Origin of the sequence: Streptomyces sp. NPDC091280 (assembly GCF_044768565.1) — a bacterium.
Classification (GTDB): domain Bacteria; phylum Actinomycetota; class Actinomycetes; order Streptomycetales; family Streptomycetaceae; genus Streptomyces.
In genome coordinates this window covers 170812-226868 of record NZ_JBIVUZ010000006.1, presented here as the reverse complement: position 1 = coordinate 226868, position 56057 = coordinate 170812, and the positions used below count along the sequence as shown (strand labels likewise).

General features: G+C 72.5%; 53 protein-coding genes (1 of these 53 running past the window's edge). 31 read left to right on the top strand and 22 right to left on the bottom strand.

The annotated features are described in order from the left end of the window. Positions 1-73 carry the 5' end (the start) of a pectinesterase family protein gene (locus ACIQPR_RS19825; RefSeq protein ID WP_403649915.1) on the bottom strand. The gene continues 416 nt to the left of window position 1, outside the view, so the window shows 73 of its 489 coding nt (coding positions 1-73); it begins with the start codon at positions 71-73; its stop codon lies beyond the left edge, outside the window. Between ACIQPR_RS19825 and ACIQPR_RS19820 the strand changes: the two genes are divergently transcribed. Beyond that, positions 74-1015, top strand: a complete 942-nt coding sequence (locus ACIQPR_RS19820) for a WD40 repeat domain-containing protein (protein ID WP_403649912.1) — start codon at positions 74-76, stop codon at positions 1013-1015. 100 nt (positions 1016-1115) lie between these two features. Here the strand turns inward: ACIQPR_RS19820 and ACIQPR_RS19815 are convergent, their stop codons facing one another. Beyond that, a complete protein-coding gene (locus ACIQPR_RS19815) occupies positions 1116-1820 on the bottom strand; it encodes a hypothetical protein (protein ID WP_403649909.1) in 705 nt (234 codons plus the stop codon). Between the two features lie 310 nt (positions 1821-2130). Here ACIQPR_RS19815 and ACIQPR_RS19810 point away from each other — a divergent pair, with 310 nt between their 5' ends. The 4 genes from ACIQPR_RS19810 (at position 2131) to ACIQPR_RS19795 (ending at position 8516) form a co-directional block, all read left to right on the top strand. After that, positions 2131-2913: a polysaccharide deacetylase family protein gene (locus ACIQPR_RS19810; RefSeq protein WP_403649906.1), complete on the top strand. Its 783-nt coding sequence runs from the start codon at positions 2131-2133 to the stop codon at positions 2911-2913. Between the two features lie 169 nt (positions 2914-3082). Then, positions 3083-3742: a YceI family protein gene (locus tag ACIQPR_RS19805; protein WP_403649903.1), complete on the top strand. Its 660-nt coding sequence runs from the start codon at positions 3083-3085 to the stop codon at positions 3740-3742. A 123-nt stretch (positions 3743-3865) separates the two neighbouring features. Next, the gene (locus ACIQPR_RS19800) at positions 3866-6751 is read left to right on the top strand and encodes an AAA family ATPase (protein ID WP_403650623.1); all 2886 of its coding nucleotides are present in this window, start codon (positions 3866-3868) and stop codon (positions 6749-6751) included. Positions 6752-6893: 142 nt separating this feature from the next. Further along, entirely contained in the window at positions 6894-8516 is a 1623-nt protein-coding gene (locus tag ACIQPR_RS19795; protein ID WP_403649900.1) for a protease pro-enzyme activation domain-containing protein, read from the top strand. Positions 8517-8561: 45 nt separating this feature from the next. Here the strand turns inward: ACIQPR_RS19795 and paaE are convergent, their stop codons facing one another. Genes paaE through paaA form a run of 5 tightly spaced genes read right to left on the bottom strand, consistent with a single transcriptional unit; the run spans position 8562 to position 12355 of the window. Then, a complete protein-coding gene (paaE, locus tag ACIQPR_RS19790; RefSeq protein ID WP_403649897.1) occupies positions 8562-9674 on the bottom strand; it encodes a 1,2-phenylacetyl-CoA epoxidase subunit PaaE in 1113 nt (370 codons plus the stop codon). Positions 9675-9717: 43 nt separating this feature from the next. After that, complete coding sequence (paaD, locus tag ACIQPR_RS19785) at positions 9718-10224, bottom strand: 1,2-phenylacetyl-CoA epoxidase subunit PaaD (RefSeq protein ID WP_403649894.1); 507 nt, start codon at positions 10222-10224, stop codon at positions 9718-9720. Next, positions 10218-11072 (bottom strand): 1,2-phenylacetyl-CoA epoxidase subunit PaaC, encoded by an 855-nt coding sequence (gene paaC / locus ACIQPR_RS19780; RefSeq protein ID WP_403649891.1) that lies wholly within the window; start codon positions 11070-11072, stop codon positions 10218-10220. Before paaC ends, paaD begins: the two co-directional genes overlap by 7 nt. 9 nt (positions 11073-11081) lie before the next feature. Further along, positions 11082-11366, bottom strand: a complete 285-nt coding sequence (gene paaB / locus ACIQPR_RS19775; RefSeq protein ID WP_403649888.1) for a 1,2-phenylacetyl-CoA epoxidase subunit PaaB — start codon at positions 11364-11366, stop codon at positions 11082-11084. Next, positions 11363-12355 carry a 1,2-phenylacetyl-CoA epoxidase subunit PaaA gene (gene paaA, locus ACIQPR_RS19770; RefSeq protein ID WP_403649885.1) on the bottom strand — a complete coding sequence of 331 codons (993 nt, stop codon included), beginning with the start codon at positions 12353-12355 and terminating at the stop codon, positions 11363-11365. Before paaA ends, paaB begins: the two co-directional genes overlap by 4 nt. A 217-nt stretch (positions 12356-12572) precedes the next feature. Between paaA and paaI the strand changes: the two genes are divergently transcribed. The 8 genes from paaI to ACIQPR_RS19730 all read left to right on the top strand — a co-directional run bounded on the left by paaI (position 12573) and on the right by ACIQPR_RS19730 (position 22584). Next, positions 12573-13016 carry a hydroxyphenylacetyl-CoA thioesterase PaaI gene (gene paaI, locus ACIQPR_RS19765; protein WP_403649882.1) on the top strand — a complete coding sequence of 148 codons (444 nt, stop codon included), beginning with the start codon at positions 12573-12575 and terminating at the stop codon, positions 13014-13016. Continuing rightward, a complete protein-coding gene (gene paaK, locus ACIQPR_RS19760; protein WP_403649879.1) occupies positions 13013-14359 on the top strand; it encodes a phenylacetate--CoA ligase PaaK in 1347 nt (448 codons plus the stop codon). The genes paaI and paaK overlap by 4 nt, the downstream gene beginning before the upstream one ends. A 141-nt stretch (positions 14360-14500) precedes the next feature. After that, complete coding sequence (locus tag ACIQPR_RS19755) at positions 14501-15289, top strand: SAM-dependent methyltransferase (protein ID WP_403649877.1); 789 nt, start codon at positions 14501-14503, stop codon at positions 15287-15289. Between the two features lie 94 nt (positions 15290-15383). After that, on the top strand, positions 15384-17489 hold the full coding sequence (gene ligA, locus ACIQPR_RS19750) for an NAD-dependent DNA ligase LigA (protein WP_403649874.1): 2106 nt from the start codon (positions 15384-15386) through the stop codon (positions 17487-17489). A 324-nt stretch (positions 17490-17813) separates the two neighbouring features. Next, entirely contained in the window at positions 17814-18362 is a 549-nt protein-coding gene (locus ACIQPR_RS19745; protein WP_403649871.1) for a hypothetical protein, read from the top strand. 110 nt (positions 18363-18472) lie between these two features. Next, a complete protein-coding gene (locus tag ACIQPR_RS19740; RefSeq protein ID WP_403649869.1) occupies positions 18473-19333 on the top strand; it encodes a PaaX family transcriptional regulator C-terminal domain-containing protein in 861 nt (286 codons plus the stop codon). 216 nt (positions 19334-19549) lie between these two features. Beyond that, complete coding sequence (locus ACIQPR_RS19735) at positions 19550-20905, top strand: alpha/beta hydrolase (RefSeq protein WP_403649867.1); 1356 nt, start codon at positions 19550-19552, stop codon at positions 20903-20905. Positions 20906-21030: 125 nt separating this feature from the next. Then, on the top strand, positions 21031-22584 hold the full coding sequence (locus ACIQPR_RS19730) for an MFS transporter (protein WP_403649864.1): 1554 nt from the start codon (positions 21031-21033) through the stop codon (positions 22582-22584). 96 nt (positions 22585-22680) lie between these two features. Here ACIQPR_RS19730 and ACIQPR_RS19725 read toward each other — a convergent pair whose 3' ends face one another. Both ACIQPR_RS19725 and lnt read right to left on the bottom strand, forming a co-directional pair. Continuing rightward, positions 22681-23160 (bottom strand): NUDIX hydrolase, encoded by a 480-nt coding sequence (locus tag ACIQPR_RS19725; protein ID WP_403649862.1) that lies wholly within the window; start codon positions 23158-23160, stop codon positions 22681-22683. A gap of 88 nt (positions 23161-23248) precedes the next feature. Continuing rightward, entirely contained in the window at positions 23249-24859 is a 1611-nt protein-coding gene (gene lnt / locus ACIQPR_RS19720) for an apolipoprotein N-acyltransferase (RefSeq protein ID WP_403649859.1), read from the bottom strand. Between the two features lie 232 nt (positions 24860-25091). On the opposite strand from lnt, the gene ACIQPR_RS19715 reads away from it, so the two are divergent. Then, a complete protein-coding gene (locus ACIQPR_RS19715) occupies positions 25092-26159 on the top strand; it encodes an O-antigen ligase family protein (protein WP_403650621.1) in 1068 nt (355 codons plus the stop codon). A 15-nt stretch (positions 26160-26174) separates the two neighbouring features. Here the strand turns inward: ACIQPR_RS19715 and ACIQPR_RS19710 are convergent, their stop codons facing one another. Both ACIQPR_RS19710 and ACIQPR_RS19705 read right to left on the bottom strand, forming a co-directional pair. Further along, entirely contained in the window at positions 26175-26720 is a 546-nt protein-coding gene (locus ACIQPR_RS19710) for a hypothetical protein (RefSeq protein ID WP_403649856.1), read from the bottom strand. A gap of 106 nt (positions 26721-26826) precedes the next feature. Then, complete coding sequence (locus ACIQPR_RS19705; protein ID WP_403649854.1) at positions 26827-27612, bottom strand: glutamate racemase; 786 nt, start codon at positions 27610-27612, stop codon at positions 26827-26829. A gap of 69 nt (positions 27613-27681) precedes the next feature. Here ACIQPR_RS19705 and ACIQPR_RS19700 point away from each other — a divergent pair, with 69 nt between their 5' ends. After that, positions 27682-28848 (top strand): glycosyltransferase, encoded by a 1167-nt coding sequence (locus ACIQPR_RS19700; protein WP_403650619.1) that lies wholly within the window; start codon positions 27682-27684, stop codon positions 28846-28848. A 14-nt stretch (positions 28849-28862) separates the two neighbouring features. Here the strand turns inward: ACIQPR_RS19700 and ACIQPR_RS19695 are convergent, their stop codons facing one another. Beyond that, positions 28863-30158 carry a TerD family protein gene (locus ACIQPR_RS19695; RefSeq protein WP_403650617.1) on the bottom strand — a complete coding sequence of 432 codons (1296 nt, stop codon included), beginning with the start codon at positions 30156-30158 and terminating at the stop codon, positions 28863-28865. Between the two features lie 296 nt (positions 30159-30454). Between ACIQPR_RS19695 and ACIQPR_RS19690 the strand changes: the two genes are divergently transcribed. The 3 genes from ACIQPR_RS19690 to ACIQPR_RS19680 all read left to right on the top strand — a co-directional run bounded on the left by ACIQPR_RS19690 (position 30455) and on the right by ACIQPR_RS19680 (position 34347). Beyond that, the gene (locus ACIQPR_RS19690; RefSeq protein WP_403649851.1) at positions 30455-30889 is read left to right on the top strand and encodes a DUF6643 family protein; all 435 of its coding nucleotides are present in this window, start codon (positions 30455-30457) and stop codon (positions 30887-30889) included. 310 nt (positions 30890-31199) lie between these two features. Beyond that, on the top strand, positions 31200-31805 hold the full coding sequence (locus tag ACIQPR_RS19685; RefSeq protein ID WP_403649848.1) for a hypothetical protein: 606 nt from the start codon (positions 31200-31202) through the stop codon (positions 31803-31805). A 106-nt stretch (positions 31806-31911) separates the two neighbouring features. Continuing rightward, complete coding sequence (locus ACIQPR_RS19680; protein ID WP_403649845.1) at positions 31912-34347, top strand: right-handed parallel beta-helix repeat-containing protein; 2436 nt, start codon at positions 31912-31914, stop codon at positions 34345-34347. On the opposite strand, the gene ACIQPR_RS19675 is transcribed toward ACIQPR_RS19680, so the two are convergent. Continuing rightward, positions 34317-36662 (bottom strand): hypothetical protein, encoded by a 2346-nt coding sequence (locus ACIQPR_RS19675; protein WP_403649842.1) that lies wholly within the window; start codon positions 36660-36662, stop codon positions 34317-34319. The two genes, ACIQPR_RS19680 and ACIQPR_RS19675, sit on opposite strands and share 31 nt — an antisense overlap. A gap of 290 nt (positions 36663-36952) precedes the next feature. Between ACIQPR_RS19675 and ACIQPR_RS19670 the strand changes: the two genes are divergently transcribed. Next, on the top strand, positions 36953-37786 hold the full coding sequence (locus tag ACIQPR_RS19670) for a DeoR/GlpR family DNA-binding transcription regulator (RefSeq protein WP_403649839.1): 834 nt from the start codon (positions 36953-36955) through the stop codon (positions 37784-37786). A gap of 127 nt (positions 37787-37913) precedes the next feature. Continuing rightward, positions 37914-38387, top strand: coding sequence for an SRPBCC family protein (locus ACIQPR_RS19665; RefSeq protein ID WP_403649837.1), 474 nt, complete (start codon positions 37914-37916; stop codon positions 38385-38387). 60 nt (positions 38388-38447) lie between these two features. On the opposite strand, the gene ACIQPR_RS19660 is transcribed toward ACIQPR_RS19665, so the two are convergent. Beyond that, a complete protein-coding gene (locus ACIQPR_RS19660; protein WP_403649835.1) occupies positions 38448-39578 on the bottom strand; it encodes a PLP-dependent cysteine synthase family protein in 1131 nt (376 codons plus the stop codon). A 307-nt stretch (positions 39579-39885) separates the two neighbouring features. On the opposite strand from ACIQPR_RS19660, the gene ACIQPR_RS19655 reads away from it, so the two are divergent. Both ACIQPR_RS19655 and ACIQPR_RS19650 read left to right on the top strand, forming a co-directional pair. Then, positions 39886-40209, top strand: coding sequence for a hypothetical protein (locus tag ACIQPR_RS19655; RefSeq protein WP_403649833.1), 324 nt, complete (start codon positions 39886-39888; stop codon positions 40207-40209). Positions 40210-40421: 212 nt separating this feature from the next. Then, positions 40422-41051 carry an ATP-binding protein gene (locus ACIQPR_RS19650; protein WP_403649830.1) on the top strand — a complete coding sequence of 210 codons (630 nt, stop codon included), beginning with the start codon at positions 40422-40424 and terminating at the stop codon, positions 41049-41051. Positions 41052-41202: 151 nt separating this feature from the next. On the opposite strand, the gene ACIQPR_RS19645 is transcribed toward ACIQPR_RS19650, so the two are convergent. Beyond that, entirely contained in the window at positions 41203-41499 is a 297-nt protein-coding gene (locus ACIQPR_RS19645; protein WP_403649827.1) for an SHOCT domain-containing protein, read from the bottom strand. A 213-nt stretch (positions 41500-41712) separates the two neighbouring features. Here ACIQPR_RS19645 and ACIQPR_RS19640 point away from each other — a divergent pair, with 213 nt between their 5' ends. The 6 genes from ACIQPR_RS19640 to ACIQPR_RS19615 all read left to right on the top strand — a co-directional run bounded on the left by ACIQPR_RS19640 (position 41713) and on the right by ACIQPR_RS19615 (position 46200). After that, positions 41713-42315: a TetR/AcrR family transcriptional regulator gene (locus ACIQPR_RS19640; protein WP_403649824.1), complete on the top strand. Its 603-nt coding sequence runs from the start codon at positions 41713-41715 to the stop codon at positions 42313-42315. A 12-nt stretch (positions 42316-42327) separates the two neighbouring features. Continuing rightward, a complete protein-coding gene (locus ACIQPR_RS19635) occupies positions 42328-42723 on the top strand; it encodes a cupin domain-containing protein (RefSeq protein WP_403649821.1) in 396 nt (131 codons plus the stop codon). A gap of 11 nt (positions 42724-42734) precedes the next feature. After that, on the top strand, positions 42735-43319 hold the full coding sequence (locus ACIQPR_RS19630) for a DUF4865 family protein (protein WP_403649818.1): 585 nt from the start codon (positions 42735-42737) through the stop codon (positions 43317-43319). Then, positions 43316-44239 (top strand): phosphotriesterase, encoded by a 924-nt coding sequence (locus ACIQPR_RS19625; protein WP_403649816.1) that lies wholly within the window; start codon positions 43316-43318, stop codon positions 44237-44239. The genes ACIQPR_RS19630 and ACIQPR_RS19625 overlap by 4 nt, the downstream gene beginning before the upstream one ends. 183 nt (positions 44240-44422) lie before the next feature. Next, complete coding sequence (locus ACIQPR_RS19620) at positions 44423-45433, top strand: permease (RefSeq protein WP_403649813.1); 1011 nt, start codon at positions 44423-44425, stop codon at positions 45431-45433. Beyond that, positions 45430-46200 (top strand): TIGR03943 family putative permease subunit, encoded by a 771-nt coding sequence (locus ACIQPR_RS19615; protein ID WP_403649810.1) that lies wholly within the window; start codon positions 45430-45432, stop codon positions 46198-46200. Before ACIQPR_RS19620 ends, ACIQPR_RS19615 begins: the two co-directional genes overlap by 4 nt. A gap of 19 nt (positions 46201-46219) precedes the next feature. On the opposite strand, the gene ACIQPR_RS19610 is transcribed toward ACIQPR_RS19615, so the two are convergent. Then, positions 46220-47689: a ketol-acid reductoisomerase gene (locus ACIQPR_RS19610; RefSeq protein WP_403649807.1), complete on the bottom strand. Its 1470-nt coding sequence runs from the start codon at positions 47687-47689 to the stop codon at positions 46220-46222. 88 nt (positions 47690-47777) lie between these two features. Here ACIQPR_RS19610 and ilvY point away from each other — a divergent pair, with 88 nt between their 5' ends. Then, on the top strand, positions 47778-48629 hold the full coding sequence (ilvY, locus tag ACIQPR_RS19605; protein WP_403649804.1) for an HTH-type transcriptional activator IlvY: 852 nt from the start codon (positions 47778-47780) through the stop codon (positions 48627-48629). A gap of 40 nt (positions 48630-48669) precedes the next feature. Here the strand turns inward: ilvY and ACIQPR_RS19600 are convergent, their stop codons facing one another. The 4 genes from ACIQPR_RS19600 to ACIQPR_RS19585 form a co-directional block, all read right to left on the bottom strand. Next, positions 48670-49851, bottom strand: coding sequence for an SPFH domain-containing protein (locus ACIQPR_RS19600; RefSeq protein ID WP_403649801.1), 1182 nt, complete (start codon positions 49849-49851; stop codon positions 48670-48672). Between the two features lie 11 nt (positions 49852-49862). After that, on the bottom strand, positions 49863-50114 hold the full coding sequence (locus tag ACIQPR_RS19595; RefSeq protein WP_403649798.1) for a hypothetical protein: 252 nt from the start codon (positions 50112-50114) through the stop codon (positions 49863-49865). Positions 50115-50221: 107 nt separating this feature from the next. Further along, complete coding sequence (locus ACIQPR_RS19590; protein ID WP_403649795.1) at positions 50222-51436, bottom strand: ROK family protein; 1215 nt, start codon at positions 51434-51436, stop codon at positions 50222-50224. 48 nt (positions 51437-51484) lie between these two features. Next, positions 51485-52126, bottom strand: coding sequence for an alpha-ketoglutarate-dependent dioxygenase AlkB family protein (locus ACIQPR_RS19585; RefSeq protein ID WP_403649793.1), 642 nt, complete (start codon positions 52124-52126; stop codon positions 51485-51487). 78 nt (positions 52127-52204) lie between these two features. Here ACIQPR_RS19585 and ACIQPR_RS19580 point away from each other — a divergent pair, with 78 nt between their 5' ends. Beyond that, complete coding sequence (locus ACIQPR_RS19580; RefSeq protein ID WP_403650615.1) at positions 52205-53338, top strand: methyltransferase; 1134 nt, start codon at positions 52205-52207, stop codon at positions 53336-53338. Here the strand turns inward: ACIQPR_RS19580 and ACIQPR_RS19575 are convergent. Together ACIQPR_RS19575 and ACIQPR_RS19570 are read right to left on the bottom strand one after the other, a co-directional pair. Then, positions 53328-54197, bottom strand: coding sequence for a ketose-bisphosphate aldolase (locus ACIQPR_RS19575; RefSeq protein ID WP_403649790.1), 870 nt, complete (start codon positions 54195-54197; stop codon positions 53328-53330). The two genes, ACIQPR_RS19580 and ACIQPR_RS19575, sit on opposite strands and share 11 nt — an antisense overlap. Positions 54198-54239: 42 nt before the next feature. Then, positions 54240-55133 carry an SIS domain-containing protein gene (locus tag ACIQPR_RS19570; RefSeq protein WP_403650613.1) on the bottom strand — a complete coding sequence of 298 codons (894 nt, stop codon included), beginning with the start codon at positions 55131-55133 and terminating at the stop codon, positions 54240-54242. A gap of 123 nt (positions 55134-55256) precedes the next feature. Here ACIQPR_RS19570 and ACIQPR_RS19565 point away from each other — a divergent pair, with 123 nt between their 5' ends. After that, positions 55257-56036, top strand: a complete 780-nt coding sequence (locus ACIQPR_RS19565; protein ID WP_403649787.1) for a DeoR/GlpR family DNA-binding transcription regulator — start codon at positions 55257-55259, stop codon at positions 56034-56036. Positions 56037-56057: the final 21 nt, after the last annotated feature.

Genomic DNA, 56057 nt, shown 5'->3' with positions numbered 1-56057 from the left:
CGGTGGCGTTGCCGAAGATGAACGCACCACGACCGGCTACCGGTTCCGACTGCTCGACGCCCACGACGGACATGTGCTGCGAACACTGCCGCCGCTGCCCGTCCCCCGCACCGGTCGGGCCCTCGCGCGGGCCACCCGGGCGCTACTGGCCTTCAGCCCCGGGAGCGACACGCTCGCCTACGGTGTCTCCGCTCCCGGCGTGCCGACCGCACCGCAGCGAGTCGCCCTCTGGGACCTGGTTCGCGACCACCCGCGCACCACACTGGACCTCACGGACCCCGCGTCCGAGGGAACGGTCACGTCACTCGCCCTGGGCCCGAACGGCCGTTCCCTGTACGCCGTACGCACTCCCACCACCGGTGAACCCGGCGACGAGGCGTGGGACACCGCACGGCACCGCCGGACGGCCGTGTACCGGGACGTGGCGGGCACCGATCTGGCCGTCAGCCCGGACGGGCGTCTGCTCGTGGGGGCAGACCACGTCGTGCGGCTGCCCCTGGGCCCGGTCCGCGTGCACGGTCTCGTGCGCGGCGACGGGGTCGGTGCCCTCGCCTTCGCCCAGGACGGTTCGCTGTTGGCGGTGGGTGACCGGGCCGGACGGGTCACTCTGTGGGACGGTTCGCTGGAGCACCGCGCGGGTGTCCTGCGCACCGCCTTTCCCGCGCCGCTCGGCGCTTCGGCCGAGGCCGTCAGCGCGCTCGCGGTCAGCCCCGACGGACGGACCCTCGCCGTCGGCGGCGACGCCGGCACACTCCAGCTGTGGGACATCGCCACCCAGCAGCCCCTGGGCGACCCCCTCACCACCCCCGGCGACGCCATCTCCTCGCTCGCCTTCGCCCCGGACAGCACCACGGTCTACGCGACCGGCGCCCACGCCCCGCTCCAGCGCTACGACATCCGCGCCGACCGGGCCGTCGACACGATCTGCGCCCGCACCGGCGAGGCCGAACTGACGCGGGCCCAGTGGCACACCTACGTACCCGACGCGCCGTATCGCGAGGTCTGCGGCCACTGATCCGGGGCGGAACGGGCTGCGCGCCGTCTCGGACAAGCCGGTGGGCCGGTGAGCCGGTGCGGCACTCCGCCGCGGTGGGCGAGGTGCCGCACCGGAGCGGTCACTTCCAGACGTTGTACGTCCCGTAGTCGCTGACCTTGAGGTTGGTCGTCCAGCTGCCCCAGCGCTCGTTGGGGGACCAGGTGAAGAAGTACGCGCTGTGGTTCGGGTTGGACGGGCTCGACGTGCACCGCTTCCCGGTCGAGTGGTAGACGCCCCGGTAGACACCCTGCGTCCAGCGGCGCTGCACGACCTGGATCGGCTGGGCGAACTGGCCCGGGCTCAGGGTGGTCGTGAAGGTGTACGAGGTGGTGGTGGAGCCGTTGCGCCCGTACGAGGGGGTGAGCGCGGCCAGTTCGCTCACGAACTTGCCCAGGGCGGTGGGGGTCTTGACGTTGAGTCCGACCGACCAGCTCCAGCCCGTGGTCTTGGACTGCTGCCAGGCGTAGGAGCAGCTGGAGACGTTCCAGGGGCACTGGAACGTCGGGCCCCGCCACGTCCAGTCCTGCCAGGTGTTGGAGGCCTGCTGAGTGGTCACCGAGACGGTCTTGTCGGGGGTCGACCAGTTGCCGGCGATGTCGTCCTGCGAGCCGTCCGCGTTCTCCAGGCACACCGAGCCGGCCGCCGAGGCGGTCCCGGGGGCCGCGATCACCACGAGCGGGGCCAGTCCGAACGCCAGCAGCCCCATCAGCTTGCGCCCCGTGGCCCGCTTCGCGCGTGGCGTCGGGGCATCCCCGTCGGGGCGCGTGTCGATGTTGATGGTCACCGTCGTGTCTCCTCTGCGCGGTCGGCGCGGTAGGCCGCATCAACCGTGCGACCTGCGTCGACACCAACGTTCCCCCCGGGGTGGTTGATCGCCAGCCGTGCCCCGGAGCCGATCAATTCCGCACGCGGGTCACCGGACGGCGGGCCCGTTCAACTCACGCGCCCGTGCTCTCCGTTGCGCGCCAGGGCGTGCGCCGGTCTCGAACTCCCGGAAAATTGTCCGTAATCCGTAACAGCGGGATCCCCTCGCTCGTTTAAACCGTCCTGACGAATGCACGGAAGCGGACAACAGGACAGGGAACAGGGCGGACATGGCACGTCATGGCGGGCGGGGTTGGTACGGCCGGGTCATCGCGGCGGCGTTGGGTGTGACGGCGGTGGCGGCGGCCACGTCGGTGTGGACCGCGCAGGCCGGTGTGGTGGACGCGCAGCGGGGCGGCGCCCACGCGCGCCCCGGCGCCGCGGCTCCCGCCCAGGCCGAGGTGGCGGCCGTGTCGGCGGAGATCGTGCATGCCTCCGACAAGGGCGCGCGGGGCGTCAACATCACCATCGACGACGGTCCGGACCCGACCTGGACCCCGCAGGTGCTCCAAGTGCTCAAGGAGTACGGGGTGAAGGCCACCTTCTGCATGGTGGGCCCCCAGGCCGCGGCCCATCCCGACCTGGTCAAGGCGGTCGTGGCGGCCGGGCACCGGCTGTGCGACCACTCGGTGTCGCACGACACCACCATGGACAAGAAGTCCGAGGCCTACCAGAAGCAGGAGATCCTGAACGCCGCCGCCATGATCACCAAGGCCTCCGGGGGCGTACGGCCGCTGTACTACCGGGCGCCGGGCGGCGCGTTCACTCCGTACAGCCGTCATCTCGCCGCCGCGCACGGCATGCGCCCGCTGGGCTGGAACGTCGACTCCAAGGACTTCGAACTCCCGGGCACCGCGACCATCGTGACCACCGTCAAGAGCGAACTGCCCAACGGGCCGACCGTGTTGTTCCACGACGCGGGCGGCGACCGCTCCGAGACCGTGGCCGCGCTGCGCGAGATCCTGCCGTGGCTGAAGCAGCAGGGCTATTCGTTCGGTTTCCCGGTGCGCTGAAGAGCGCGCTCGAATTGACGGTCGCCGTTCTCGGGTGGCGAATATGTGAGGGAAATGTGGAACGGCCGGTGAGGTGGCGGTATTTAACCGTGTCAGTGCCGATTCGCGCTGCTGTCGATTCACCGTGCGGGGTTGCGGCGCTATCACCCGTGCAGTAACTACGTGAATCATGAATCTGTTCAACCGTGCTGCGCCCCTCCGCCGCCCGGCCTCCCCCGCCGTTCCGCAACGACCCGCCGCCCCACCGGCGTTCAGCGCCTCCGGCCTGCCCGATCCCGGTCTGGCGGCGCTGACCGGCGAGTGGATGATCGACCCCGCGCACAGCCGGATCGGTTTCTCCGTCCGGCACGCCATGGTGACGACCGTGCGCGGGTCCTTCGCCGAATACAAAAGCCGACTCTACTTCGACGGCCGCGACCCGGCCCGTTCACGAGCCGAGATCATCGTGTCCACCGGCAGTGTCGACACCGGAGTGGAACAGCGCGACGCCCACTTGGTGGGGCGCGACTTCCTGGACTCCGCGACCTATCCGCGGATGCGGTTCGCCAGTACGGCCGTGCAAACGGCCGGCAACGATGTCTACCGGATGCTCGGCGACCTCACCATCAAGGACGTCACCCGTCCCGTGGTCCTTGAACTCACCTACATCGGACATGTCACCGACCCGTTCGACGTGGAACGGGTCGGCTTCGACGGCACCACCACGATCGACCGCTCCGACTGGGGCCTGACCTACAACTCCCGGCTGGCGGAGGGCGGTGCGATGGTGAGCGAGAAGGTACGGCTCCAGTTCGACATCGCCGCGATCAGGACGATGCCGACCCGCTGACGAGACCGCGCCACGCGAACCGTCATTGACAAGGCGATTCCGCAACGGTTGTCATGAACACATGCCCAGTTGCCCGGAGACCCGCCGCACGCGCCGACCCGCCCGCCCCGCCGTGGCGCGGAAGTGCGGTCGTTGACCGGGCACCGCGAGCTGATCGGCACCGCCCGCGCCGAGTTGACGAACCGTCAGGGAATACTGCTGCACGGTCCCGCGGGCATCGGCAAGTCCGTGCTCCTCGCCGCCCTCGTGGCCTCCTCGGGCGCCCGACTCCAGCCGACCGGAACGGTGTTGCACTGCTCCCCCGCCGAGGCGGACGCCCGGCTGCCGTTCGCCGGCCTCGTCGACCTGTTCGCCCGGGTGCCGGAGAGCTGCCTGACGGCCCTGCCGCCCGAACCTCAACAGGCGCTGCGGGCCGCCCTGTTGCGAGGCCGGGAACCGGACGACGGCCACCACCGGCTCGCGGTGCGCGTCGCCGTGCTCGAAGTGCTGCGCGCCCTCGCCGCCACCGGCCCGGTGCTGCTGGTCCTCGACGGTCTCCAGTGGCTCGACGAACCGACCGCCGAGGTGCTCGCCTTCGTCGTACGCCGTGTCGAGGGCCTCGGCATCCGCGTGGTGGCCGCCGAGCGGGTGGCGGACGGCGAGCAGCCCCTACGGCCGCACTGCTGCCCGCCCGACACCGTCGAACTGCCTGTGCCACCCCTGACGGACGACGAGGTGGCGCGGTTGCTGCCCGCCGAGCTGCCACCGGCGGTGCTGCGCGCCGTCCAGGACACGGCCGCCGGAAACCCTTGGTACGCACTGGAGTTGGGACGGTCGGCCCCGCGCGACGCGGCGGCGCTCGGCCCCGGCCGGACGCTGCCCGTGCCGCACCGGCTGCGCACCCTGCTGCTGGAGCGGGTGCGCGCCCTGCCGGAGCGTGCCCGGCACACCCTCCTCGTCGCGAGCGCCGCCGCCCGCCCCACGCTCACCCTGCTGCGTGCCGCCGGGTTCGACGATCCGGCCGCGGACCTGACGGCGACCGAACGGCTCGGGGTCGCGACGGCCGATGCCCACGGGACCGTCCGGTTCCGGCATCCGCTGCTGCGGGCCGCCGTGTACGCGGACGCTCCGGAGCACCGCAGGCGGGAGGCGCACGCGGCGCTGGCCCGCGCGGTCGGCGATCCGGTGGAGCGGGCCCGGCACCTCGCGCTCGCGCACCCCTACGAGGACGAGACCACCGCCCGTACCGTGCTGGCCGCCGCCGAGTCCGCCCGCCGCGACGGCGCGCCCGACGCGGCCTTCGAACTGGCCGCGCTCGCGGCCCTGCGCACCCCGGGCGACCGCCCGGCCGAGCGCGCCGACCGGCTGCTGGCGGCGGCCGAATACGCCTGTGATGCAGGGCAGTTGGAGGAGGCGGGGCAGGCGGCCGAGACCGTCCTCGCCGGTTCGGGTTCGGCCCGGCAGCGGGTGCGGGCACGGCTGGTCCTGCTGCGCAACGCCGGCCAGGCCCTGCACGGCACCCACGCGCTGATCGAGGAGGGACTGCGGGACGCGGCCGGCGACCCGCAGGCGGAGGCGTGGCTGCACCACTGGGCGGCCGTACGGGGCCTGCTGTGTGGGGAGTTGGGGCGGGCCGCCCGGCATGCCCGGCGCGCCGCCCGGCAGGCGGCCGTGGCCGGTGACACCGACACCCGGATCGGGGCGCTCGCCACCCTCGCCCGGGTGCGTTCGCTGGGCGGTGCACCGGTCGCCGCCGACGCCGCGTTGGCGGAGGCCCTCGCGCTGACCGGCGGCGCGGGTGCCGGACCGGAGAGCTGGGGGCTGATCCGGATGCGGGCGATCCTCGCGCTGGACTCCGACCAGGTCACCGAGGCCCAGCGGCGGGTCTCCGAACTCCTCTCGGAGATAGGGGAGTTCGCCGGGGTCGAGGAGGTCATGGCGACCCTGGTCGCGCTGACCCGCATCCAGGTCCGCGCCGGGCACTGCCGGGAGGCGCTGGACACCGCCGCCCGCTGCACCCGCGCCGTGGCCGAGACCGGCGTACAGGCCGCGCCCGCGCTGTACGCGGCGGCACTCGCCGCGACCGCGGGCGGGAGCGCGGACGAGGCCAGGCGGTTGGCCGGGCAGGCGGTGCGGGCCTCGGAGGCGGACGGCGACCGGCTGTTCCTGCTGCGCGCCCTCGCGGTGCTGGGACAGGCCGAGTTGCTGACCGGCGATCCGCGCGGGGCCGCCGCGGCGGTCGAGGCACTGCAACGCGTCAAGGAACTCGGCGAGGCCATGTCGGCCGCCGACCCGCCGCTGCTGCACTGGTACGGCGATCTGGCCGAGGCCCTGGTCGTCCTGGGCGAGACGGACGCGGCCGGGACGGTGCTCGACGAGGCCCGCGCACGGGTGCCGGGCGACGCGCCCGGCAGCGTACTGGCGGCCTTGGAACGCGCCGAGGGACTGCGCGAGGCGGGCCTCGGGCGGGCCAAGGAGGGGGCGGTGCGGCTGCGCGGCGCCGTGGACGGACTGCGCCGACTCCCCCTGCCCGTCGAGCTGGTGCGCACGCTCATCTCGCTCGGCGCGGTCGAGCGCCGGGCCCGCCACCGCAACGCGGCCCGCACCGCGCTCGGCGAGGCGCTGGAGACCGCGACCCGTATCGGCGCCGCTCCGCTGGCGGCACGGGCGGGCGACGAACTGGCCCGGCTGGAGGCCGGCGACCGGGACGGGGAGGGGCGGCCCGAACTCACGCCCACGGAGGCCCGGGTGGCCGAGCTGGTCGGCGGCGGGGCCACCAACCGGGAGGTCGCCGCCGAGCTGTTCATCAGCGTCAAGACCGTCGAGGGCACCCTCTCCCGGGTCTACCGCAAGTTCGGCGTCCGCTCGCGCACCGCGCTCGCCCACACCATGGCGGTCGCCGTCATCGCGTCCGGCGCGGCGACCGTGGGCGTCGGCGACGACGACCAACAGCAGCTCACCACACAGGCGGTGACGATCAGTCAGCCGGGCCGGCTGCGGACTCCGCGCACCCTCGACACCCGCCGCTGAGCCGACATCAACGGTTCATGTGACACCCGCAGTTAACACAGGACGCAAGGGTTCCCCCGCTTACGCGGGTGGGGCCGCTGTTCCTACGGTGAAGGCCGTTCCGCTTCCGGGACAGCAACCCCCCACTCCTCGGAGGACTTCCGTGACGTCACGTCTGAAGCTGGTCGGCCTCGTCGCCGTACCGGCCCTGCTCGCCGCCGCCGTCCCCAGCGCCTACGCCGCCGTCCAGCCGCACACAACTCGCGCCGCCGTGGCGGGAGATGTCCTCAAGGGCCTGAACCACGACGCGTCCCGTACCGGCGCCGTCGCGGCCGGCAAACGCATATCGGTGGCCATCAGCCTGACACCGAGAAACGACAAGGCGCTCGACACGTTCGTCGCCGCCGTCAGCGATCCGCGGTCGAGCACGTACGGCCACTATCTGACGAAGGCCCAGTTCGCGGCCCGCTTCGGCCGGACCGACGCCGAGGTCCAGCGGGTCAAGGACTTCCTGCGCGCCCAGGGCCTGACCGTCGGCAAGGTCCACTCGGGGAACCTGCTGGTCGACGCCAGCGGCACCGCCGCCCAGCTGGAGAAGGCGTTCGGCACCAAGCTCTCGACGTGGAAGGACGCCCGGTCGGGCCGCGCCTTCTACGCCAACGAGAGCGCGCCGACCCTGCCCACCGGCATCGCCGGCCTGGTCAGCGACGTCACCGGCCTCAACAACCGGGCCCAGCTGCACCACGAGGGGTCCGCCAAGGTCAACCCGCACAACGGCCCCGGCGGCGGCTACACCCCGGCCCAGATCAAGGGCGGCTACAACGTCTCCGGCACGTACACCGGCAGCGGGCAGAAGATCGCGCTGCTGGAGTTCGACGGCTTCCAGCAGTCCAACATCACGAAGTACGACACCAACTACAGCCTGGGCTCGCCCACTCCGACCGTGTCGAAGGTGGACGGCGGCTCCGGCGCGCTCGGTGACGGACAGGTCGAGGTCGAGCTGGACATCGAGGTCCTGCACGCCATCGCCCCGAAGGCCAACGTCACCGTCTTCGAGGGCCCCAACTCCGACGCCGGTGAGGTCGACACCTACCAGGCCATCGTCGACAGCGGCATCCCGACCACCTCGATCAGCTGGGGTGCCTCCGAGAGCCAGCGCACCACCTCCAACATCAACGCCGTGGACGCCGTGTTCAAGGCGGGCGCGGCCGAGGGCCTCGGCTTCTACGCGGCCTCCGGCGACGACGGCTCCGACGACGCGGGCGACGGTACGACCACCGTCGACTACCCGGCGAGCGACCAGTACGTGACCGGTGTCGGCGGCACCACGCTGACCGTGACCTCCGCCAACGCGTGGAGCAGGGAGACCGCCTGGTCCGGCGGTGGCGGCGGCAAGTCCTCCGTCTTCAAGATCCCGAGCTGGCAGACCGCCGTGCAGAAGACCGCGGGCGGCGGCTACCGGCAGGTGCCCGACGTGTCGGCGCTCGCCAACCCGAGCCCCGGTGTCTCGATCTACTCGCAGGGCAGCTGGGGCTCGGTCGGCGGCACCAGCGCCGCCGCGCCCGAGTGGGCGGCCTTCGGCGCGCTCTACAACCAGCAGGCCGCGGCGGCCGGCAAGGCCAACCTCGGCTTCGCCAACCCCGCGCTCTACGCGGCGAAGGGCACCGGCTTCCACGACATCACCAGCGGCAGCAACGGCGCCTACTCCGCCGCCAGCGGCTGGGACTTCACCACCGGCTGGGGTTCGTACAACGCCGCGACCCTGGCGGCCAAGCTCCTCGGCTGACCCACGGCGCAGGACCGAGCGGGCCGGGATCCTCCCCGGCCCGCTTCAGCTGTCGTAGTCGACGGCGAGGGTGTCGGACACCGGGAAGCTCTGGCAGGTGAGGACGTAACCGGCGTCGACCTCGGAGGGTTCGAGGGCGTAGTTGCGCCGCATGTCCGCCGTCCCGTCGGTGACCAGCGCCCGGCAGGTGCCGCAGACCCCGCCCTTGCAGGCGAAGGGCAGGTCGCGCCGGGTCTGCTGCGCGCCGTCGAGGATCGAACGGTCCTTGGGCAGCGCGGAGTCGGTGGTCCGCCCGTCGAGCGTGACGCGGACCTGGCTGACGGGTCCGGCGTAGGCCTTGTCGACGTGCTCGTTCAAACGCACGGGCTCGTCGTCGGCGTAGAACAGCTCCTGGTGCACGCGTTCGGCGGGAACACCGAGTCCGGTGAGGAGTTGCTGGGCGTCGCGGACCATGCCGTGCGGGCCGCACAGCCACCAGTGGTCGGCGCTCTCCACGTCCACCAGGGCGCCCACGAGCGTGCCGAGCCGGTCGGCGTCGAGTCGGCCGGAGAGGATCTCGGCCTCGCGCGGTTCACGGGACAGGATGTGCGCGAGCTGGAACCGGCCGGGGTGCAGGTCCTTCAGATCGGCCAGCTCGTCGGCGAACATCACGGTGTCGGAGCGCCGGTTGCCGTAGAAGAGCGTGACGCGGGAGCGGCTGTCGGCGGCGAGGACGGATTCCGCGATGGACAGCATCGGGGTGATGCCGGATCCGGCGGCGATCAGGAGGTGGTGGCCGGGGCGGGTGAGGTCGGGGGTGAAGGCTCCGGTGGGGGCCATCACCTCGACGATGTCTCCGGGGCGTACGTCGTGGACGAGCCAGGAGGAGAACAGGCCGCCCGGGACGGTCCGTACACCGATGCGCGGTCGCGCTCCCGCCGGGGAGCAGATGGAGTACGAGCGCCGTTCGTCGCGCCCCTCCACCTCGCGGCGGAGCGTGAGCGACTGGCCGGGCCGGTGGGCGAACTCCTCGGCCAGGTGCTCGGGGATGTCGAAGCCGATGGCGGCGGCGTCCGCGCACAGCGGCTCGACGGCGGCCACCCGCAGCGCGTGGAAGGCCGGGCGGCGGCGCGCCGGGCGGGCGGGGGTGGTGGAGGCAGTGGGGGCCGGGGCGGTCACGTGTCCACCGTCCTTTCCGCGAGGGGGAGTTGGGAGTTCGCCATCAGATCTCCTTGACGTACTCGAACGGCTCGCGGCAGGCCCGGCACCGCCACAGGGCTTTGCAGGAGGTCGCGGCGAAGCGCGAGGTCTCCTCGGTGTCCGTCGCCCCGCAGCGCGGGCAGGCGACCGTGCGGCGGGTCGGCGACAGCGTGAGCACGAGTGGACCGCGCGGGGCGGCGCCGGGCGGTGCGATGCCGTGGGCGGCGAGTTTGGCGCGGCCGGCCGGGGTGATCCAGTCGCTGGTCCAGGACGGGGCGAGGACCGTGCGGATCTCCACGCGCGGGTAGCCGGCGGCCGTCAGCCGCGCGGCGACCTCGGCGCGCATCTCGGCCATCGCCGGGCAGCCGGAGTAGGTCGGCGTGAGGCTCGCGACGACCGTGCCGTCCTCGCGCACCTCGACCTCGCGCAGGACGCCCAGGTCGGCCAGCGTGAGCATGGGCATCTCGGGGTCGGGGACCCGGGCGGCGATGTGCCGGGCGCGCCGCGCGTCGAGCAGGGCGGTCACCATGTCGCCTCCGGGTGGGCGCGGGCCACGCTCTGGAGTTCGGCCAGGAGCGGGGCGAGGTGTGCGGTGTGGTCGCCGGCGCGACCGTGTCCGGGTACCGGTGCCGCCTCGGGCCAGACGAGCCCGGCGGCGTCGGTGACCTGGCGCAGCACGGCCAGCACCTCGCCCTTCAACTCGCCGTCGTCCTTCAACTCGCCGTCGTCATCGAAGAGTTCGTCCGTGTAGGGCGCGACGGCGGTCAGCGCGTCCCGCATCCGCCGCGCCGACTCCTCGGTGCCGTCGCCGAGCCGGACGGCCCACTCGGCCGCGTACTGGCGGTGGTACGCCAGCTCGTTGACGCCCTTGGCGGCGATGGCGGCGAGCACCGGGTCCGGTGTGGTGACCGCGAGTCGCTCGAAGAGGGCCAGCCGCCATGAGGACAGCACCAGCAGGCGGGTGATGGAGAACGCGAAGTCGCCGTTGGGGAGTTCGGCCAGTCGTACGTTGCGGAAGGCGTCGGCGTCGCGGAAGTAGGCGTAGGCGTCCTCGCCGCGTCCGGTGCCGTCGACCTGGCCGGCGCGCGCGTAGAGCAGGCGGGTCTGGCCGAGGAGGTCGAGCCCGATGTTGGCCAGGGCGACCTCCTCCTCCAACTCGGGGGCGGCGGTGCACCATTGGGCGAGCCGCTGGGCGCCGACGAGCGCGTCGTCGCCGAGTGCCAGGCAGAGTGCGGCCAGTCGGGCGGTGTCCGTGCCCTCCGGCACGCTCTGGTCGACGCCGTGCAGCGGGTCCTCGAAGCCGGTGCCGAAGGCCCAGCGGGCGTCGCCGTCGTCGTGTCCCTCGGCCAGGGACAGATAGACGTGGTCGTCACTCATTCCCTGCTCCTAGATGTGCGGGACGTCGTCGGGGATGTCGTAGAAAGTGGGGTGGCGGTACACCTTGTCGGCGCTCGGCGCGAAGAACGGGTCCTTCTCGTCGCGGGTCGAGGCGGCGATGTGCTGCGAGCGCACGACCCAGATGGACACGCCCTCGTTGCGCCGGGTGTAGAGGTCGCGGGCGTGGGTGAGGGCCATCGCGTCGTCGGCGGCGTGCAGCGAGCCGACGTGGACGTGGTTCAGGCCGCGCTTGCCGCGGACGAACACCTCGTACAGGGGCCAGTCCTGCGTCATGCCACCGCTCCTTCGGTCTTGCGGGTGCGCGCCGCCTGCTTGGCCGCGTGGGCGGTGGCCGCCTCGCGGACCCAGGCGCCCTCCTCGTGGGCGGCCCGGCGACGGGAGACCCGCTCGGCGTTGCGCGGTCCGTCGCCGCGGATCACGCGCTGCAACTCGGACCAGTCCGGGGTGCCGAAGTCGTGCCGCCCGCGCTCCTCGTTCCACCGCAACTCCGGGTCGGGCAGCACGACTTGGAGCTTGGCCGCCTGCGGGACCGTCATGTCGACGAAGCGCTGGCGCAGTTCGTCGTTGCTGTGCCGCTTGATCTTCCAGGCCATGGAGCGCGCCGAGTTGGGCGAGTCGTCGTCGGGCGGCCCGAACATCATCAGCGACGGCCACCACCAACGGTCCACCGCGTCCTGCACCATGGCCCGCTGCGCGTCCGTGCCGCGCATCATCGTGAGCAGCAGCTCGAAGCCCTGGCGCTGATGGAAGGACTCCTCCTTGCACACCCGCACCATGGCCCGCGCGTACGGCCCGTACGAGCAGCGGCACAGCGGGACCTGGTTGCAGATCGCCGCGCCGTCCACGAACCAGCCGATCACGCCGACGTCGGCGAAGGTCGGCGTCGGGTAGTTGAAGATCGACGAGTACTTCTGCCGGCCCTCGATCAGCGCCCGGGTCAGCTCGGCGCGGTCCGCGCCCAGGGTCTCGGCGGCCGAGTAGAGGTACAGCCCGTGTCCCGCCTCGTCCTGCACCTTCGCGAAGAGGATCGCCTTGCGGCGCAGGGAGGGCGCGCGGGTGATCCAGTCGCCCTCCGGCTGCATCCCGATGATCTCGGAGTGCGCGTGCTGCGCGATCTGCCGGATCAGGGTCCTGCGGTAGCCCTCGGGCATCCAGTCGCGGGGCTCGATCCGCTGGTCCTTCGCGATCGTGGCGTCGAACCGCTCCTCGAACCACGTCTCGTCCCGGTCGGCGGCTGACGCCTCCGTGCCTGTGCTGGTCATCGACACCTCAACTCCCCAACCGACCATTCGTTCGGTATCCAGTGTGATGGGTTTCCGCCAGCGAGGCAAGACCTGCCGGGTCGACAGCTCCACGCGGGTGACGCCGTCGAGCGCGGCGAGCTCCTCGGTCATCTCTTGACAGGCGGTGGCGATGCTGGATTACTTGGCCGTGCCGCACGCTAACCGAATGTTCGGTCGGTCCACAAGGTGGTGGAGAATGACGCAGGCCACGAACACGGCCGCCAATCCCACGGAACGGATGTTCGCCGCGGACACGGCGTCCCGGGCGCTCGGGATGACGCTCGTCGAGCACGGCGAGGGGACCGCCGTACTCCGGATGACCGTGACCCCGGCGATGGTCAACGGACACGGCACCGCCCACGGCGGCTTCCTCTTCCTGTTCGCCGACTCCGCCTTCGCCTGTGCCTGCAACAGCCACGGCCCGGTGACCGTGGCCGCCGCCGCGGACATCGACTTCGTCGCTCCGGCCTACGAGGGCGACGTCCTGACGGCGACCGCGCGGGAGCGCGTCCGGTTCGGCCGCAGCGGCGTCTACGACGTGAGCGTGCTGCGCGGCGACCAGGTGATCGCGGAGTTCCGCGGGCGCAGCCGCGTCATCGACGGCACAAGGACGAAGGCGAAGACGAAGGAGTCTCCATGAGCAGCGACCAGAAGGCCCCGGTGGCCGCGAGCCCGCGGCTGGGCGAGCCGCTGCCGAAAGCGCTGCTGGACGCCGCCGAGCGCCTCACCCGCGAGGAGCTGCGCGCGCGTCAACTGGGCCTGCTCCAGGCCACGTTGCGGCACGCCTACGACAACGTGGAGCTGTACCGCCGCAAGTTCGACGCGGCCGGGGTCGGACCGGGCGACTGCCGCGCCCTTGAGGACCTGGCCCGGTTCCCCTTCACCACCAAGGCCGACCTGCGGGACACCTACCCCTTCGGCATGTTCGCCGTGCCCATGGCCGAGGTCCGCCGCGTCCACGCCTCCAGTGGCACCACCGGGCGCCCCACGGTCGTCGGCTACACGGAGAACGACCTCTCCATGTGGGCGGACGTGGTGGCCCGTTCGATCCGCGCGGCCGGCGGCCGTCCCGGTCACAAGGTCCATGTGTCGTACGGCTACGGGCTGTTCACCGGCGGACTGGGCGCGCACTACGGCGCCGAGCGCGCGGGCTGCACCGTGATCCCCGCCTCCGGTGGCATGACGGCCCGTCAGGTGCAGATCATCCAGGACTTCGAGCCCGAGATCATCATGGTCACCCCGTCCTACATGCTGACCCTCCTCGACGAGTTCGAGCGCCAGGGCGTCGACCCGCGCACCAGCTCCCTCAAGGTGGGCATCTTCGGCGCGGAGCCGTGGACCGAGGAGATGCGCCGCGAGATCGAGGAGCGCATGGACATCCACGCGGTCGACATCTACGGCCTGTCGGAGGTGATCGGCCCCGGAGTGGCGCAGGAGTGCGTGGAGACGAAGGACGGCCTCCATGTGTGGGAGGACCACTTCTACCCGGAGGTCGTCGACCCGTTCACCGACGAGGTGCTCCCGGACGGCGACAGCGGCGAACTCGTCTTCACCTCCCTCACCAAGGAGGCGCTGCCGATCATCCGCTACCGCACCCGCGACCTGACCCGGCTGCTGCCCGGCACCGCCCGCCCGGCCTTCCGGCGGATCGAGAAGATCACCGGCCGCTGCGACGACATGCTCATCCTGCGCGGGGTGAACGTCTTCCCGAGCCAGATCGAGGAGATCGTGCTGCGCACCCCCGCCGTCGCCCCGCACTTCACGATCCAGCTGACCCGGCGCGGCCGGATGGACCACATGACGGTCCGCGCCGAGGCCCGCCCCGGCGCCGGCCCCGAGCAGCGGACGGCCGCCGCGGCGGCGATCGGCAAGGGCGTCAAGGACGGCGTGGGCGTGACCGTGGACGTCGAGATCGTCGACCCGGAGACGCTGGAGCGCTCGGTGGGCAAGATCCGCCGCGTCAAGGACCTGCGGGAGCGGTGACGTCCGGTCGGTCCGCCGCAGGCCAACTCCCCTCCCCCACAAGCAACATGACGTCCCGAGTACGATGATCGAGCGCTCGCCCGGATCCGCCCCACCGCCTGCCTTCCTGCCCGACGGCCCGACGGCCACGATGGAGTCGCCATGACGACCGACCCGCGGTCGGCCCCGCAGATCGACACCGCCAAGGCGCATCCCGCGCGGGTCTACGACTGGCTGCTGGGCGGCAAGGACAACTACCCGGCCGACGAGGCCGTGGGCGAGCGACTGCCGCCCGAGGCGAGGGACGCGGCCCGGCAGAACCGGCAGTTCATGCACCGCGCGGCGACCTGGCTGTCCGCGCGGGGCGTCGACCAGTTCCTGGACATCGGCACGGGCATCCCCACCGCGCCGAACCTGCACCAGATCGTCCAGCGGACCGCACCGGCCGCGAAGGTCGTCTACGCCGACAACGACCCGATCGTGCTGCGCCATGCCGAGGCCCTGCTGGTCAGCCACCCGGACGGGGTCACCGACTACATCCAGGCCGATGTGCGCGAGCCCGAGGCGATCGTCGAACACGCCCGCCACGTCCTGGACTTCGACCGCCCGATCGCCCTCTCACTGATCGCGCTGATGCACTTCGTCCCGGACGAACAGGACGCCCACGGCATCGTCCGCGACCTCGTGGCCACCATGCCGTCCGGCAGCCACCTGGTCCTGTCGCACGCCGCGTCCGACCTCTACCCCGAGCTGGCGGCGCGGGTCACCGCCGAGTACGCCAAGGGCGGCATCAAGCTCGGGTTCCGCACCCGCCCGGAGGTCGCCCGCTTCTTCGACGGCCTCGACCTGGTGCCGCCCGGCCTGGTGACGGCGCCGGAGTGGCACCCGCCGACACCGGACGAGACCCCGGAGGACAGCGGGATCTACGCGGCGGTCGCGCGCATCCCCTGAGCCCGGCGAGTCGGCCCGGACGCGCCCCGGCATCGAAGAGGGCGCGGCGCTCGCTCCCGGGGCATTGTCAGTGGTGGCAGGCAGGATGAACGCCATGACCACACCAGTTGCAGTGATCGTGGACGCCGCCGGCTACGCGCAGGCGGTCGAGGACGCGGTGAAGGCGTCGGCCGCCTACTACACGGGCGGCACCTCCGTGCTGGACGACGACGCCTACGACCGGCTGGTGCGCGGCATCGCCGCGTGGGAGGCCGACCATCCCGATCAGGTGCTGCCCGACTCCCCTTCGGGGAAGGTCGCGGGCGGCGCGGTCGAGGGCGACGTCCCGCACACGGTGGCGATGCTCAGCCTGGACAACGTGTTCTCCGCCGAGGAGTTCACGGCCTGGACCGTCTCGCTGGCCCGAAGAACCGGCCACGAGGTCACGCGGTTCAGCGTGGAGCCCAAGCTCGACGGCCTGGCCGTCGCGGCCCGCTATGTCGACGGCCGCCTCACCCGGCTGATCACCCGCGGCGACGGGACCGCCGGGGAGGACGTGTCCCACGCGATCGGCACCATCGTGGGCCTGCCCGCCGAACTGACCGAGCCGGTCACCGTCGAGGTGCGCGGCGAAGTCCTCATGACCACCGCCCAGTTCGAGCACGCCAACGAGGTTCGCACCGCGCACGACGGACAGCCGTTCGCCAACCCGCGCGGCGCGTCGGCGGGCACCCTGCGCGCCAGGGAACGCGCCTACACCGTGCCGATGACGTTCTTCGGCTACGGCCTGCTGCCGCTCGCGGGCACCGGGACGGCGCTCGCCGAGCGGCTGGGCGAGCTCGCGCACAGCGAACTCATGGACCGCACCGCCGCGCTCGGCGTCAACACCACCGCCACCACCCCCGTGCCCGGCAGCACCGCCGACACGGTCGAGGAGGTGCTGACCCGGGTGCGGGAGATCGCCGCGCTGCGCGCCGGGCTGCCGTTCGGGATCGACGGGATCGTCGTCAAGGCCGACCTCGCCGCCGACCAGCGGGCCGCCGGCTCGGGCTCACGGGCCCCGCGCTGGGCCATCGCCTACAAGCTCCCGGCCGTGGAGAAGATCACCCGGCTGCTGGCCGTGGAGTGGAACGTGGGCCGCACCGGCATCATCGCCCCGCGCGCCGTCCTGGAACCGGTGGAGATCGACGGGGCCACCATCACCTACGCCACCCTCCACAACCCGGGGGACATCACCCGTCGCGATCTGCGCCTGGGCGACCACGTCATGGTGCACCGGGCCGGCGATGTCATCCCGCGCGTCGAAGCCCCCGTCGCGCATCTGCGGACCGGCGAGGAGCAGCCCATCGTCTTCCCGGAGGTGTGCCCGCGCTGCGGTTCCGGCATCGACACCGGCGAACTGCGCTGGCGATGCGAACAGGGCCGCAACTGCCATCTGGTCGCCGCGCTCTCCTACGCCGCCGGCCGCGACCAGCTCGACATCGAGGGCCTGGGTCACACCCGTGTCGTCCAGCTCGTCGAGGCGGGTCTGGTCGCCGATCTGGCCGACCTGTTCGCCCTGACCCGCGACGGGCTCCTGGGCCTGGAGAGGATGGGCGAGACCAGCACGGACAACCTCCTCGCCGCGATCACCGCGGCCAAGGGGCAGCCGCTGTCCCGGGTACTGTGCGCGCTCGGGGTGCGCGGCACCGGCCGGTCCATGTCCCGTCGTATCGCCCGCTATTTCGCCACCATGGACGGCATCCGCGCCGCCGACGCGGAGGCGATGCGGCGGGTCGAGGGCATCGGCACCGAGAAGGCGCCCTCGATCGTCGCCGAGCTGGTCGAACTGGCCCCGCTCATCGACAAGTTGGCCGCCGCCGGGGTCAACATGACCGAACCCGGCGCGACCCCGCCGGCCCCCGAGACCGGCGACGACGAGACCGGCAGCACCGAGGCGGACGGCGCGCAAGCCCCGGCCGTGGCCGACGGACCGCTGGCCGGGATGACCGTGGTCGTCACGGGCGCGATGACCGGCCCCCTGGAGAAGCTCAGCCGCAACCAGATGAACGAACTCGTCGAGCGCGCCGGTGGCCGCTCCTCCTCCAGCGTCTCCAAGAAGACCACCCTGGTCGTCGCGGGCGAGAACGCGGGGTCCAAGCGCGCCAAGGCCGAGAGCCTCGGCGTCCGCCTCGCGACCCCGGACGAGTTCGCGACCCTGATCGCCGACTACCTCGACTGATCGCCGTCGCAGGAGGTGTTCCGCAGCTCACAGTCGCCCGAGGGCCCGGCCGGGAACAACCGACGACTCCCGCCCGTTCTTTCCTACGTGGCTGCGGAGGGGACAGTGTCCCCGGGCCTCACCCATGGCCCATGGGGACGATCGTCCGGCTGAAGCCCCATGGAGCCCCTCGCCGAGAGGCGACCGCCCTCCGCAGGCCACCGCGTACGGCCCCGGCTGGTCTCCCCCGTCCAGTCGGGGCCTTTTTCACTCCGGGGAGCGACCTCGGGCACTCCGCGGCAAGGGCAGAATGGACGCCACACAGCCGCTGCGGATGGGGAGTTCATGGACACGCGTACGTTCGACGCGCTGACGGAGTCGATGAAGAGCGCGTACGTCGCGGGTCTCAGCGAAGGCGCCGTGCCCCGCCCGGTCATCATGCCGCTCGTGCGCGGCGAGCTGGTCGGCCTGATCTGGCTGCGGCCGGTCGAGCCCGGCCGGGACGCCCTCACGGCCATCGCGTCGCTGTCGAACATCGCCGCGGCGGCCGGCGCCGACGAGATCGTCCTCGCCTGGGAGACCCACGACGTCGCCACCGTCTGCGAACTCCCCGTCGACGGCCCGTCGCCCTGCCTCAACATGGCGGTCGCCACGAAGGACGGCCATGTGCTGCACCAGTTCCCCTACACCGAGGACCAGGCGTCGGCCGGACCGCGGTGGCTGCCGGCTCCTGCTCCCCAGCCCGACGCCGACCTGCTGCCGCCCGTGCGGGCCGCGGTCGACTACGCCTTCACCCCCCTCGATCTGGACCACCCCTCGCCGTTCGGCGTCACGGTCGTCCTGATGGAGGAGGACGGCTACACCCTCCGTCTGACCGAGGCGTTCGCCTTCTGACCACCCCGGCGCCGGGGCGACACCATCATTTGGCACATGGCAAACAGCCGTCACAGACCTGACACATTTATCGGCGCAAGGGCATCGCCCGCCCGCCCCGGGCCTACGCTGTGCCGGTGACCAGTGTCGATGTCGCCGCCGGACCCGCCGCCGAGAGCGGCCCCGAACCGCGCACCCAGTCCCTGATGCTGACCTTCTTCGGCGCCCATGTCCTGGGGCGGCCCGTCGCCGTGTCGTCGGGCAGTGTGATCGCCGCGCTCGGCAGGCTGGGCAGCACCGAGGAAGCCGTGCGGACCACCCTGAACCGCATGGTCAAACGCGATCTGCTGGAGCGCAGCCGCCAGGGCCGCAAGACCTATTTCGGACTGACACCGCACGCCGTCCAGGTACTGACGGACGGCCGCGACCGCATCTGGCGCACCGGCGCGGTCAACCGCGACTGGGACGGGCGCTGGACAATGGTCGGCTTCTCCCTGCCCGAGGCCTGGAACCGCGAACGGCACGATCTGCGCTCCCGGCTGATCTGGGCGGGCTTCGGCCCTTTGCAGAACGGCCTGTGGGTGGCCCCGGCACCCGTCGACGTCCGCGAGATGGTGGCGGGCCTGGGCCTGGAACCGTATCTGCGGGTGTTCCGGGCGGAGGTGGAGTCGCCCACCGACGTCCGCGAGGTCCTTGAGCAGGCCTTCGACGTGCCGGCCATCGGCGCGCGCTACCGGGCGTTCCTGGAGCGCTGGGACCGCACCGACCCCCTGCCCGCGACAGCCGCAGGCGACGAACTCGCGGGCCAACTCCTGCTGCACACCGACTGGTTGGACCTCGTACGACGGGACCCGCACCTGCCCGCCGAGCACCTGCCCGCGGACTGGCCGGCCGCCCAGGCGGAGACCGTCTTCCGCGGCCTGGCCCGCCGCTGGGAGCGCCCGGCCGCCCGCGCCGCCGCCCGCCTGCTGGACACCCTGACGCTGGACTGATCTCCCCCTCGACGCCCCGCCGGTCCGCGCCCGGCCCCGGCATGCCCCGAGGCGCGCACCCGTCCGCCGTAATATTGGTCATTCTATTGACGGCAATGAAAAAAGAGCCCTACATTCGCAGCGCTCTTCCCGCTCGGCTTCCCCCGCTCGGCTTCCCAGCTCGGCCTTCCCGCCAGCTCCTTCCTCCGGTCCCCCTCGACCCACGGAGCCGCCGTCATGCCCCGACCCCGTCTCTCGACCCTCGCCGCGGCCTGCGCGACCGCGCTCGCCGCGGCCCTGATCGGCCCGGCGACCACCGCCCACGCCACAGGCGCCGCCGCCCACCACTCCGGCACGCTGGCCGATGGCGCCACCTGGATCGCCGACACACCCGACCACTGGAACGGCACCCTCCTCCTCTTCAGCCACGGCTTCGGCCCCACGACCGCCGCCGACGCCCCGTCGCCCGCCGTGGCCCAGACCCTGCTGGCCGCCGGATACGCCCTCGCCGGCTCCTCCTACGACCCGAACGGCTCGATGTGGGCGCTCGACTCGGCCGAACGGGACCAGTTCGCCACGCTCACCGCGTTCCGCCACCAGGTGGGCACCCCGCAACGGGTCATCTCGGTCGGCCAGTCCATGGGCGGCCTGGTCAACGCGGAGATCGCCCGCGACGGCGCCGGACGCGTCGACGGCGCGCTCGGTCTGTGCGGCCTGGTCGCGGGCGGTGTCGACCTGGACAACTACCAGCTGGACGCCGAGTACACCCTGGCCACGTTCTTCGACCCCGCCGACGCCGACGCCCTGGTGAACCTCGACGGCCAGGCCGACGCGGGCGCCCTCGCCGGGCGTCTGACGGCGGCCGTGGAAGCGGCGCAGCAGACTCCGGCGGGACGCGCCCGGATCGCCCTGGCCGCCGCCTATCTCAACCTGGCCGACTGGGCTCCCGGTCAACAGCCGCCCGCGCGCGGCGACTTCGCGGACCAGGAGCGGCAGCAGTACGCGTGGCTGGCTCAGGGGCTGCTCGGGTTCATCGTCCCGGCGCGCTGGTCGGTGGAGCAGTCGGCCGGTGGCAACACGTCCTGGAACAAGGGCGTCGACTACGCCCGCCTGCTGCGCGGGTCCACCCACCTGAAGCAGGTCGAGGCGCTCTACCGCGACGCCGGTCTCGGTCTGCGCGCCGATCTGAACCGGCTCACCCGTGGTGCGGACGTCACGGCCGACCCGGTCGCGGTGACCCGGCTGCGGCGGACCTCGACCGCGGGGCAGGGACTGTCCGTACCGCTGCTGGACATCCACACCACCGCCGACCAACTGGTGCCGGTGGAACAGGAGTCGGCCTTCGCCGGGCGGGTGCGCGCGGCCGGTGACTCCGCGCTCCTGCGCCAGGCCTATGTGGCCCGCCAGAGCCACTGCAACTTCACCACCGCCGAAGTCGTCGCCGGACTGCACGCGGTGGAACACCGGTTGGACACCGGGCGCTGGGGCGACTCCGCCTCCGCCGCCCAACTCCAGCGCACGGCAGATGAGTTGGGCCTCGACGGCGCCGCCTTCACCGACTACCGCCCGGACCGCCTGACCGGCACCCGCTGATCCCGGGCCGCCCGCGCCTTCCCTTTCCCCCGGCGCCTGCTCTCCGCTCACCGTCCCCACCTCTCTCCCCTCCCCTGTCTCCTCCTCCGTCCCCGTTCCGCACGCTTCAGGAGTCCTCCGTGTCGATGACGACCGAATCCTCCGCCAGAACCGCCACCGGCCCCGGCCTGACCACCGGCACCCTGGTCGCCGGTCTCCTCGCCGTCTGCCTCGCGCAGATCGGCCTGGCCATACCGGCCACCCTCAACGGGCTGTTCCAGTCCGACCTGCACCCGGTCGGCTCCCAACTCACCTGGATCTCCGACGCGTTCCTGCTGCCGGTCGCCGTACTGGAGCTGACCTTCGGCCTGCTCGGCGACCTCTTCGGCCGCAAACGGCTGCTCGTCGGCGGCGCGTCGCTGCTGGCCGTGGGCGAGTTGGTCAGCGCCACCTCCTCCGGTGTGCACCAACTCTGGACCGGACAGGCCCTGGCCGGGCTGGGTGCCGCCGCCCTGTTCCCGACCTCGCTGGCCATCCTGGCCGCCGGCACCACCTCACCCGCGCAACGGGCCCGCGTGATCGCGATGTGGGCGGCCCTGCTGTCCACCGGCGGGTTCATCGCCCCGCTGCTCGGCGGTGTCACCGCGACATACGGCTCCTGGCGCTGGTCCTTCGTCGTGGTCACCGCCATCGCCGTGGCGAGCATCGCGGTCAGCGCCCTGTTCGCCGTGAACTCCAGTGCGCCTGAGGGCCGTTCACTCGACATCGCGGGACAGGTCACGATCGGCCTGGGCCTGTTCGCCCTGCTCTACGCGATCATCCAGGGCCCGACCGACGGCTGGTCCTCGCCCTCGATCGTCATCGCCTTCGTCCTGGCGGCCGTGTTCCTCGCCGCCTTCGTGCTGGCCGAGAAGCGGGCCAAGTCGCCGCTGCTCCGCCTCGACCTGTTCCGCAACCGCGCCTTCGCCGTCGCCTCGGTCGTCGCGGTGGTCGGCATGTTCGCCTTCCTCGGCACCGCCTACTCCGTGAGCATCCGGCTCGGCCCGGTGCAGGACCAGGCGCCCATGCGCACGGGCCTGGCGTTCGTCCTCCTCAACGGCGTCACCCTGGTGATGCTGCCGCTGACGGAACGACTGCTGCGGACCGTCGCCCCCGGCCTGCTCCTGGGCACGGGGCTGGTGCTGATCGCGGCGGGCGACTACTGGGCGGCCACGCTCCCGATCACCGACACCGCCTTCACCTCGCTGATCCTGCCGCTCGGTCTGGTCGGCCTGGGCTTCGCGATCACCGTCTCGTCGATCACCGCGACCGCCGTGAACACCGTGCCGACCCACCTGGCGGGCATGGCGAGCGCCACCACCAACCTGCTGCGCGACTTCGGCTTCACCCTCGGCCCGGCCGTCATCGGCGCCGTCGCGCTCAGCCGCGCGGCTAGCAGCTTCACCGACTCCCTCGACAACTCCGCCCTGCCGCAAGCTCTGAAGGGCGCGGGCACGGCCGTACTGGAAGAGGGCGGCCCGCTCGCGGTGAACGGTGCCTCGGCGGCGTCCCCGAAGCTGGCCGAGCTGCATCCGCTCGCCCTGGACGCCCTCGGCCACGGCTACTCGATCGGCTTCGTGGTCTGCGGCAGCGCGGCCCTGCTCTCGGCGCTGCTGGCGCTCGCCACGCTCAGGGGCCGCCGTACCGCCGAGTCCGTGTGACGGGTCCGCCCACGCGCCGCCAACCGTCGTAGCCACAGGGCGAGTCGCAGCTCCACGGCGTGCGCCGGGTCCTGGCGCGCGTGGGCGGACCCCGGTTCAGTCAGTGGTCGTGGTGTCGAACCACGTGGGCGCGTCGGCCAGGGTCTGCTTGATCCGGAAGAGTTGGTGGTCGCTGAGTTCGGGCAGCGCGTCCAGCTCGAACCAGCCGACCTCCAGGGACTCGTCGTCGTTGACGGCCGCCTCGCCGCCTGTGGCCCGGCATTGCAGGGTGATGTCCATGAACTGGCAGGCGTCACCGTTCGGATAGCTGATCGGCCCGCCGGCCTTCACCATCACGACCCGCTCCGCCACGCACTCGACGGCCGTCTCCTCGAACACCTCGCGCACGGCGCACACCGCGGGCTGCTCGCCGGGCTCGGGAATGCCGGAGGGCAGCGCCCACTCGTGGTTGTCGGACCGCTTGCCCAGCAGCACGCGTCCCGCGTCGTCGAAGACGACCGCGCTCACCCCGGGAAGCCACAGCAGCTGGTGCCCGGCGGATTCCCGGATCGTACGGATGAAATCAGGAGTAGCCATGGTCCGACCCTAGCGGGACGGTCCATGGCCACTTCGTGAACTGCCGTGCGCGCGGCGGACGGACGACGGGCGTACGGCCCGCGTACGGCTAGGCGTCGCCCGCGCGCCGCCTGCGCACACCCGCGCCGATCGCCCAGCCGAGGCCGCCGGCGGCGACGAGGACCAGGGCCATTTCGGGCAGGATGCCGAGCTTGGTGGCCGGTGTCTCCGAGGAGCGCAGGGGCACCTTCTGGACCAGGGAGTCGGCCACGAACATGCCGGTCTTCTGGGTGATCCTCCCGTCCGGCATGATGATCGCGCTGACGCCGCTGGTCACCGGGACCGTGACGGTCCGGCTGTGCTCGACCGCGCGGACCCGGGACATGGCGAGCTGCTGGTAGGTCATCTCGCTGCGGTCGAAGGTCGCATTGTTGCTGGGCACAGAGATCAGCTGGGCGCCGTCGGTGACCTCGGAGCGCACGGCCCAGTCGAAGGCGGCCTCGTAGCAGGTGACCAGGCCGATCCTGGCGCCGTTCATGGTGAACACGCCCGGCTTGGTGCCCCGGCTGAAGTCCTGGCGGACCATGCTGGTCCAGTTCTTGTTGATGGCCCCGAGGAGCGAGCGCATCGGGAGGTACTCGCCGAACGGCTGGATCTGCCGTTTGTCGTAGGTGCTGGTCGGGCCCTTCACCGGGTCCCAGAGGATCTGCTCGTTGTAGAGCTTGCCGCCCCGCTCGACCACACCGCCGACCGAGATGGGCGCGCCGATCGCCTTCGCGGCCTCGTCGATGTCGGAGTAGGCCTGGGCATCGGCGAACGGGTCGACGTCGGAGGAGTTCTCCGGCCACAGGACGACGTCGGGCTTGGCGACCTTGCCGGCCTTGACCTTGGCGGCCAGCCGCAGGGTCTCTTTGACGTGGTAGTCGAGGACGGCACGCCGCTGGGCGTTGAACTCCAGTCCCGCGCGCGGGACGTTGCCCTGGATGACCGCGACGGTCGTGGTGCCGTCCTCGGCCTTGTCGCTCACCAGGGAGCGCGCGGCCAGCGCGCCGACGACCGGTACCGCCACGCTCAGCAGGGCCACGGTCGCGGCGGACCGCCGTACCTCACGGGTGCGCCGGGTCTCCAGGGCCAGCCGCACGATCTCGTACAGGCCGAAGCCGCACAGGACGACGGCGAAGCCGAGGACCGGGGTGCCGCCCACCGCGGCGAGCGGGAGGAAGACGCCGTCCGCCTGGCCGAAGGCGATCTTGCCCCAGGGGAAGCCGTGGAAGGGGACACGCGCGCGTACCGCCTCGCCGGCGATCCACAGTGCCGCCGCCCACAGCGGCCAGGCGGGGAGTTTCGAGACCGCGGTGATGCCCGCGCCGACCAGTGCGACGAAGATCGCCTCGACCGCGACCAGCGCGAGCCAGGGGCCGGGGCCGACCTCGACGCCGGTCCACACCAGCAGCGGCAGCAGGAATCCGAGGCCGAAGAGGTAGCCCAGACCGAGCCCCGCCTTCCAACTGCGCCCCCGCAGCACCCACCCGAAGCAGGCGAACGCGGGCAGCGCCAGCCACCACAGCGTGCGCGGCGGGAAACTGACGTAGAGCAGCACTCCGGAGAGGGCGGCTACGGCGGCCGGGACCAGGCGGACGAGCCGGGCGAGGCGCGCTGCGGGCGCGGCCTGGGGCTCCAGCTGGTCCGACTCGTCCACGGAGGTTGCGGTGACGGTCACTCCGGGAGTGTACGGCGGTCGGCTTGGGGGCCGACAGCGCGGTCCGGATGGCGGCAGGGGGCACTGAACAGGCCGGGAGCCGCGTCGTTCCTGCGCGACTCGTCCACAAATCGGTCATCAGCCGTTACGGTGTGCCGGAGCCCCTGTCGTGCGGTCGGTCCAGGTCCGCGGCCGGGGTCGGTCACGGGTCGGGGGGCTCGGTTCAGGGGGCGGCGGGGTGGGTTCCACGGGGATGGCGTCGGCGACCGGTCCGGACGCCGACAGCGAAAGACGAAACGTTTCGGACGCCGTGGGTGTCGCGGTGCTCGGGGCGTGTGCCGCATGGTCGCTGATCACCGCCGCGATGCACGACGGCCGGCCCGAGGGGGTGCTGCTCGCGGTCCTGGCGGTCTCCGCCGGGTACGCGTCGGGGCGGATCTCCGGGGCGCTCGTGCCGGTCGCCGCGCCCTGTGCCGGGGCGCTGGCCGGCCTCGGTCTGGCGCTGGCTGAACCGCGTATCGCCCCGGGGCCCCAGTTCGACGCCCCGCTGGGCCACGCGGGTGCCACCGCCGCCCTGCTGACCCTGGCCGCCGGTTCCGCGTGCTGCGCGGCCCGGGCCGCGTCGGCGCCCGTCGTGCGCGTCCCGCTGTGGCTGCTGGCCGTCGGGATCACCGGCACCGCGCTCGTCCTGGGCTCGGACTCGGGGTTCGTCCTGTGCACGGCGGTGCTGCTGTGCTCGCTCGCCGCCGGCCGGATGCGCCACCGCGGTCTCGGGGTCGTGGGCCTCGGTCTGGCCGCGGCCCTGGTGGCCGGGGCGACCTGGGCCGTCGCCGGGAACGTCCTGCCGGGCGGGCTCACCGAGTCCCTGGAGGGCCAGCTCGGTCCGCACCGGGTTCGGCTGTGGCAGGACGCGCTGCACATGGCCCATCGGGATTCCGGCCTGGGGGTGGGCCCGGGGCGCTTCGGGGAGCTGAGCAACGCGGCGGCCGAGGCGCTGCTGCCGGACGGGAAGCCGCACTCGGCGCCGTTCCAGATGGTGGCGGAGCAGGGGGTCGTCGGCGTGCTCCTGCTGGCGGCGGCCTTCTGCTGGGTGCTCCACGCCCTGTGGCGCACTCCGCGTCCCACGCCGGTGGCGCTCACGGCGGGGGCCGCGCTGACCGGGCTCGCGGTCATCGCCTCGGTGGGCGACGCGCTCAGTTTCACCGCGGTCACGGCCGGCGCGGGTTTCCTGGCCGGTCTCGCCACGGCCCACCCGGTCGCCGACGACGCCTCGCACACCGTCCCGGAGGCACGCGCGCGTGGCGATCGCCTCGCCCCGTGACGGGCCGGGGTGACGTCAGTGCGCCGCGCCGGGCGTGGGCGGTACCAGCCGGTCCGTGATGATCCGTACGGCCGCCTCCGCGTTGTCCACGGTGATGGTGAACGTGTGCCCGTCCCACAGCCGCAGCACGATGCCCTCGCCCCGGCGCACGACGACGGCGGTGCCCTTCTCGGGCCGCCAGCGGTAGCCCCAGCCGCCCCACTGGCGCGGGGTGACGTGCGGGGCGAACTCGGCGCCCGCGACGCTGGAGAGGGGGATACGGCGGCGCGGCAGGCCGATGTGGCCGCAGCGCACTTCGAGGGTCTCCGTGTCGACCTTCAGAGCGACGTGCACGAAGGCGAGCGTGCCGAACAGCATGAGCAGTCCGGCCGCGATGCACCCGACGACGGACATGGCGAGCGGGGCGATGCCGGAGGTCCAGGCGGAGTCCACGGCCAGCTCGATGCCGAGCGCCATGCAGGCGGCACCGGCGAGCGCCAGCAGCCACTGGAACCGGTTGGTCGCGCGTCCGGTCCAGATCTCGGCCTGCGGGGAGGTTTCGTCGCGGGGGTGGTCCCTCATGGCTACGAGACTACTCAGGTTTCGCCGCGCGGGTACCGCGTTGCGGAGGGTGACCGTTTTGCGCGACGACAGCGTGGACGTACGGCGTCCGCTTCGGCGCCGGTGGTCAGTGGGCGGGGGTGACGGCCCGCAGCAGGCGGCCTTCCGCGTAGGCCGCCGCCTCGGCGGGCAGCGGGCCCTCGCGACCGCTCAGCAGCACCGTCAGGGTGCCGTCGGCGGGCGCCTCGGGGGCCGGTGGCACGCCGATCCGGCGCAGTGCCTGGGCGGCGACGGCGTCGGCGGAGCCGTGCAGGACGAGCGGCGGGCGGTCCGGGCGCTGGACGGCCGCGCGGATGCGTTCGGCGACGATCTCGTAATGGGTGCAGCCCAGGACGACGGTCGTTACATCGTCGGGGGTGAGGGCGACGGCCGCCGCGATGGCGGTGTCGATGGCCGCCTCGTCCGCGTGTTCCACGGCCTCGGCCAGTCCCCAGCAGGGCACCTCGGTCACCGGCACACCCTCGGCGAAGTCCTCGATGAGGCCGCGCTGGTAGGGGCTTCCGGTGGTGGCGGGGGTGGCCCAGATCGCGAAGGGCGTGCCCGCGGCGGCGGCCGGTTTGATCGCCGGGACCGTGCCGATGACAGGGATGCCCGGCTCCAGGAGGTCCCGCAGCGCGGTCAGGGCGTGGACCGTCGCCGTGTTGCACCCGACGATCAGCGCGTCGGGCCGGTGCGCGGCGGCGGCCTCGGCGACGGCGAGGGCGCGCCGCGTGAGGTCTTCCGGAGTCCTCGGTCCCCAGGGCATGCCGTCGGGGTCCAGGGAGAGCACGAGATCCGCGTCGGGGCGGGCCCGTCGTACGGCCGCGGTGGCCGCCAGAAGGCCGATTCCGGAGTCCATGAGCGCGATCTTCACCCGGCCACGATAGACGATGGCCTCTGTGGAGCCCCTCCCTTGGGGCACACTGCGCCCGTGAGCACCCTTGTGTGGACCGCCGCCGTATCACTCGCCGCCTGGCTGTGGCTGCTGCTGTGTCAGGGCTTCTTCTGGCGCACGGACGTCAGGCTGCCGGCCCGCAGCGAACCGGACGACTGGCCGTCGGTCTGTGTGGTCGTGCCGGCCCGCGACGAGGCGGCCGTGCTGCCGCGGAGTCTGCCGTCGCTGCTCGCCCAGGACTATCCCGGGCGGGCGGAGATCTTCCTTGTCGACGACGGGAGTTCGGACGGCACCGGGGCACTGGCCCGTAAACTCGCGCGGACGCACGGCGGGTTGCCGCTGACCGTGGACTCCCCCGGTGAACCGCCCGCGGGCTGGACGGGCAAGCTGTGGGCGGTACGGCACGGTGTCGAGGCGGCACGCGCGCGTGGCCCCGAGTACCTGCTGCTGACGGACGCGGACATCGCGCACGCCCCGGACAGTCTGCGGGAGTTGGTGGCGGCGGCGCGCACCGGCGGCTTCGACGTCGTCTCGCTGATGGCGCGGCTGCGCGTGGAGAGCGTGTGGGAGCGGCTGGTGGTGCCGGCGTTCGTCTACTTCTTCGCGCAGCTGTATCCGTTCCGCCGGATCGGCCGCAAAGGGGCCCGTACGGCGGCTGCCGCGGGCGGCTGCGTCCTGGTGCGCGCCGACACGGCCGAGCGGGCGCGGATCCCGGACGCCATCCGGCACGCCGTGATCGACGACGTGGCCCTCGCGCGCGCCGTCAAGGGCGGGGGCGGTCACATCTGGCTGGGGCTCGCCGAGCGGGTGGACAGTGTGCGTCCGTATCCGCGGCTGCACGACCTGTGGCGGATGGTCTCGCGCAGCGCGTACGCGCAGCTGCGGCACAACCCGCTGCTCCTCCTGGGCACCGTCGTGGGGCTGGCGCTGGTGTATCTGGTGCCCCCGGTGGCCCTGTTCGTGGGCCTGGGCACGGGAAGCACCGGGGCCGCAGTGCTCGGCGGGCTCGCGTGGCTGGTGATGACGGGGACGTACCTCCCGATGCTCCGCTACTACGGGCAGCCGTGGTGGCTGGCTCCCCTGCTGCCGTGCACCGCGCTGTTGTACCTCTTCATGACGGTCGATTCCGCGGTGCAGCACTACAGGGGACGCGGTGCGGCCTGGAAGGGCCGCACCTACACGCGTCCGGAGGCCGTCGTCGGCGAGGAGGGCTGAGAGCCGATGCGGGCCTATTTCCGGCCCGGGGTCCAGTTCATGCCCCACCCGTAGACGCGGTCGACGGTCCGCTGCGGACTCACTCCCCGGTCCGGGACGAGGTAGCGGGCCTCTCGCTGGACGACGAGATCGCCCCCGGTGTTGGTGATCAGGGCGAGCGCGCACACCGTGGAGGGGACCGTGCACTCGTCGAGCGAGAAGTCGATCGCGGCGCCGTGCTGGGGCTGGAGGGTGACGGTGGCGTGCAGGTCGGCGAAGGAGCGGGCGCCCTCGTAGATGGTCACGAAGACGAGGATGCGCCGGAAGTCCCGGATGTGGTCGAGGTTGATGGTGAGGTTCTCGCCGCTCGCGGACGCGCCGGTGCGGTCGTCGCCGTCGAGGTGGATGTACGGGGGCAGCCGCAGCGAGCCGTAGGCGTTGCCGAGGGCTTGTACGACGCCCTTGCGGCCGTCGGCGAGTTCGTACAGGGCGCACAGGTCGAGGTCGAGGTCCGCGTGCATCGCGACCGCGCGGCCGAGTTTGCTGCCCCAGCCCGTGAACTGCTTGCGCACCTGCCAGTTGAGGTTCACGCGCATCGCGCCCGAGGTGCCGCCCTGCTTGGTCAGGGACACCGAGGGGGCCGCCTTGGTGAGGGTCACCTTGGACAGCCGGACGGGAGCGGGGGGCGCGGTGGGCGGCAGCGGCGGCGGGGGCGGCGCGGTCACGGGCGGGGCCACGGTGACGGGCGGCGGGGGCAGGTTCACCGGCGGTCCCGAGGGCGGCGGCAGGGTGCGGACGGGCGCCGCCTGCTGCGGTTCGTCCACGGTGATCCCGAAGTCGGTCGCCAGGCCTCCGAGTCCGCTGTCGTAGCCCTGGCCGACCGCCCGGAACTTCCAGGCGCCCTGGCGGCGGTAGAACTCGCCGAGCACGAACGCGGTCTCGACCGTCGCGCCCGCGCTGTCGAAGCGGGCGACCACGGTGTTCCGCGCGGCGTCCCGGACCTCGATGTACAGGTCGGGTACCTGGCCGAACGTTCCGCCATCGGCGGAGGCGGCGAGGACGACGCGGTCCACGGCGGGCTCCACGCGCGCGAGATCGACGAGCAGGGTGTCGGTCATCCGCCCGCCGGCGTTGCTCTTGCCCTCGTGGCGGACCGCGCCGGAGGAGTGCGCCGGCTGGTTGTAGAAGACGAAGTCGCCGTCCGAGCGGACCTTCCCGCCGACCAGGAGCAGGGCGGAGGCGTCCGCGTCGGGGACACCGGGGCCGGGCCGCCACCCCAATTCGACGCGCAGTGCCGTGGTCGGCACCGGAAGATTCGATCCCTTCGGCATTGACATGTCTGCCCCCATCACGTGTCGCCGCGCCAGGACACACCCCGGCAGTCCATTGGGTCCTTGTCGCACAACCTATTCCCCGAGGCCGCGAACGCCCATGAGGGGCGCGGCAACACCCGCGGCCAACCGCTGGTAACCCGCCGGGAACTCGGCCTTTACACGATCAGAACACGGATCCGCGCCCTTTTTTGACAAGTTCGCTCGCATTGGGGATCCCATGCCACCGCCGACACGGAAAACAACCCTCTAATCGGTCTCCCCAACCACCACATCGTGGGCTTAACTTATGTGCCATGACCTCCCCCCGCTCCACTTATGGCGGCGGCTACTACTCCGCCTCCTTCCCGGACACTCCGATCTACGACTCCCTCGTGGCCGAGCGGGGGACCCCGCAGATCGCCCCGATCCGGGTTCCCGCCGCCTACGACATGCCGGGGAGCAACCTGCCCGCGCTGCCGTCGGCGCTGCCCGCCCTCCCGGCGGGTCCCTCGCAGACCCCCTACGGCTACCCGCAGGCGCAGCAGCCCTCGCCGCTGCAACAGGCGCCCGCCGCCTACATCCCGCAGCAGGCCCCGCCGCGCGGCTACGGCCAGCAGCAACAGCAGCCGCGCCCGATGGCGGCCCCGGCGGGCTACGAGGCGATGCGTCCGGCGGCTCCGCGCCCGGCCCCCGCTCCGTACCAGCAGGACCCGTACAGCAACAACCAGCAGCAGTACCGCGGTTACTGATCCGCGCCCTGCGCTGTCCGTACCGCGGGGGAAAGGTCGTCACACAACGCGGGCACTCGTGCCTGACACCAGCCGCCGCCGAGCTTCCGCCCGGCGGCGGTTTCCGTGTGTCCGCGCCCGGTCGCGCCTCCTGCCGTGCTGTGGACGCCGGACGGGAACCCTCCCCGTGGGCCCGCTCGTTGAGATCCCGTGAGAAGTTCATGAGAGGTCCGGGAGACCGGGGAGAGGTGATTTCGCTCTCTCTTTGATCCCCGCCTCGCGTGAACGGCTCTGCCTGGGGTTATCACGGAGCGGGAAGGGGGTGCGGACGGTGGGAGCAATCAGGGGCCTGTGGCGCTGGCGCCGCAATCCGCTGCGTCGCGCGACCGATCTGGTCGAGGCCTGGCTGGCCCTGGTGGTCCTGCTGCTGGTCCTGGTCGCCGCGCCCTTGACCGGTTCGCTCGTCGGCGCGCTCGCCCAGGACGCCTTGCAGCGGTCGGTGCGCGAGCAGCACGCGGACCGGCACGTCGTGACGGCCACGGTGGTCAAGAAGCTGAAGGGCGCCGAGATCGACCCCGACCCCGACTCGGCCACCGCGCGGGACGTCCGCAGCCGGGTCCTCGCCGACTGGACCGGGCCGGACGGCACCGCCCAGCACGGCGCGGTGATGGCGAGCCTCAACACCCCGCACACGGGCGACCACTTCACGCTCTGGACGGACGGGCACGGCCGCGTGGTGGCCCGCCCGCTGGACGCGGCCACGGCGACGACGCACGCCGTGCTCGCCGGGTTCGGCGCGGCGCTGCTGACCGCCGGGCTCGTCGACAGCGGCCGGCGCCTGGTGCTGTGGCGCATGGTCCGCCGCAGATACGCGCGTTGGGACCGGGCATGGGAGCGGGCGGGCCCGGACTGGGGCCGGACCGGCACCGGCAGCTGACGGCCTTCCGGCTCTGGTCAACCCACCGCCCGCACGCACGCTACGGTGGACCGGCGAAGGCTTCGGCATCAACCCGCGTACCACGAGGTGGGGGCACAGCAGCGCCATGGCACAGGGCACGGTCCAGGTGACGCACACCGGTACATCGCGGTGGCGGCGCCGCACAGGTGAGTACGCGTCGCTCGCCGCCGCCCTGGAGGCCGCGGCCGAGGGCGACGTACTGACCGTCGCTCCCGGCACCTACCGGGAGAACCTCGTCGTGCAGCGGTCGGTGACCCTGCGCGGCCCCGAGGGTTCGCCCGGCTCGGTGCGCATCGCGCCGCTGGACGGCGTGCCGTTGACGGTCCGCGCCTCGGCGGTGGTCCAGGACCTGCATGTCGAGGGCCAGGACTCGGCGGCACCCGCGCTCCTTGTCGAGGACGGGGCACCGGAGTTGACGGATCTTCGGATCGTCACCCGCTCCGCGTCCGGCATCGAGGTGCGCGGCGGCGCCCGCCCCACCGTGCGGCGCTGCACCGTCGACAACCCGGCCGGCATCGGGATCGCCGTGCTCGACGGCGGTGGCGGGGTGTTCGAGGAGTGCGAGGTCGTCTCGGCCGGACAGGCGGGCGTCGCGGTCCGCGCGGGCGGCCACCCGCGCCTGGAGCGCTGCCGCGTCCACCACGCGTCGGGGGTGGGTCTGTCCGCCACCGGCGAGAACTCCTCGCTGGAGGCGGTGGGTTGCGAGGTCTACGAGACGCGCGGCAGCGGCGTCCAGATCACCGGGCGGGCCACCGCGCACCTCACCGACTGCGATGTGCACCGCACGACGGCGGACGGCGTCACGCTCGACACGGACGCGGTGCTGACCCTCGCCGACTGCCGTATCCACGACATCCCGGAGAACGCGGTCGACCTGCGCTCCCGTTCGGTGCTGACGCTGACGCGGACGACGGTGCGTCAGTTCGGGCGCAACGGACTGTCGGTGTGGGACCCGGGCACGCGCGTGGACGCCAACCAGTGCGAGATCTTCGACAGCACGGGCGACTATCCGGCGGTGTGGGTCAGCGACGGCGCGACGGTCGTCCTCGACTCCTGCCGGGTGCACGACGTGCCGGACGCGCTGTTCGTCCTGGACCGCGGCTCCCGCGCGGACGTCGTCGACAGCGACATCTCCCAGGTGCGCAACACGGCCGTGTCGGTGAGCGACGGCGCGACCGCGCAGCTCGACGACTGCCGGATCCGGGACGCGGCCACGGGCGCCTGGTTCCGCGACCACGGCAGCGGCGGCACCCTGAACAACTGCACGGTGGACGCGACCCAGACCGGCGTGATCGTCACCAAGGGCGCCGACCCCACCATCGAGCGCTGCACCGTCGACTCCCCCGCCGAGGCCGGCTTCTACGTCTCCGCGGGCGGCCGGGGCACCTTCCAGGGCTGCCGGGTGACGGGCAGCGGCGGCTACGGCTTCCACGTCATAGACGGCTGTCGTACGACGCTCAAGAAGTGCCGTACGGAGCGGTGCGCGCGCGGCGGTTACGAGTTCGCGGACGCCGGACCGGACGCGGGACCCGGCACCGGGCCCGTCGTCGAGGACTGCACCAGCGACGAGAGCGGCCTCAAGCAGCCCACCGCGCCCGAGACGGCCGTGGAGACGGCGAGTCGGGCGACGAGCGTGCTGGGCGCGATCCCCGGCCAGCGCACCGCCGAGCAGGCCCGCCCGGTCACCGCGCCCGAGCCGGAGCAGGAGTCCCGCACCTCCAAGGCGGTCCTCGGCGAACTCGACGCGCTGGTCGGCCTGGACAGCGTCAAGCGCGAGGTGCGCGCCCTCACCGACATGATCGAGGTGGGCCGCCGCCGCCAGCAGGCCGGCCTCAAGGCGGCTTCCGTGAAGCGGCACTTGGTCTTCACCGGCTCCCCCGGCACCGGCAAGACGACGGTCGCGCGGCTCTACGGCGAGATCCTCGCCTCGCTCGGTGTCCTGGAGAAGGGGCATCTCGTCGAGGTGTCCCGGGTCGACCTGGTCGGCGAGCACATCGGCTCGACGGCGATCCGCACCCAAGAGGCCTTCGACAGGGCGCGCGGCGGAGTGCTGTTCATCGACGAGGCGTACGCGCTCTCCCCGGAGGACTCGGGCCGCGACTTCGGCAAGGAGGCCATCGACACCCTGGTGAAGCTGATGGAGGACCACCGGGACGCGGTCGTGGTGATCGTCGCGGGCTACACCGCCGAGATGGAACGGTTCCTGTCCGTCAACCCCGGTGTGGCGTCACGTTTCTCACGGACCATCACCTTCAGCGACTACGACGCCGGTGAGCTGCTGCGGATCGTCGAGCAGCAGGCCGAGGAGCACGAGTACCGGCTCGCGGACGGGACGTCCGAGGAGCTGACGAAGTACTTCACGGCGCTCCCCAAGGGCGCCGCGTTCGGCAACGGCCGTACCGCGCGGCAGACCTTCGAGGCGATGGTGGAGCGGCACGCGAGCCGGGTCGCCCACGTCCAGGAGCCGAGCAAGGACGACCTGACGCTGCTCTACGCGGAGGACCTCCCCGAGCTGCCCTGAGGCGGCACGTCGGGCCGCAGCCGGGCCAGCAGCCGTGCCCGTTCCTCCGCGAACGCCGGGTCGGCCTGGTAGTCGGAGTGGCCCAGGATCGGCGCGGGCAGCGGGTGCCGGGCGGTACGGCCGTACTCCAGCGGGTCCTTGAGGGGGCCGCGGTCCACCTCGGGGCCGCAGTCGCCGGTCAGCCGCACCGGGCCGCCGATGGGGTCGGTGAGCCGGTACAGATTGCGCCAGCAGTCGACCTCCTGGTGCAGCCGGCTGAGCGCGGCCGGTCCGAAGTGGGCGGGGAACCAGCGGCCGTAGAGGCGCTCCAGGGGGGAGCCGTAGGTCAGGAGGGCGACTCGTCCGCGCTGGGAGGGGGTGAGTTGCCAGGCCGCGGCGGCGGCCAGGACGCTGCCCTGGGAGTGGCCGGAGAGGACGAGCCGGCCGCCGGTGGCGCGGGTCCAGGTGGCGATCCGCCAGGTCAGGTCGGGGACCGCGCGCTCGGCGTAGCAGGGCGGGGCGAAGGGGTGGGCGGCGCGCGGCCAGAAGGTGCCCACGTCCCACAGGATGCCGATGGTGCGCCGCGCGGCGGGGTCCTTGTAGGCGCGCCTGCCCCAGGTGACGAAGAGTATGAAGCCGAGCCCGATCAGCCAGGAGCCGAGTCCCTGGGCGGTCTCGGCGGCGCCGTGCACGAAGGCGTGTCCCTGTTCTCCCGCGCGTTCCGGTGTCCGGTCGGTGGTGAAGGCGCCGACCAGCGCTCCGGTGCCCAGGAGGAGGGTCGTGGTGGAGGTGACGGCGACCAGGAGGGGGCCGCGGTCGGTGAGCGCGGCCATCGCGCGTGTGCTCGCGATGCGGGCGGTGCGGGCGTGGTCGCGGCGCTCGCCGGGATAGTCGTGGGCCACCGCGCCCAGTTCGCTGCGGCGCAGCCGCCAGGTGCGGTGCCCCAGTCCGGCGGAGAGCACGAGGACGACGAGGAGCAGCGGCGGGATCACCGAGGCCTGCCAGGTGAGCAGCACGGGCGGGCCCGCGATGGAGGTGCCGGTGCCGTCCAGCCAGTCGGAGACCCGCTGGGACACCCCGCCGGACATCACACCGCCCAGGGCGCAGGCGAGCATCGCGACGGCCGGGCCGCCCAGGCCGCGCATCGCGGCGCGCGGGTCGGGGTGGGTGCGGTGCAGGAGCCGGGCGACGACCGCGAGGGCGATCACCAGCAGGCCCTGCACCAGGGCGATCCCGCCGAAGGCGGCGTCTCCGGGCAGCCGCCCGGAGGACTCCCATCCCGGGCGCGGCCAGGCGGCGTAGAGCAGGGCGAGGGCGAGCAGCAGGAGCGCGCCGAGCGGCAGCCACCGTACGAGACGGCGGTCGAGCGCCTGGTCTAGGCGGTTCTCGCTGCGGCCCCGGCGGCACACCACGTAGACCACGACGAACGCGAGAGCGGCGAGCGCGGTCTCCAGGAGGGTGCCCAGGGAGGCGAGGGCGTGGGAGGCGGGCGCGTGCGGGTCGTCGGGCCCTCGGTCGAAGGCCGCCGTCGAGACGGTGACGGCCGCGGCGACGGTCAGGAGGCCCGCCGCCGTGTGGGCGGCGCGCAGGCGGGCGACCAGGCGGCGGCCGTACCAGAAGCCGGGGCGGCCGAGCGAGCCGCGGCCGGTCTCCTCGTCGGGCTCGGGGCTGCGGGGCAGCGGGCGCTGGGACTCGTACGCGCTCCAGGTCCGGCGGGACAGGTACCAGAGCAGGACGGTCAGCGCGGTCGGCACCAGGGCGGCGAGCGCGAGGCGGCGGCCGGGGCGGCTCCACCAGCTGTCGTGCGAGAGGGCGGGCGACAGGAAGCCCAGCCAGGAGTGGCGCTCGGCGCACGCGCGCGTGCCCGCGCACTGCCAGGCGGCGAGATCGAGGGCGACCTCGCAGGCCGCCGCGACGAGCAGCACGGTCAGGGTGAGGCCCGCGAGCCGTACCAGCAGGCCGTAGAAGCGCACCGTCCGTTTCCGGTTGAGGGCGGTGGGGCGCATCCAGTGCGCGAGGTTGACGACCATGAACGGCAGGAGCAACAGCCACAGGGCCCGGGTGCCGTTGCCGGAGGTCAGGTTGCACCAGACGTAGGCCTCGCGGATCGGCCCGGCGCGGCCGTCGGTGGTCGCGGACTCGGCGTCGACGTCGGCGGCGCGCCGGAAGACGGCCGCCGTGTCGTCACCGGTGATCCGTACGGTGCGCGGATCACCGAGCATGTCCTGCGGTGTGGCGCCGCCGACTCCGTGGACCAGGAGTTCCAGGGCGGGTTCGGGCCGGTCGGCGGGCTGGTCGGCACCGCTCGTGACGACATGTTCCTGCACACGCTCCACTGTTCGCACATCCCCCGTGACGCACCGTCCGGCTGTGTTCGTGTGCCCACCAGGATCGCCCCTCCCGGCGCGTCGCACACGCCCTGTCACCGAAACTCCCCGATCCGTGTGACATGAGGGGGACGGGTGATATCCCATTGGCATGCGCATGTCGTGACAGGCGATGGCGCAGTGCCGGCGGGGGCGTGCGAGGATGGGACGTCCGCGCACCGCAGCCGGGACGAAACGTCCTGCTCCGAGCCGGTGCGCCGGACGGTCGGACGGGTTGCGGCGAAAGGACCGGAGCGTACGTGAGTGAGAATCAGAACCTCCTCGCGGAGCAGCGGCGCGCCCTGATCCTCGACGAGGTCCGGCGCCGGGGCGGTGTCCGTGTCAACGAACTGACCCGCAAGCTCGGCGTGTCGGACATGACGGTGCGTCGCGACCTCGACGCACTGGCCCGCCAGGGCGTCCTGGAGAAGGTGCACGGCGGGGCGGTACCGGTCGTCGAGGCCAGCACGCACGAACCCGGCTTCGAGGCGAAGTCGGGCCTTGAGCTGACCGCCAAGGAGGACATCGCGCGGGCCGCGGCCGAACTGGTCGCGCCCGGCACGGCGATCGCGCTCTCGGGCGGTACGACGACCTACGCGCTCGCCCACCATCTGCTTGAGGTCGCCGATCTCACCGTGGTCACCAACTCGGTGCGGGTGGCCGACGTCTTCCACGCGGCGCAGCGCAGTTCGGGGCAGCGGCAGGGCGCGGCGACGGTCGTCCTGACCGGCGGGGTGCGCACCCCCTCCGACTCGCTGGTGGGCCCGGTGGCCGACCAGGCCATCGCGGCGCTCCACTTCGACATGCTCTTCCTAGGTGTCCACGGCATATCGGTCGAGGCCGGGCTGTCCACGCCGAACCTCGCGGAGGCCGAGACCAACCGCAGGCTGGTGCAGTCCGCGCGACGGGTCGTGGTGGTCGCCGACCACACCAAGTGGGGGACGGTGGGCCTGAGTTCGTTCGCCGCGCTGGAGCAGGTCGACACGCTGGTGACGGACGCGGGGCTGCCCGCCGAGGCGCGCGAGGACATCTCGGAGCATCTGCGGCGGCTGGTGGTCGCGGGCGAACCCGACGACGACGAGCAAGACATCTGACGGAGACGGCGAAGACGACGGAGACAACTGACGGATCGCCAGCTATCGTGACCTCGCCTTGGTCGACTTCACTTCGGTCGACCCCGATCCGGTCAACTTCCCTTATCCGTCAAGGGGGTTCGCGTCCATGGCCAACCATCTCCGCCCCGTGGGGCTCGACTTCGTCGAGACCGCTCCGGTACGGCTGATCTTCACCCGGGAGATGTCGGCGGCGCCGGACGCCGTCTTCCACGCCCTCAACGACGATGTGCCCGGCTGGGCCGAGTGGTTCTCGGCCGTGACCCGGGCGGAGTCGGTCGACGACGGCGCCGGACGCGACATCCGGCTCAAGGGCGGCGGACACTTCCGGGAGACCGTGATCGCGGCGAAGGAGCCGGAGGTGTACGCCTATCGGATCGACACCACCAACGCGCCGGGGGCGCGGGCGATGGCGGAGGAATGGCGGCTGACGCCCTCGGCGGACGGCGGGACACGGGTCCAGTGGACGTTCGCCGCGGACGGAACCGCGGTGTTCCGGGGGGTCGTCCGGCTGACGGGGCCCGGGCTGGGGCGGGCGTTCAAGGGAGCGGTCACGGCTTTGGACCGGCGGTTGGGGCGGTAGGTGCCCGAGAGTGCCGGTCGGCCGCACCTCGACACGGCCCCGCGCCCCTGACAGGGCGGCTCAGCTCGGGTCGGGCCACAGTCCCGTCTTCCGCAGCGCCGTGATCGCCTCGCTGTACGGGCGGATGTCCAAGCCCTGCTCCGCGAGCCATGCGTCCGAGTAGTACTTGTCGAGGTAGCGGTCCCCCGGATCGCACAACAGGGTTACCACGCTGCCCTGTTGGCCCGCCGCCACCATCTCGGCGACGATCTTCAGGGCGCTCCACAGGCCGGTGCCGGTGGAGCCGCCCGCCTTGCGCCCGATGGCCTGTTCCAGTGCCCGTACGGCGGCGACGCTGGCCGCGTCCGGGACCTTCATCATGCGGTCCACGGCGCCGGGCACGAAGCTCGGTTCCATCCGGGGACGGCCGATCCCCTCGATACGGGAGCCGCAGTCGCAGGTGACGTCGGGATCGCCGGTGGTCCAGCCCTCGAAGAAGCAGGAGTTCTCGGGGTCGGCGACACAGACCAGGGTGTCGCGCTGCGTGTAGTGCACATAGCGCGCCAGCGTCGCCGAGGTGCCGCCGGTGCCGGCCGTCGCGACGATCCACGCGGGTTCCGGGAAACGCTCCAACTCCAGCTGGCGGAAGATGGATTCGGCGATGTTGTTGTTGCCGCGCCAGTCCGTGGCCCGCTCCGCGTAGGTGAACTGGTCCATGTAGTGGCCGCCGGTCTCCACCGCCAGGGCGGCCGACTCCTCGTACATCCTGCGCGAGTCGTCCACGAAGTGGCACCGGCCGCCGTGGAACTCGATGAGGCGGATCTTCTCGGCGCTGGTCGTGCGGGGCATGACCGCGATGAAGGGAACGCCGATGAGCTTGGCGAAGTACGCCTCGGAGACGGCGGTGGAGCCGCTGGACGCCTCGATCACCGGGCGGCCGGGCCGGATCCAGCCATTGCACAGGCCGTAGAGGAAGAGCGAGCGGGCGAGGCGGTGCTTGAGGCTGCCGGTCGGGTGGGTCGACTCGTCCTTGAGGTAGAGGTCGATGCGCCACTGCTCGGGCAGCGGGAAGCGGAGCAGGTGGGTGTCGGCGGAGCGGTTCGCGTCGGCCTGCACCTTGCGGACGGCCTCTTTGAGCCAGCTCCGGTACGCGGCGTCGCTGCGGTCGACATCGAGCGTGGCACCGGTCGGGGCCAGTGGGGTGCTGCTCACGGGGGGCTCCTTACGCTTCGCGCCGACGGCGCCTCGCGCGGCCGGCACCTCGATCATATGCACCTTCCGCACGCTTCTCACCTGCATAAACATGGCTTTGGGAAGGTCAAAGGGACCCCTGGGGAGCGATCACGGCGGATCCTGGGGGGCGCATTTGCGCGAGTGCTCCGGGTACTCACCGTGACCGCGTCGTACGTACTGGTGCTCGACGCCCGCTGCGGGCAGACTGCACCGGAGCGGGACGGATGTCCTGAACGGGGGCGCACACTGGATCACGACATGTCCTGGACCAAGGGGGCGGGGAAGCATGGCGGAGCCGGAGTTCACGGCCACGGGCGTGCGGATCGGGAAGCGGCTGCGGTCACTGACCCGGGCCGGACAGGTCCGGATCAACGACGGCAGGCTGGAGTTGCTCACCAGCTACGGCAGCGAGATCGACAGCGCGCCGGTACAGGCGGTACGCGCGTCGAAGCCTTGGTTCGCCCCGGAGGACCGGGCGCTGGCCGACCTGAACGGCAATCGCTACCTGCTGACGCTCGGCGAGCACGACCCCGCTCCGGGGCAGCCGGGGCCACCGGCGGCCCGGCGGTTCATCGAGGCGGTGCGGAAGGCCTCCGGCCGGGGCGGGTGAACCCGGCGCCGGAGGCGAGTGCCGGAGAGCCGCGAGTTGCGGTACCGCGAACCCTGCGCCACTCTGGTCTCACGTCACTCTGGGTTTACCGGCGATAACGCTGCGAACCAGCCGCCGGGCACAACAGCAGGCGGCCTGTTTCCCTCGACCAGCCCGCTGGATCCGATCCGAACTCCGTGTTCTTCCGGACCTCTCGTCGGGGAGTCGCAGCCGTGATCACTCACCCAAGCAGGCACTGCGCGGTAGAGCTCCAAGCCCTGCCGTCGCGGATCGGCCAGGTCCGCAGAATCGTATCTGCGCAGTTGCGCTACTGGCATCTCGATCCACTGATAGACCGGGCGGCGCTCGGTGTGACAGAGCTTCTGACCAACGTCCACCGGCACGCCCAGCCCGACAAGACGTGCACCGTCGAGATCGAGCTGCTGCTCGACCACCTCGTCGTCTCCGTGCACGACCACGACCCCCGGCTCCCGGTCGCCGGCGACATCTCCGACGTCGCGGCGACCGCCACGTGCGGACGGGGACTCGCGATGGTGGCCGCCGTCAGCGAGAGCTGGGGAGTGCGGCCGGACGGGGAGTCGGGCAAGGTCGTCTGGTTCCGGCTTTCGGCGACTGCGCCCACGGCGGTGGAGGCCGCGCCGGTGGCCGCGCCCGCGTCGGCATCCGTGTCCCCGTCGGCATCTGTGTCCCCGTCGGCGTCAACGCCTGCGGTGGCCCGGGCCGCGCGTCGGATCGGTGTCGGCGCGGAGAAGCCCGCGCGCCGGTTCGTCGGCGAAGTCGAGCTTCCGGTCGATGAGCACCGGGCCCAGCACGCTCCCGCCCGGTCGGCCGTTGCCGGTTGACCGGGCGGTGACTTGAGTTGGGGGGCTCGGGGACCGAGCGGACCGGTGCTCGACGGGCACGGCAGCCCCCTGGCACCTGGGTCGAACGCGCCCGGCGAACGGGACGCGCGGGCCAGTACGGAGATACCCGCGCGGCCTGAGCGAATGGTGGTCACGCCGGGCCGCCACCCCTCCCCACGCGGCCGAACTGCTCGTCCAGGACGGACAGTCGGCGCCAGTACTCGTCCTCGTCGATCTCGCCGGAGGCGAAGCGACAGCCGAGGACGGCGAGGGGGGAGTCGCTGGCGGGGCGTGTGTCGCCCATCGCGCGCCACGGGCCGCTCCGGCCGCGCCACGCCGTGCGGCGGAGCACGGTCACCACGCCGACCACCACGGCCGCCCAGATCAGCGGGAAGAACAGGATCCACGGGCCGGGGCCGCCGCCGTTCCAGTTCGCGAGAGTCTGCATGTCGATTCATCTCCAAGGAGTCCCGGGCCCGTGAAGGGCTTTCGGTGTCGGGCCGGTGCTGTTCCGGCGCTGTATCGAGACTGACTCCGGGGAGGGGTGCGGGTCGTCGTACGGCCAGCGGCAGTGTGTGTACCTCCCGGGGAGTACGCGGGACCGTTCCGGCTGCTCCTTGGGGTCTCGACTTCTGTAACTACTAGTATGTACAGTCCTTCCATGAGCACCCCGGAGCGGTTGATCGAGTCCACCCGCGAGTTGCTGTGGGAGCGCGGGTACGTGGGCACCAGCCCCAAGGCGATCCTGGAGCGCGCGGGCGCCGGGCAGGGCAGCATGTACCACCACTTCAAGGGCAAGCCGGATCTGGCGCTGGCCGCGATCAGGCGGACGGCCGAGGAGCTGCGCGCCACCGCCGAAGGGGCACTCGACGGGCCGGGCACGCCGTACGAGCGGATCGAGGCGTATCTGCGGCGCGAACGCGAGGTGCTGCGCGGGTGTCCGGTCGGGCGGCTGACGATGGATCCGGACGTGATCGCCAGCGCCGAGCTGCGCGAGCCGGTCGACGCGGCGCTCGACGCGATCCGTGAGCGGCTCGCCGGAATCGTCGAAGAAGGCAAGGAACAGGGGCAGTTCGGGGCGGAGCTGGACGGTGAGGAGATCGCCTCGACGATCCTCGCGACCGTGCAGGGCGGGTACGTCCTGGCCCGCGCGTCCGGTTCACCGGGCGCGTTCGACGCGGGCGTCAGGGGACTGCTGTCCCTGCTCTCCCCCATGCCCTCGCTCACCTCCATGCCCTCCCCCACTTCCAAGTCCTCCCGATAGGAGTCCAGGCACGTGCAGATCACCAGGAAGCGCCCCGACACACGGCAGGGTTCGGCGGAGAACTTCACCGGGACGGTGTGGCTCGACCCGCTGGCCGCGCCCGAACCGCCGTCGCGGATAAGGATGTTCAGCGTGCACTTCACGCCCGGCGCGCACACCGCCTGGCACACCCATCCGCACGGCCAGGTGCTGTACGTGACGGAGGGCGAGGGGCTCGTGCAGCGCGAGGGCGGTGCCGTCGAGGTGATCCGCGCGGGCGACACCGTGTGGATCGAACCGGGCGAGCGGCACTGGCACGGCGCCGGACCGCGCACGTTCATGACGCATCTCGCCGTCGTCGAGGCCGCCGAGGACGGCACCACCGCCGACTGGCACGAGCACGTCGACCCCGCGAACTACCCTTCCTGAGAGGGCATTTGATGCACGCGATGCAGTACGAGCTCACCCTTCCCGCCGACTACGACATGGACGCGATCCGGGGCCGGGTGGCGCGCGTCGGCCGACTGCTCGACGACTGGGACGGCCTCGGCTTCAAGACATACCTGATGCGCGAGCGCGGGGTGCACGGCTCACCGGTCAACCAGTACGCGCCCTTCTATCTGTGGAACACGGTCGAGGGCATGAACCGCTTCCTCTGGGGCGGCGCCTTCCAGCGGCTCGCCGACGACTTCGGCCGGCCGGAGGTACGGCAGTGGTCCGGCCTCGCCTACGAGGAGGGCGGCGCCGCGGGCTCCCCGGCCGCCGTCGCGGTGCGCGGCCGACGGCGGATACCCCAGGGCGTGGAACTGGGCGCGGTCATGGAGGACGCGGTAGGCGAGACCCGGCGGCTGGCCGACGAGGAGGGTGCCGTGCTCGCCGCGGCGGCCGTCGACCCGTACCGCTGGGAGCTGGTCCACTTCTCGCTCTGGGAGCACGGGACGCCGAAGGCGGAGGGGGACGTGTTCCAGGTCCTGCACGTCTCGGAGCCGGGGCGGGGCGCGCTGCCGCGTGGCCGTCAGTGGTGAGTGACACCGTCACGGCCACCGTCCGTACGGTGCTGGGGGATGTGGAACCGGGGCGGCTCGGCGTGTGCGACGCGCACGACCATCTCTTCCTCCGCAGCCCGCGGCTCCCCGGACAGGAACTGGACGACGCCTCGACCGCGCGCGCCGAGCTGACCGCGTTCCGTTCGGTCGGCGGTGACAGTGTCGTGCAGTGGACGCCGTACGGCATGGGGCGGCGGGTGGCCGACCTGCCCGTGCTGTCGCGGGCCACGGGGGTGCACATCGTCTGCGCGACCGGACTGCACCAAGCGGCGCACTACAGCCCGGAGTTGCTCCGAGAACTGCGCGGCGGGCTCGCCGAGGTCTTCGTCGCCGAGCTGACGGAGGGCATCGGGCCGTCCGGGGTCCGGGCCGGGTTCATCAAGGTCGCGGGCGGCTTCCACGGCCTCGACGCGCACGCCCGCTGGACGATGACCGCCGCGGCCGAGGCGCACCGTGCGACGGGGGCGCCGATCGCCGTCCACCTGGAGCTGGGCACGGGCGCGCTCGACGTACTCGACCTGCTGTGCGGACAGTTGGGCGTCGCACCGCATCGGGTGATCCTCGGCCATCTCAATCGCTCCCCCGATCCCGTGGTCCAGCGTCAGGCCGCGCAGGCGGGTGCCTACCTGGCGTTCGACGGCCCGTCCCGCGCCCACCACGCCACGGACTGGCGTATGCCGGAGGGCGTCCGGGCGCTGGCCGAGGCCGGTTTCGGCGACCGGCTGCTGCTCGGCGGGGACACGGTGGTCGCCGGTGCGCGTTCGGTGGACGGCGGGCCGGGGATGCCGTATCTGCTGCGACGGGTGGGGCCGCGGCTCGCGCTGGAGCTGGGGGAGGAACTGGTGGGGCGCGTGTTCCGGGAGAACCCGGCGCGGGCGTTCGCCGTGGCACGTGGCTGAGTCGTGGAACGGGCCTGAGCCGTGCAACGGAGCCGGGCCGTGGAACCGAGCTGAGGGGCGGCCCGTGGAGCGCCTCGCGCCCCGCGCCGGGGTGGCCGCCCGGGCGCTCTTCCCGGAGCCGGTCGCCGGGGGCTGACGGGAGCCCGCTATGTTCGACGCGGACAACGAACATGTGGAGCTCGTGTGCAGACGACGGTTGAGCCGCCCAGAGCGGCGGAGGCGGAAGTCGTGCGGGCCGGGTGGCCCCGGTCCTGGCCGCTGCTGTTGCTGGGGGCCGCGGTTCTGCCCGGCCTGGTGCTCTTCTCCGTCGGGCGGTGGCTGGACTCGCCGGCCGTGCAGGCCTGGCGGACCGTGTGTCTGGCCATCACCACACAGGCGCTGCCCTTCCTGCTGCTGGGCACGGCCTTGTCGGGGGCGATCAACGCGTTCGTGCCGGCGCGGGTGTTCACGCGGATCCTGCCGAAGCGGGCCGCGTTGGCGGTGCCGGTCGCCGGGATGGCGGGGGTCGTGCTGCCGGGCTGCGAGTGCGCGTCGGTGCCGGTCGCGAACAGTCTGATCGGACGCGGGGTCACCCCGGCCGCCGCGTTCGCGTTCCTGCTGTCGGCGCCCGCCATCAACCCGGTGGTGCTGACCGCCACCGCCATCGCGTTCCCCGCCAGCCCGGTCATGGTGCTGGCCCGGCTGCTCGCCTCGCTCGCCACCGCCGTGGTGATGGGCTGGCTGTGGCTCTGGCTCGGGCGGGCGGAGTGGCTGCGCCCGGTCGCGCGCCAGACCGGGCACCAGCCGGGGCACAGCCGATTCACGGAGTTCCGCACCGGGTTCCAGCACGACTTCCTGCACGCGGGCGGGTTCCTGGTCGTCGGGGCGATGGCGGCGGCGACCTTCAACGTCGCCGTACCGCGCTCCGTGCTCGACACGTTCGCCGGTTCGCCCTGGCTGTCGGTCCTGTTCCTGGCCGCGCTCGCGATCATCCTCGCGGTGTGCTCCGAGGCCGACGCGTTCGTGGCGTCCTCGCTCACGGGCTTCTCCCCCACCGCCCGGCTCGCGTTCATGGTCGTCGGCCCGATGGTCGACCTGAAGCTGATCGCCCTCCAGACCGGCACGTTCGGCCGGGCCTTCGCGGTCCGCTTCTCCGCCGCCACGACGGTCGTCGCGGTGCTGTCCAGCGCGCTGATCGGAGCCGTACTGCTGTGAGACGCCCTCTCCAGGTGACCCTGCTCGTCCTCAGCGGCCTGGGCCTGCTGCACGCCTCGCTCTTCACCGACCTGTGCCTGCGCTACGTCAAGCCGAGCATGCGCCCGATGCTGGTCGCCTCCGGGTTCCTGCTGGTCCTGCTGGCCATCGCGGAGGCGTGGTCCCGCCCGAAGCCGGGCGCCGCCCACGGCCACGGTCACGACCACGACGACCTCACCGAACCCGCCGACGAGCACGCGGGCCACAACCACTCCAAGGTGCCCCGCGTCGCCTGGCTGCTCTTCCTCCCCGCGCTGAGCCTGCTCTTCTACGCCCCGCCCGCCCTCGGCGCCTACACCGCCTCCCGGGCCGCCCCCAAGGCCGTCGCCCAGCAGGACTCCTTCGATCCGCTGCCCGCGACCTCGCCGCTGCCGATGACGCTCACCGACTTCACCACCCGCGTGCAGCAGGACCGCAAGGGGACCATCAAGGGCCGTACCGTCCAGATGACCGGTTTCGTCACGCCGGACGAAGGAAGCACCTCCTGGGACCTGACCCGCATCATGATCTCGTGCTGCGCGGCGGACGCCCAGTCCATCAAGGTGCGGGTCTACGGCATCCCGGCGCTGGCCGCCAACACCTGGGTGACGATCACCGGGACCTGGCACGCGGGCGGAACCCTGGGGACGAGTTCCGCCCCGGCCGCGCTCGACGGCGTCACCGTGGAAAAGGTCGCCAAGCCGGTGAACGCCTATCAGGACGCCCTGCCCTTCCCGGCCTCGCGCTGAGAGGACCGGTGGCCGACGGCTAGGCCACCGAGATGTCCACGGACGGCCGCAGCTTCGCCGCCGCGGCCAGTGCCTCGTGCACGGGGTGTGTGTCGAAGGCCGTCAACAGGGCCTCGTCCGGCGGGAGTTCGGACGCCGGGTAGGCGATCTGCTCGTAGGCCGCCTGGAAGCGCGGGCCCCAGCGGCGGGCGCCCAGGCGGGCCGTGCGGGAGCAGTTGTCGACCATGTACGCCACATCGCGGGCGTGCATGTAGGGCAGCAGGGAGTCCACCGCCTCGATGACGGACTCGTTGACGATCTCCGACCAGGGGTGGCCGCGCTCGGCGAACTCGTCGATCTGGGCGGTCATCGTCGCCACGAACACCCCGGCGGTGAACGGCTCGACGGGCAGGGCGTGTTCGGCCCGGCGGGCGCGGACCGCCGCTCCGGAGGCCCACATCGGTGAACCGCCGATCCCGCTCATCTCCCGTGCGCCGAGCCGCCGTTCGGCCAGGACGACGCTGCGCAGCTCGGTGCCGTCCGCGACCTCGTCGTAGATCTCGGCGACGAGTTCGCGGGCGGGGCCGTAGGTCGCCGAGTACGCGCGGTCGAAGACCTCGCGTCCGGCCGGGTCCAACTCCTGGCGGACGGCGCGGAGTCCGGTGTGCGAGATGGTGCGGGCGATGGGGCCGGTGACGTTCTCGCAGGACCGCTCGTAGGCGGTCACCGGGTCGTCGCCGGTCAGCCGGTAGCGGGTGAACAGGCTCTCCACGATGCCGTGCACCGCGCCGAGCAGGATGGCGCGCTCGCCCACGATGTCGGAGCGGTACTCGCTCTCCAGCGTGGTGCGGAAGGTGTACGGCGAGCCGAGCGCGACCGACCAGGCGAGCGCGCGGTCGGCGGCCCGGCCGTCCGGGTCGGCGTGGACGGCGTAACTGCTGTTGATTCCGGCGCCGTTGAGCTGTGCGCCCTGTTCGTAGAGGCGGCGCACGGAGTCGCCCATGCCCTTGGGGCAGACGGCGATGACGCCGTGTCCGGGCGGGAACTCGCCGCCGTTCTCGCGGAGATGGCCGAGGAGGAAGCCGTGGGAGAGGCCGATGGTGGCGCCGGGCCTGAGGGCCGCGAAGATCTCCTCGTGGTGGGCGGCGAGGGCCGCGTCCGCGATGAGCAGGATGACCAGGTCGCTGTCGGCGGTGACGGCGAGCCAGTCACCGAGGGTGCCGTCCGCCTCGGTGAAGCCGTGGGCGCGGGCGTCGGCGGCGGAGGCCGAGCCGGGGCGCAGGCCGACGCCGACCCGGATGTCGGTACCGGCGAGGGAGTCGCGCAGGTTGAGGGCCTGGGCGCGGCCCTGCGGTCCCCAGCCGATGACGCCGATGCGGCGGACGCCGGCGAAAGCCTTCGGGAGCAGGGGGAAGAGGTGCCGGCCGCCGCGCAGGACGGTCTCCGTGCCGCCGGGCACGTCCAGCGTTTCGAGGGTGAAGACGGCGGAGGGGTGCGTGGTCGAGGTCATGGTGGAGTTGTAGGCTCCGGGCACATGTTGCGGCAAGCGCAACATGTGCAGCGGGCTGTTGCGTGAGATGAAAGGGCCAGGTCGCGGTATGCGGGACGATCATCGGGAGCTACGGCTTTTTCTCCATCTGGCGCAGACGCTGAACTTCGGTCGGACGAGCCTCGACTGTCATGTCAGTCCGGCGACGCTCACGCGGACCGTGCAGCGGCTGGAGGCCGATCTCGGGCAGCGGCTGTTCGACCGTGGGGCGCGCGGTGTGTCGTTGACGGCGGAGGGGCACCGGTTCCGTGAATACGCCGTCCAGGCGCTGGAGTTGTGGCGCGCCTACCGCGAGGAGCATCCCGATCCGGCCGAACTCACGGGCAGGCTGGCCCTGTTCGCCACGGTGACCGCCTGCCAGGCGCTGCTGCCCGACCTGTTGGCGCCGTTCCGGGCCGCGCATCCCCAGGTGCGGCTGGATCTGCGCACCGGTGACGCGGCGGCGGCGCTGGCCCGGCTCGACGAGGGTGAGGTGGACGTGGCGGTCGCGGGCATCCCGGCGCGGCTGCCGGAACCGCTGGTGAGCCGGACGGTCGCGGTGACCGAACTGGTCCTGGTCACCGCCCGCGACCGCCCCGACCCGGATCTAGACGGCCCGTTCGTCCTGCCGCACCGGGGCCTGGTGCGGGAGGCCGCCGACCGCTGGTTCCGGGCCCGTGCCACGACACCGGACGTGGCCTGCGAACCGGACGGCCACGAGGGCCTGTTGACCCTGGTCGCGCTGGGCTGCGGCACGGGCGTGGTGCCCCGGCTGGTGCTGGAGAGCAGCGCCGTGCGGGAGCGGCTGGCGGTGATCGCGGCGGACCCCGCCCCGCAGCCGCTCCCGATCGGCCTGTGCGTACGGCGAACGGACCTGCGCCGGCCCCTGGTAGCGGCCCTGTGGAGTCTCACGGCGCCGTAGCCGACCGGGGCCGCGCGGAACCGCGCTCCGGGTGGAGCGCTCAGTCCAGGTCGACCGGCCCGTCGTTCTTCTTGTCGTCCTTCTTCGCCGGGAGCTGGAGCAGGTTCTTGACGTCGTCGCCGGGGCGGCGGCCGTCGTTGTCGGCGTTGCCGAGGTTCCCCCGGACCGAGTCCAGGATGGTGAGGCCCTGCGAGACCAGCCCGGCCGCGATCTCGCCGAGTCCGTCCGCGCCGTTGAGGACGTTGACGTTGGCCCCCGCGAGACCCCCCGCCGCTTCCTTCACGATCTGCGGAAGCTGGTCGATGAGCATGCGGTCGAGCGCGACCCGGTCGTAGGAGGCCGCCGCCTCCGCCTGGATCTTCATGCGGTCCGCCTCGGCGATGGCGAGCAGTTTGATCCGCTGGGCCTCGGCCTCGGCCGGCTTGACGATCTCGGCGACGAGCTGCTGCTGGCGCAACTCGGCCTGCCGCTGGGCCAGTTCGGTCTGCGCGGCGAGCACTTCCTGCTGGGCGTGGGCCAGTGCCAGCGGTCCGGCCTGCGCGGCCTGGGCCTGGGCGCGGTCCACCTCGGCGGAGTACTCGGCCTTGACGATCGCGGTCTGCCGGGCGTACTCGGCCTGGTTGCGGGCCGCCGCCTGCTCCGCCTCGGCCGAGGCCTGCGTGGCCTGTGCCTGGGCGATCTGGGCCTGGCGCTGGATGGCCGCCTTGTGCGGCGCGGACATGGCGTCGATGTAGCCGGTGGCGCCGTCGTCGATGGACTGGATCTGGAGCGAGTCGACGATGAGGCCGATCTTCGCCATCTCGATCTTCGAGGTGTCCAGGACCTCGGCGGCGAGCTTCTGCCGCTCGGTGACGATCTCCTCGACGGTCATCGAGCCGATGATCGCGCGCAGGTGGCCGGCGAAGATACGGCCGGTCAGGACCGACATCTGGTCCTGGTCGGACAGGAAGCGCTGGCCCGCGTTGATGATGCTCTCGGTGTCGTTGCCGACCTTGAAGGCGATCACGGCACGGACGTTCAGTGCGATGCCCTGCCGGGTCACGCAGGTCTCGGTGACCTCCGCCTCGCACATCGCCAGGGTGAGGAAACGGGTCTTGCGGAACACCGGGAGCACGAACTTCCCGTGCCCCGTCACCACGCGGAACGGCGCGCCCCCCAGTCCCCGCCTGCCACCCGAGATCAGCATCGCCTCGTCGGGAGCGGGAACGCGGTAACCGAACATGCTGGTACTCCTCACTCTGCGCCGGCGGGGTCCCCGCCCAGCGCGTCCAATGGATCCACCCATTCGATGACGTGGACCTCACGACCCCCACGCGACTCGATCACGAGCACGGTCGCCCCCGTGGGCAGAGGATCGTCCGACCAGGCGAGGAAGGTCTCGGAGCCGCCCCGGACGCGCACCAGGACCTCGCCGGGGCCCGCGCTGCCGCGGGTTCCGATGATCACCTGCCCCGTGCATCCGATCACGGGCTCATCCTGCGGCATCACCGGCCGCCCTCCATCCTCTGGCCTTAGGTTTCCGACGATAGACCTACTCCGGCCCGGCTCCCAACGGGCTCGTCGATTCCTTCCGTCACCCGCCGTCCGCGCGGTCAGGAAAGTGCCGCCAGCGGGTCGTCGAGGACGGGCTGCCAGGCCAACTCGGCGGCGCCGACCAGGCTGTTGTGGTCGAGGGTGCAGGCGAGGATCGGCACTCCCCCGCTCTGGCCCCACAGGCTCCGGTCGGCGACGACCGCGCGCAGCCGGTCCGGGTCGGCGTCGAGGAGGGCGCGGTGCAGTCCGCCGAGGATGATCCGGTCGGGGTTGAGGATGTTGACCAGCCCGGCGAGCCCGAGCCCGAGCCGGTCGACGAGCGTCTCGGCGGCGCCGCGCACGGACGGGTCGTCGTAGTGGTCGCGGATCAGGTCGTTGGACTGCTGGAGCAGGGACACCTCGGGGCCGGGGTCGCGGCCGGCGGCGGCGAGGAAGGCGAACGGGTCGGCCTCGACGTCGAGACAGCCCCGGCTTCCGCAGTGGCAGGGGCGGCCCTCGGGGTTGACGGTCAGGTGTCCGACTTCGAGCGCGAGCCCCGAACTCCCCGTGTGCAGACGGCCGTCGAGGACCAGCGCGCCGCCGACCCCCCGGTGTCCGGTGGCCACGCACAGCAGGTCGCGGGCGCCCCGGCCCGCGCCGTGCCGGTGCTCGGCGAGCGCGGCGAGGTTGACGTCGTTGCCCGCGAACGCCGGCACGGTGAGACCGGCCGCGCGCACGCACTCGGTGAAGATCCGCCGTACCGGTGCCCCCGCGGGCCAGGCGAGGTGGAGCGGGTTGAGCGCCAGTCCCTCGGGCTCGGCGACGGCGGAGGGCACGGCAAGGCCGGCGCCCACGCAGCGTCGGCCCGTCTCGCGCAGCAGCCCCGCGCCGGCCTCGACGACCGAGCCGAGCACCTTCGCCGGGTCGGCGTCCACGGCCTCGCAGCCAGGGGCCGTCGCCACGATCCGGCCGCCGAGTCCGACGAGCGCGGCGCGGAAGCCGTCGGCGTGCACCTGGGCGGCGAGGACGACGGGGCCGTCCTCGGCGAGCGCGAGCCGGTGCGAGGGCCGGCCCTGCGAACCGGCCGCCGCACCGGGCCTCGCGTCGACCCTGATCAGGCCCAGCGCCTCCAGTTCGGCGGCGACCGCGCCGGCCGTCGCGCGGGTCACGCCGAGTTCGGCGGTGAGGACGGCGCGGGTGGGAGCGCGGCCGGTGTGCACGAGTTCCAGCGCGGGGCCGAGGGCGCCGCGTCCTCGGTCCAGTCGCGCCCTTGAGGTTGTCCCTTCGCCGCTCATGAGGGGGAGTCTCCCATGATCCGCAGGCGGAGCCACCAGGGGCGCAGGCTAGAACCCGCTCACCCTGAGCGTGACGTTCAGCCGGCCCGTCAGTCCCAACTCACGGGGCGCGGTACCCGCGTGGACCTTCGGCACGCCGTGGTACGCCAGTCGTGACGGGCCGCCGAACACGAACAGGTCCCCGCTGCGCAACTCGACGTCCGTGTAGGGCTTCGTGCGCGTCGCGGTGTTGCCGAAGCGGAAGACACAGGTGTCGCCGAGGCTGAGCGAGACGACCGGCGCACCGGACTTCTCGTCGCTGTCGCGGTGCATGCCCATGCGGGCGTCGGCGTCGTAGAAATTGATCAGGGCGATGTCGTACGACGACGTCGGCGCCCCCAGGGTGTCGGTGACCGCCTGCCGTCCCAGCTCGTCGAGCCAGCGCGGGAACGGTTTGACCGGGGTGCCGTCGCCGTCGCTCGTCGTGCGGGAGTAGCCGTAGGGGTACCAGTGCCAGCCGAGGCAGACCTGTCGGGCGGTCATCGTGCCGCCGCCGGGGGTGCGGACCGTACGCAGGCCGGCCGGTGGACGGGCCCACTCGCGGCAGGCGCTCAGGAGGGTGCGCTGACGGTCCGGGGCGAGCCAGTCCGGCAGGTGCACCGCGCCCGGGGCGATCTCCGTGCGGGCCCGGGGAAACAGCTCGGCGTCCATGCGCTCCATCCTGCCCCGACCGGTCGCGGGCCGACGCTCGGTTAGCCTTGGCGCACGATGGACGACCGTATCGACCGCATGACGACTCCGTGGGGCGACCGCGCCCTGGCCCGCTTCCCCGAGGACCCGCGCGACCGGCTGCGCGCCTGGGACGCGTCCGACGAGTACCTGCTGCGACACCTCGCGGAACGCGACAGCCCGCTGTCCGGCGCGGTCGTGATCGTGGGCGACCGCTGGGGCGCCCTGGCCACGGCGCTGGCGGGGCACCGTCCGGCGCAGATCACGGACTCGTTCCTCACCCAGGAGGCGACGCGCGCGAACCTGGCGCGCAACGGGGTCGCCCCGGACTCCGTACGGCTGCTCACCACGCAGGATCCGCCGCCCGAGCGGGTCGACGTGCTGCTGGTGCGGGTGCCGAAGAGCCTCGCGCTGCTGGAGGACCAGTTGCTGCGGCTGGCACCCGGGGTGCGTGCCGACACGGTCGTGGTCGGGACCGGCATGGTCAAGGAGATCCACACCTCGACGCTGAAGCTGTTCGAGCGGATCCTCGGTCCGACCCGGACCTCGCTGGCCGAGAAGAAGGCCCGGCTGATCCACTGCGCGCCCCGGTCCCCGGGGACCCGGGCCGCCAATCCCTGGCCGCACAGCTACGCCCTGCCCGACGACATCGGTACGGTCTCGGGGCGGACCGTGGTCAATCACGCGGGTGTGTTCTGCGCCGAGCGTCTCGACATCGGCACCCGGTTCTTCCTCCGCCATCTGCCCTCGGGCCGGGGCCCCCGCCGGGTCGTCGACCTGGGGTGCGGCAACGGTGTCGTCGGTACGGCGGTGTCGCTGGCCGATCCGGAGGCCGAAGTCCTGTTCGTGGACGAGTCGTTCCAGGCCGTGGCGTCCGCCGAGGCCACGTACAAGGCCAACGGGGTGCCGGGGCATGCCGAGTTCAGGGTCGGGGACGGGCTGAGCGGGGTCCCGGCCGAGAGCGTGGACCTGGTGCTGAACAATCCGCCGTTCCACTCGCACCAGGCGACGACCGACGCGACGGCCTGGCGAATGTTCACCGACGCGCGGCGCGCGCTGCGACCGGGCGGTGAGCTGTGGGTGGTCGGCAACCGGCATCTCGCGTATCACGTGAAACTGCGGCGGTTCTTCGGCAACAGTCAACTCGTCGCGAGCGACCCGAAGTTCGTGGTGCTGAAGGCCGTCAGGCGATAGCCGGGCCGGGCTCGGCGAGCACGGCGATGATCCGGGCCACTTCCCCGGCCATCGCCTCCCGCGCCACGCTCAGGTACTTGCGGGGGTCGACCGCGTCGGGGTGCTCGGCCAGGTGGGCGCGGACGGCGCCGGTCAGCGCGAGGTTGAGGGCCGTGCCCACGTTGACCTTGGTGATGCCGCCGGCGACGGCGGCGGTCAGCTCGTCGTCGGGCACCCCTGAGGAGCCGTGCAGGACGAGGGGGACGTCCAGGGCGGCGGTGAGCCGCTTGAGGAGGTCGTGGTCGAGGGTGGCCGTCCGGGTGGTCATGGCGTGGGAGCTGCCGATGGCGACGGCGAGGGCGTCGACGCCGGAGTCGGCGACGAAGGCGCGGGCCTGGGCGGGGTCGGTGCGGGCTCCGGGAGCGTGGGCGTCGAGCGGCGGCTCGCCGGCCTTGCCGCCGACCTGCCCCAACTCGGCCTCGATCCAGAGTCCTTGGGCGTGGGCCCAGTCGGCGGCGGCGCGGGTCGCGGCGAGGTTGTCGGCGTAGGGCAGGCGGGCCGCGTCGTACATGACGGAGCTGAATCCGGCGTCCGGTGCCTGCCGGAGCAGGTCGTCGCTCTGGACGTGGTCGAGGTGCAACGCGACGGGTACGGCGGCCCGTTCGGCGGCGGCGACGGCCGCGCGGGCGAGCGGGAGGAGGCGGCCGTGGCGGAACGCGACGGCGTTCTCGCTGACTTGGAGGACCACGGGGGCGGCGGCGGACTCCGCGCCGGTGACGACGGCCTCGATGTGTTCCAGCGTGATGATGTTGAAGGCGGCCACGGCGGAGCGGGCCTCGGCGGCGCGGGGGACGAGTGCGCCGGTGGTGACGAGCGGCACGGCCGGTCCTTTCCTGGAGTCTGGGTGCCGGGCTTCAGGGAGTCAGGGCCTGTCCGAGGCTTCGAGGATCACCGAGCGGGTGAGGTGGCGCGGGCGGTCCGGGTCGAGGTCGCGGTGGGCGGCGACGGCGACCGCGAGGCGCTGGGCGCGGACGAGTTCGGCGAGCGGGTCGAGGCCGCCCTCGACCCACAACCCGCCGGTCGCGCGCACCTGTTGGGCCAGTCCCTCGGGTGCCTCGCCGAGCATCCAGGTGGCGGTGCCGTGGGTGGTGATGCTGATCGGGCCGTGCCGGTACTCCATCGCGGGGTAGGCCTCGGTCCAGGACAGGGAGGCCTCGCGCATCTTCAGGCCCGCCTCGTTGGCGAGGCCCACCGTCCAGCCGCGGCCGAGGAAGGTGAACTGCGTGCAGGCGACGAGCTGTTGGGGTATCTCGGCGGCGAGCGCGGTGCGGGCGTCGGTGACCACGGCGTCGCTGTGCAGGCCCAGGTGGGCGCGGAGCAGGGTGACCGCGGTGGTCGCGAACCGGGTCTGTACGACGGAGCGTTCGTCGGCGAAGTCGAGGACCACGATCTCGTCGGCGGCCGTCATGACGGGCGTGTGCGGGTCGGCGGTGATCGCGGTGGTGCGGGTGCGGCCCTTCAACCGGCCCAGGAGTTCCAGTACTTCGGTGGTGGTGCCGGAGCGGGTGAGGGCGAGGACCCGGTCGTACGGGCGGCCGTGGGGGAACTCGGAGGCGGCGAAGGCATCGGTCTCACCCTGGCCCGCTCCCTCGCGCAGGGCGGCGACCGCCTGCGCCATGAAGTAGGAGGTGCCGCAGCCGACGACGGCGACCCGCTCCCCGGGTGCGGGCAGCGCCTCCCGATGCCTCGGTGCCTGCGACGCGGCGCGGGTCCAGCACTCGGGCTGGCTCTTCAGTTCGTCCTCGACATAGGTCATGGCGCACCCCTCCCAGAAATGCTCGTTCATGCAAGATATAGCGAGCTTTCGAGCAGAATCAAGCAAACTGAAGAGGATGGGGTGCGCTAGGGTCGCCGGAGAATCGAGGAACGGAGAGTGCGGATGTCGCGCGACGCCCGCTGGCAGGCGCTGCTGGAGCTGCTCGTGGAGCGCGGACGGCTCGACGTCGAGGAGGCGGCGGCCGATCTCGCGGTGTCGGCCGCGACCATCCGCCGTGACTTCGACCAGCTCGCCGAGCAGCAGATGCTGGTCCGCACGCGGGGCGGCGCCGTGGTGCACGGGGTGTCGTACGAACTGCCGTTGCGCTACAAGACCGCGCGGCACGCCTCCGAGAAGCAGCGCATCGCCAAGGCCGTCGCGGAGCTCGTCACACCGGGCGAGGCGGTGGGCCTGACCGGCGGTACGACGACCACGGAAGTCGCCCGCGCCCTGGCCGTGCGCGGCGATCTCGGCTCCGGCACACCTGCGCTGACCGTCGTGACCAACGCGCTCAACATCGCCAATGAGCTGGCCGTACGGCCCCAGTTCAAGATCGTGCTGACCGGCGGGGTCGCGCGCCCGCAGTCGTACGAACTCGTCGGGCCGCTCGCGGACGGGGTGCTCTCGCAGATCACCGTCGATGTGGCGGTGCTCGGTGTGGTCGCCATCGACGTGACGCACGGCGCGGCGGCCCACGACGAGGCGGAGGCCGCGATCAACCGGCTGCTGTGCGAGCGCGCCGGGCGCGTGGTCGTCGCGGCCGACTCCAGCAAGCTCGGGCAGCGGGCCTTCGCCCGGATCTGCCCGGTGGAGGCGGTGGACACGCTGGTGACGGACACGGCGGTGGCGCCGGAGACGGTACGGCGGTTCGAGGAGGCGGGGGTCGCGGTGCTCGCGGTGTGAACCCGCCGCGCCGGAGCCGGA

What these genes read in the sequence shown, in the direction of transcription:
- ACIQPR_RS19810 (WP_403649906.1), top strand. Translation starts at nt 2,131, where the DNA reads ATGGCACGTCATGGCGGGCGGGGTTGGTACGGCCGGGTCATCGCGGCG.
- ACIQPR_RS19805 (WP_403649903.1), top strand. Translation starts at nt 3,083, where the DNA reads ATGAATCTGTTCAACCGTGCTGCGCCCCTCCGCCGCCCGGCCTCCCCC.
- paaD (WP_403649894.1), bottom strand. Translation starts at nt 10,224, where the DNA reads ATGGTGACCGCCCTGCTCGACGCGCGGCGCGCCCGGCACATCGCCGCC.
- paaC (WP_403649891.1), bottom strand. Translation starts at nt 11,072, where the DNA reads ATGAGTGACGACCACGTCTATCTGTCCCTGGCCGAGGGACACGACGAC.
- paaB (WP_403649888.1), bottom strand. Translation starts at nt 11,366, where the DNA reads ATGACGCAGGACTGGCCCCTGTACGAGGTGTTCGTCCGCGGCAAGCGC.
- paaA (WP_403649885.1), bottom strand. Translation starts at nt 12,355, where the DNA reads ATGACCAGCACAGGCACGGAGGCGTCAGCCGCCGACCGGGACGAGACG.
- paaI (WP_403649882.1), top strand. Translation starts at nt 12,573, where the DNA reads ATGACGCAGGCCACGAACACGGCCGCCAATCCCACGGAACGGATGTTC.
- paaK (WP_403649879.1), top strand. Translation starts at nt 13,013, where the DNA reads ATGAGCAGCGACCAGAAGGCCCCGGTGGCCGCGAGCCCGCGGCTGGGC.
- ACIQPR_RS19755 (WP_403649877.1), top strand. Translation starts at nt 14,501, where the DNA reads ATGACGACCGACCCGCGGTCGGCCCCGCAGATCGACACCGCCAAGGCG.
- ligA (WP_403649874.1), top strand. Translation starts at nt 15,384, where the DNA reads ATGACCACACCAGTTGCAGTGATCGTGGACGCCGCCGGCTACGCGCAG.
- ACIQPR_RS19745 (WP_403649871.1), top strand. Translation starts at nt 17,814, where the DNA reads ATGGACACGCGTACGTTCGACGCGCTGACGGAGTCGATGAAGAGCGCG.
- ACIQPR_RS19735 (WP_403649867.1), top strand. Translation starts at nt 19,550, where the DNA reads ATGCCCCGACCCCGTCTCTCGACCCTCGCCGCGGCCTGCGCGACCGCG.
- ACIQPR_RS19730 (WP_403649864.1), top strand. Translation starts at nt 21,031, where the DNA reads ATGACGACCGAATCCTCCGCCAGAACCGCCACCGGCCCCGGCCTGACC.
- ACIQPR_RS19725 (WP_403649862.1), bottom strand. Translation starts at nt 23,160, where the DNA reads ATGGCTACTCCTGATTTCATCCGTACGATCCGGGAATCCGCCGGGCAC.
- ACIQPR_RS19715 (WP_403650621.1), top strand. Translation starts at nt 25,092, where the DNA reads ATGGCGTCGGCGACCGGTCCGGACGCCGACAGCGAAAGACGAAACGTT.
- ACIQPR_RS19710 (WP_403649856.1), bottom strand. Translation starts at nt 26,720, where the DNA reads ATGAGGGACCACCCCCGCGACGAAACCTCCCCGCAGGCCGAGATCTGG.
- ACIQPR_RS19695 (WP_403650617.1), bottom strand. Translation starts at nt 30,158, where the DNA reads ATGCCGAAGGGATCGAATCTTCCGGTGCCGACCACGGCACTGCGCGTC.
- ACIQPR_RS19690 (WP_403649851.1), top strand. Translation starts at nt 30,455, where the DNA reads ATGACCTCCCCCCGCTCCACTTATGGCGGCGGCTACTACTCCGCCTCC.
- ACIQPR_RS19680 (WP_403649845.1), top strand. Translation starts at nt 31,912, where the DNA reads ATGGCACAGGGCACGGTCCAGGTGACGCACACCGGTACATCGCGGTGG.
- ACIQPR_RS19665 (WP_403649837.1), top strand. Translation starts at nt 37,914, where the DNA reads ATGGCCAACCATCTCCGCCCCGTGGGGCTCGACTTCGTCGAGACCGCT.
- ACIQPR_RS19655 (WP_403649833.1), top strand. Translation starts at nt 39,886, where the DNA reads ATGGCGGAGCCGGAGTTCACGGCCACGGGCGTGCGGATCGGGAAGCGG.
- ACIQPR_RS19645 (WP_403649827.1), bottom strand. Translation starts at nt 41,499, where the DNA reads ATGCAGACTCTCGCGAACTGGAACGGCGGCGGCCCCGGCCCGTGGATC.
- ACIQPR_RS19640 (WP_403649824.1), top strand. Translation starts at nt 41,713, where the DNA reads ATGAGCACCCCGGAGCGGTTGATCGAGTCCACCCGCGAGTTGCTGTGG.
- ACIQPR_RS19630 (WP_403649818.1), top strand. Translation starts at nt 42,735, where the DNA reads ATGCACGCGATGCAGTACGAGCTCACCCTTCCCGCCGACTACGACATG.
- ACIQPR_RS19610 (WP_403649807.1), bottom strand. Translation starts at nt 47,689, where the DNA reads ATGACCTCGACCACGCACCCCTCCGCCGTCTTCACCCTCGAAACGCTG.
- ilvY (WP_403649804.1), top strand. Translation starts at nt 47,778, where the DNA reads ATGCGGGACGATCATCGGGAGCTACGGCTTTTTCTCCATCTGGCGCAG.
- ACIQPR_RS19600 (WP_403649801.1), bottom strand. Translation starts at nt 49,851, where the DNA reads ATGTTCGGTTACCGCGTTCCCGCTCCCGACGAGGCGATGCTGATCTCG.
- ACIQPR_RS19595 (WP_403649798.1), bottom strand. Translation starts at nt 50,114, where the DNA reads ATGCCGCAGGATGAGCCCGTGATCGGATGCACGGGGCAGGTGATCATC.
- ACIQPR_RS19590 (WP_403649795.1), bottom strand. Translation starts at nt 51,436, where the DNA reads ATGAGCGGCGAAGGGACAACCTCAAGGGCGCGACTGGACCGAGGACGC.
- ACIQPR_RS19585 (WP_403649793.1), bottom strand. Translation starts at nt 52,126, where the DNA reads ATGGACGCCGAGCTGTTTCCCCGGGCCCGCACGGAGATCGCCCCGGGC.
- ACIQPR_RS19580 (WP_403650615.1), top strand. Translation starts at nt 52,205, where the DNA reads ATGACGACTCCGTGGGGCGACCGCGCCCTGGCCCGCTTCCCCGAGGAC.
- ACIQPR_RS19570 (WP_403650613.1), bottom strand. Translation starts at nt 55,133, where the DNA reads ATGACCTATGTCGAGGACGAACTGAAGAGCCAGCCCGAGTGCTGGACC.
- ACIQPR_RS19565 (WP_403649787.1), top strand. Translation starts at nt 55,257, where the DNA reads ATGTCGCGCGACGCCCGCTGGCAGGCGCTGCTGGAGCTGCTCGTGGAG.